Origin of the sequence: Gillisia marina, assembly GCF_000258765.1 — a bacterium.
Lineage (GTDB): Bacteria > Bacteroidota > Bacteroidia > Flavobacteriales > Flavobacteriaceae > Gillisia > Gillisia marina.
Map to the genome: position 1 here is coordinate 173,015 of NZ_AJLT01000019.1, position 57,671 is coordinate 230,685.

The following is a 57,671-nucleotide window of genomic DNA, read 5'->3' on the forward strand; positions in this document are numbered from 1 at the left end:
CAAACGAATGCTGCAAAGAAAACCGCTTATGAATATTGTAGAGTTGAAAAAAGAATATTAAAAATTATAGAGATGATACAGGGATTTAAAAACATCTTGGTAGCGGTAGATTTTAACGATGCCGTAGGAAAAATTCTAGGTTATGCGGAAGCACTAGCCTTACAGTTCGATTCTAAAGTTTGGGTGGTACACGTTGCAGATCCAGATCCGGATTTTGTTGGATACGAACCCGGACCACAATATATTAGAGATTTTAGAGCAGAGGAATTAAGGGAGGAACATAAAAAAATTGCAGAATATGACCAATATGTTTCTAGATAAAAAAAATAGAATCTGCTGCACTCCTAATTCAAGGTTCAACTGTAGAAACAGTTTTAAATGAAGCTAAAAAAATTACGTGCAGACCTCCTGATAGTTGGAAATCATAAACATAGTTTTTTGCATAATTTATTATCGGAAAGTGTTTCACTGGAATTATTAAAAAATGGAAACATTCCGTTGCTAACAATTCCTATAGACGAAGACTAACTGGAAGCTTTTACCACACTTACCGTAACCAAAAGCTGCCCAATGTGGCGTTGGGTGTGTTCTGCAGCATGAAAGAGAATACCTATCACCGTACTCGGCATTTGTTTTCTACCAACACCTCTAAATTCGGTTAAAGTAGAGGGTAAAACTTTTTCTAATAGTGCTATTGCTTCCATTACTTTATCTTCAAAATTCTTCACAAGATTTTCTGAAATAATACTGCTGTTTGCAATCCCTTCATTCTTAAAATACAAAAACTGTTCTTCGCTTAACTTTTCATTTTTAGCATAGGTAAGCAACCTATCCAAAACTCCAAATAAATGTTGCAAATGAAACCCTACCGAAGCTCTTTCTGCAGGTTTTTCCCATAATATTTCATCTGGAAAATCCTTCATATAGCTCCTCAGTTCTTCTTTAGATTGCATTAGCGAATGTGCCACCGGCTGAAGAATATCTGGTATATTTTCTATTTTACCGCGCAACCAGTATTCGGGCTGTATCATTTTAATGGCTTGAAGATTAATAGTTCTGTAAAAATAAAAGAAATAGTATCTTTAGCTATCCATTAAATACATAAATATGTTTCAAAAATCATTGCTTACCCTTGCACTAGTGATTCTTTCCGCTACAACATTCTCACAAGAAAAAGATAAAAAAGATAAAGCCGATAAATGGGATGTATCGAATCCCTACACGAAAGATTGGAAAATTAATGAAGTTCCTTTGAATACAGATGAAGGAACCTGGATGAATTTAGATGTAAGTCCCGATGGAAAAAGCATAGTTTTTGATTTGTTGGGTGATATTTTTATGATGCCTGTTTCGGGAGGAAAAGCTAGGCTTCTGAGATCTGGAATGCCTTATGAAGTGCAACCAAGGTTTAGTCCGGATGGCACCAAAATTCTTTTTACCAGCGACGCAGGCGGTGGAGATAATATTTGGATCATGGATGCTGAAGGTGAAAATGCAAAGCAGGTTACTACAGAAGATTTTAGATTATTGAACAATGCTGTTTGGACGGCCGATGGGAATTCCATCATAGCAAGAAAACATTTCACCTCCGGGCGTTCTTTGGGAGCCGGAGAAATGTGGCAATATCATATTGCAGGTACTGCAGGGCTTCAATTAACTGAAAGAAAAAACGATCAGCAGGATGTGAATGAACCAAGCACTTCTCCGGATGGAAGGTATTTGTATTATAGTGAAGATATGTATCCAGGTGGCAACTTTCAGTATAATAAAGATCCAAATAAGCAGATTTATGTTATAAAAAGATACGATTTTGAAACAGGAGAAACCGAGGTAATCACCGGAGGTTCCGGGGGTGCAGCACGACCTCAGGTTTCCAGAGATGGAACAAAACTCGCATTTATTAAAAGAGTTCGTACAAAAACTGTCTTATATGTACATGATTTAAAAACAGGAGAAGAACGACCTATTTATGATAACTTAAGCAAAGATCAGCAAGAGGCTTGGGCAATTTTTGGAGTATATCCGGGATTTAGCTGGATGCCGAATAACAGAGAAGTCGTGATCTGGAGCGAAGGAAAAATTAAACGTATTAATGTTGAATCTTCTGAAGTAAAAGAAATTCCGTTTAATGCTGAAACCACTATCAAAATTGCTGAAGCGCATCATTCTAGTCCGCAGGTGTTTTCAGAAAATTTCACCGCGAAAGCAATTAGAAATGCAGTGACTTCGCCGAACGGCAAAACGCTGGTATTTCATGGCTTAGGATTTCTTTGGAAAAAAGAGCTTCCTAATGGAAAACCTCAACGTTTAACAAAAGACACCGATTTCGAATTTGATCCATCTTTTTCTAGTGATGGAAAGTCAGTAATCTATGTTACCTGGGACGATCAAAATAAAGGAAGTATTAAAAAAGTTGCTCTTTCAGGTGGGAATCCTTCAACATTAACACAAGAAAAGGGAATTTATAGAAATCCATCTTTTTCAAGAGATGGCAATAAAATTGTGTTTACAAAAGAATCGGGAAATACAGATCTAGGTGAAACTTTTACGAAGGAACCTGGAATTTATTTGATGAATGCCGATGGGAGAAATTCAGAAAAAATAAGCAAATCGGGAGATTTTCCAGTATTTAATAAAGACGATTCGAGAATTATTTTCCAGACCGGAGGCTATTTGTTCGGGAATCTTACCAAGAGTTTAAAAAGTATAGATCTAAATGGAGAAGATGAGCGTGTGCATTTCAATTCAAAATACGCCAATCGTTTAATCCCTAGTCCGGATAATAAATGGATCGTTTTTTCCAACTTGCATAAGGCATATATTGCACCATTTGTAATGACAGGAAAACCAATAGATCTCGATGGAAAATCGAAAGCCTTTCCGGTAACTCAGATCACAAAAGACGCAGGTATCAATTTGCATTGGTCTAACAATAGCGATAAAGTTCACTGGACCTTAGGAGATGAATATTTTAGTAATGAAATCGATCAAAAATTCACCTTTTTAGAAACTTCACCAGACTCGATTTCGGCAATTACAGAGACAGGTTTAAAAATAGGTTTACAAACCAAGACCGATGTTCCAAAGGGAAAAATTGCGTTTACCAATGTGCGTATTATTACCATGGAAGGCGACAAGGTTATCGAAAATGGAACTATTATAGTAGATGAAAATAAAATTGTTGCCCTTGGAAATTCCGGTGATATTGAAGTTCCTAAAAATGCAAAAACCTACGATTTAACCGGTAAAACCATTATGCCCGGAATTGTAGATGCTCATGCACATATTGGTGCATTTAGATATGGAATAAGCCCTAAGAAACACTGGCCACTTTATGCGAATCTTGCCTTTGGAGTTACTACTGCACATGATCCTTCAGCACTAAGCGAAACGGTATTTGGAATGGCAGAAATGATAAAAAATGGGGAAATGGTTGGTCCAAGATTATTTTCAACAGGAATAATTATTTATGGAGCCGATGGTGATTTTAAAGCAGACATCAACAGTTTGGAAGATGCAAGATCGGCCCTTAGAAGAACAAAGGCTTTTGGAGCAAATTCTATTAAAAGTTACAATCAGCCAAGAAGAGAGCAACGCCAACAAGTGATGCAGGCTGCCAAAGAATTAGATCTAAATGTGGTTCCGGAAGGTGGAAGTACTTTTTTCCATAATATGAGTATGATCATGGATGGGCACACGGGAATCGAACATAATATTCCGGTAGCTCCCGTTTATAAAGATGTATTTAGCCTTTGGGGAAACAGCAACACCGGCTACACTCCTACTCTAATCGTAAATTATGGTGGTATAAACGGAGAATTTTACTGGTATGAGAAATCGAATGTTTGGAAGAATGAAAAGTTATTAACCTTCACCCCTAGATTCATCGTAGATTCTAGATCCAGACGTAGAGAAATGTTGCCACAGGAAGAATATGACAATGGCCCTGTATTAGTTTCTGAAACAGCAAAAGCTTTAAGCGATAAGGGTGTAAAAGTAAATCTGGGCGCGCACGGGCAATTACAAGGACTTGGAGCACATTGGGAATTATGGTTGTTACAAATGGGCGGAATGAGCAATCTAGAAGCTTTAAGAGCCGCAACGATTAATGGAGCAGAATACTTAGGAATGGGAAGCGAAATTGGATCTTTGAAAGTTGGGAAATTGGCAGATCTCATCGTTTTAGAGAAAAACCCACTGGAAGATATTCAGAATTCGAACACCGTAGAATACACAATGGTTAACGGACGTTTATTTGATTCTGCTACCATGAACGAAGTCGGAAATAATCCGGAAGAAAGAACAGATTTTTATTGGGAAAATAATAATTACAATCAGGCATTTCCTTGGCATGAAAGCACCCAGAGCTTTACCGCTCCAGGGTGTACATGCCAGTCTACACATAATTAAATTGATTAGGCCCTAATTTATCTATTATGAGAAGAGTAAAACTTTACAATCCTTTTAAAACCCGAATGATCGATGAGAAATTCATTCGGGAGCACTTGGCATTGGAACGAACTAAATTAGCAAACGAGCGAACGTTGCTTTCTTATATTCGATCGTCTCTATATCTCTTTATTGGTGGGCTAGCAATATTGCAAATTAAAGAATATGAGCACGTACAATGGTTAGGATATTTATCCTTAATAATATGTGTGATTTTTATAAGTATTGGAGTTTATAGATATATTCATTTAAATAGAAAGCTTTATAAATTGCTGAGATCAGATGATGAAAGTGATTATAAACCTGATTAATAAATAAGAGCAGTCTTTAATTGATAATACAATCCATTGTTCATTATTCCTTACACTATCTAGCCATAGGCGGTATTGCTTATTGGTACGATAAAGAGAAATGGAAACGCTATTGGCTTATTTTGGCACTTACCATGTTTGTGGATATAGATCATATTTTTGCTAATCCACTTTTTGATCCTAGCAGATGTGGAATTGGTTATCACCCGTTACATTCAGAAATAGCTATATTAATTTATTTTGTCGGGACCTTCCTGCTAAAAAATAGAGTTCTAAAACTGATCTTTATTGGATTATTTTTCCACATGATCACAGATTTTATAGACTGCCTGTGGATGTTTTCTAATTGTGATGAGTGCTATCTAAAATCGGAAATTTACAATTGGTTTCATTAATTCTATTATAATCCGGCAGCAGTATTAGCAAGATTATTCAAGGCAGTTGAAATTTGGGCTAAAACATCCTCATTTCCTTCAATTTGATGTCTTGCAGCAAGATAGGAAGGATCATTATAAGATATGTTTACTGAGCCGTCTTCAGTCTCCCACACCAACATTTTTTGAGGAAGATCCAAACCAATGCTCTGCATACTTTGCATCAACGGAGAACCAAGGTCCGGGTTTCCAAATATGATGATTTTCGTAGGTCTTAATTCCAAACCAATGCTAGCTGCATTTGCCTGATGATCTAATTGGGCCACAATTGTCAAGTTTTCATTTGAAGTTATTGCATTTTGCAGGCTATTGTAAGTTGATCCAAAATCTTGAGTACTTTTCACAGTAACAACACCTTCTTCTAATTCTGCCGTTAGATCTGTAGCTCTTTTAATTTCTGAAGAAGTAGCGGATTTAGTTAAATTTTCCAACGCTGCAGAAATTTGTGGCAAAGTACTTACTCCTTGAAGAGAATGTCTGGATTCTAAATAGGGAACACTATTGTAAAGTGCATATACCGTGTTTGATGTATTTTGAAAAAACAATACTTTTTGAGGGAGATCCAAACCAGCTAACTGATTCTTTTGCATCAATGGTGTTCCTAAAGCCGGATTCCCGAAAAATACAATTTTGGTTGGGTTAAGAACTCTCCCTACAGATCTTGCATTTGCAGCATGATCTACTTCAGCAACTATGGTAATCCCATCATTAGCATTTAGAGAATCTATAAAAACAGTATAAGTATTGGCAAAATTATTTTTGCTTTCGGCATACTTTGTACCCGTTACATCAATTTCTTCAGAAGAAAGAACAACATCTCCAGGATCGTCATTATTACAGGAGTTTAAAATGAACAAAAAACTAAAAAACGTTATCAATTTAATCATGACTATTATGAATTTTCAATTAATATATATAACTCTCTCTTTGATTGCTTCAACTTTATAAATCTTTAACCTATAATGTTAATTAAGTTTGAAGGAATGACCAAAAAAATAATGCTTAGGTCAAATTATTCGAATCGGCTATTTTTAGCCTAAAACTTGTATCTTTATCGACTTTGAATTACTTTCATCGTCCTCAAAAAATAACCAGTTATAAAGAGTTAAGTATGCATGTAGCCATTGCGGGAAATATAGGGTCTGGTAAAACCACCCTCACAAAATTATTAGCAAAACATTATAAATGGGAACCACAATACGAAGATGTTCTTGAAAATCCTTATCTCGAGGATTTTTATAATAAAATGGAACGCTGGTCTTTTAATCTTCAAATATATTTTCTGAATAGTAGGTTCAGACAAATCTTACAGATAAGAGAAAGTGGCAAAAAAATTATTCAAGATAGAACCATTTACGAAGACGCTCATATCTTTGCTCCCAACCTTCATGCGATGGGTTTAATGACGAATAGAGATTTTGAAAATTACAGATCGCTGTTCGATCTTATGGAAAGTGTTGTAGCCGGTCCAGACCTTCTAATATATTTAAGAAGTAGCATTCCAAATTTAGTTTCCCAGATACATAAACGTGGGAGAGATTACGAAAATTCTATATCTATTGATTATCTTAGCAGACTGAATGAACGCTACGAAGCTTGGGTCCATACATATGATAAAGGAAACTTGCTCGTTATAGATGTAGATAATATAAATTTTGTAGACAATCCGGAGGATTTGGGAGATATCATTAGCAAGATAGATGCTCAATTGCACGGATTATTTTAAATTTTAACGACCATGGAGGCTACTAAGCACAAAAGACCAAAACACAAGGCTCTGCCAAACTTTTTAAAAATCCGATTTTAGAAAAGCTTACGCACACCCATATTGCTGCACCTTTAATAATTTTTACTGTGATCTCCGCAATTCTAATTTATTTTGGGATCGTAGAAAAAGGCTTTGAAGTACCGAGTATGATCTTGCTCTTCTTAGGTGGATTGTTCTTCTTTACATTTATAGAATATTTAATGCACAGGTATTTGTATCACTTACCTGTTACCAATCCTAAAAGAGAAAAATTTGTATACACCATGCATGGGGTACATCACGATTTTCCAAAGGATAAAGATAGGTTAGCAATGCCACCGGTATTAAGTTTAATCCTTGCTACTATATTTTTTGTGATTTATCGAAGTGTGATGGGAGACTACGCCTTTGGGTTTCTTGCAGGTTTCCTTATGGGGTATACCGCATATTTAGGAGTTCATTACTCTGTCCACGCATTTAAGGTTCCTAATAATTTTTTGAAAATACTATGGCATCACCATAGTATTCATCACTATAGAGAACCAGACAAGGCTTTTGGAGTATCTTCTCCGTTATGGGATGTAATCTTTAGAACCATGCCTAGAAAGTCCCCTATGGAGCAGCAGACAAGTGCTTCTCATTAATAAAAAGTAATATTTGACAATAAAAAAAACCCACTTCTCAGTGGGTTTTTTTTATTGTCAAAATTAATTTTTCTGTGGCGAATAAAATATTATCACAGAACATAAATTTTCATAATTACTACCGTGTCAAAAGACTTTTTTTGTTAATGTTAACAAATAAAAGGTTAAAATTTAGATAATATTATAAAAATATGTAATCTTAGCGCATGTATAACCCTTAAACAAGATTACATGATATCAAAACTACCTTGGGTATTTATCCCTTTTTTTCTGCTATTTATGAGTTTCTCCTATGGACAGGAGAAGACTATTTCGGGTAATGTAACAGACCAAGACGGTCTCCCGTTACCTGGTGTTTCCATTGAAGTTATTGGAACTCAACGTGGAACACAGACTGATTTTGATGGAAATTATAGCTTAATTGCTAACGTCGGTCAAAAATTAAGATTCACCTTTTTAGGACAAACACCTGCAGAAAGAACTGTGGGAGCTTCCAGTACGATTGACGTCCAAATGGACAAAGATGCTGAAGCATTAGAAGAAGTAATAGTAACTGCCTATGGAACATCTACCAAAGAAGCGTTCACAGGTTCTGCCAGTGTTATAGGTGCTGAAGATATAGCTACAAGGAACGTTACATCTCCTATTGCAGCAATAGAAGGAAGGGCAACGGGTGTTCAATTTACTTCGGCATCAGGACAACCTGGGTCGTCACCAAATATAGTAATACGTGGTGTTGGTACGATCAATGGGTCTACAGATCCATTATTTATTGTGGACGGTATTCAATATGAAGGAGCTTTAAATACGATTGCTCAAGAGGACATTAAATCCTTTACAATTCTTAAAGATGCAGCTTCAACATCATTATATGGTTCCAGAGCGGCTAATGGGGTTGTTCTTATTACAACTAAGAGTGGTAGTAGAAGAGGAGGAATAAAAGTAAGTGCTTCAACTCAAACCGGTTTGGTATCCCAAGCTATTTCACCTTACGATGAGGTTTCTCCAGGCGAATATTATGAAGTTATGTGGGAAGCTTTAAAAAATTCAAGTGCTGGTGGTGGAGACCCTGCATTTGCTTCTGCAAATATATATAATAGCTTAGGTTATAATCCATTTGATGTGCCTAATGATCAAATAGTTGGAACGGATGGACAACTAAATCCAAATGCAAATGTGATCTATCAATCATTAGATTGGTACGATGTTTTGCAAAAAACTGGTGTAAGACAGAATTATAACGTAAATGTTTCTGGCGGAGGTGAGGATCATACCGTATTTTTCTCTGCTTCTTATTTAGATGAAGAGGGCTATGTAGTTTCGTCATCTTTTGATCGATTAACATCACGTCTAAGCGCAGAATTTGATGCAAACGACCGAATTACAATTGGAGGTAGTGCTAATATTTCTATTTCTGAAGCTGTGGGGCCTAGTTCCGCAGGAACAGGTAGTATTGTTAACCCTTTCGGTTTTGCTAAAAATATAGGTTCAATCTATCCTGTATATGTAAATGATTTGCAAGGAAATATCGTTCGTGATGTCGCTGGAAATCCTGTATTTGATAATGGGGAAGGTTTTCCCGATTTTAATATCGGATCAAGACCTATAAGTCAGGGACGTCATGCACTACAAGAACTTCTGTTAAATGATGAACGTGATAGGGATAATACATACGGTTTTAGGTTTTTTACTGAGATTGAATTATTAGAAGGGCTTAATGTTCGCTTAAATTATGGTAGAGATATTAATGAAGGGCTTGAGAAAGAATATGAAAACAACATTATTGGAGATGCCCAACCAACTGGAAGATATGGTGAGACGAGGTTTAGAAGGCAGGTAGAAAATTTCAATCAACTTTTAACATATAATAAGAGTTTTAATGATATCCATAATTTTGATATTACAGCGGGTCATGAAAGTTTCGATAGGACTTTCTCCAGTAATAATGGTTTAGCAATTATTCAAGTTGCTGAAGGAATCTTTGAATTTGACAACTTTGCAACCCCTGTTAGTTTAGGAGGTTCTACCACAAAAAAAACTATTGAAGGATATTTTTTAAGAACAAACTATAATTTCGATAATAAATATTACATAAGTGGTTCTGTTAGAAGAGATGCATCTTCAGTATTCAGTAGAGATTCAAGATGGGGTACTTTCTACTCTGTAGGAGCTTCTTGGAGAATAGATCAGGAAGACTTTATGGATGATATTTCTTTTATTGATCGATTAAAAATAAGAGCTTCATATGGTGAAGTAGGAAATGATGATTTGGGAGATTTCTTTTTATCACAGGCTAGATACTCTATAACCTCTAATGCCGGTAACCCAGCAATAATTAATACAGATATAGGTAATACAGATCTACAGTGGGAGACTATAGAAAGCTTTGATGTAGCCTTAGAATTTACATTGTTCAATAACTTTTTAGACGGAACAGTAGAATATTATAAGAAAAGTTCTACCGATTTACTCTATGATCTGCCTATTGCTTTGAGTAATGGTCTTAATACAGTTCCTACGAATATTGGAGATTTGTATAATTCTGGTTTTGAGGTTGCTTTGACATCCCATCTGATAAATAAAAATGATTTTAAGTGGGATCTAACTTTACAAGCCTCCACTTTTAAAAATGAAATCACAAGTTTACCAGATCCCTTTATCAATGGATCAAAACGATTGGCAGAAGGACGCTCAATATTCGATTTCTATTTACTAAATACAGCTGGGGTAGATCCTGAAACTGGAGACCAATTGTTTTTTAGTTATGAAATTGATGAAAATGGTGAAAGTGTTCCAGTATTAGATGAAAACGGTGTTCAACAGACCACCAATGACTGGCAAGATACTGAAAGAGCATATACTGGAGATAGTTCCATACCAGATCTTTTAGGATCTATAGCAAACACGATTAGTTATAAAGGAATTTCACTGAGTTTTTTAATAAACTATGGAATTGGTGGATCGTTCTTGGATAATGGATATTCAGCTATGATGCATAGTGGGAATTACGGAAGTTCTTTACATCCAGATATTCTTAATGCGTGGCGCCAGCCAGGTGACATAACCGATGTCCCGAGACTGGAAAATGGAAACTCAGACTTGGTTAGAACACAATCTTCAAGATTTTTAACTGACGCTTCCTTTTGGACACTTAAAAATGTTAACTTAGGATATGCTTTCGAGAATTCAATTAGCGAAAAATTAGGTCTTGATAATTTAAGAGTTTCAGTAACTGGAGAAAATCTATTTTTGGAAAGTAAGAGAACAGGATTAAATCCTCAATTTAATCTAGCAGGAACTCCTGCAGGTAACGACTTTAATCCTTCGAGAATTATTTCTGTAGGTTTGAATGTAGGATTTTAATAAAAAACAATAAAACATACTAATTATGTTAAGAGAAATAAAATTTATATTATTAGTAATAGGTGTTATTACTATAACATCATGTTCAGAAGAATTTTTGGAAACAAAACCAACAGATGCCATTTCTGCTGGGGATGCACTGGCTACTGCAGAAAACATGTCACTTATAATAAATGGGTTGCATCGTGGATTGTATGCCCAATCTCAAACGATCTTTCCTGGAGGTAATACAGCGAGGGCAGGTGAACACTATTGGGTTCCACTTGGTGATAATATTGCAGGAGGTGTAATTCATTCAGCCAGAGCCAATAATTTAGGCTGGCAAGAGGAAACACAATGGACATCACATACCCAAGAAACAGAGCTGACACCAGAATTATTATGGTATCACCGTTATAACATCATAGGAAGTGCTAATGCTGTTATCAATAGAATTGCAGAAGGAGATATACCTGTAGATGGCAGACTCAATGAAATTGCTGGTCAAGCTTATACCTATAGAGTTTATGCTTATCTTTCTTTGATTCAGCATTATGCAAAGGGTTATTTAATTGGCAATCCATCTAGTGACCCTGGAGTACCTTTATTATTTGCTTCAGAAGCACCTTTTAATAGCGCACCAAGATCAACGGTTCAAGAAATTTATGATCAAATGGAATTGGATATTGATACTGCAATAAGTTTCTTTGAAGAGGCAACTCCAAGACCAACCGGAAGTGCAGATGCTAAGTCTCAATTAAACATAGATGTAGCTTATGGCCTAAAAGCAAGAATAGCCTTATCTAAAGGAGATTGGGAGACTGCTGCAACTGCTGCGGCCCGAGCACGCCAGGATTATCCAATAATGGATGAAAGCGATTGGAAATCTGGATTTAACACTACCCTGCTTCCTGAAGTTATATGGGGTAGCAATGTAATAACCACAGAAACTACATTTTTCCGTTCTTATTTCTACTTAATTTCTAACACCTTTAATGGGAGTCAGGTTAGAAATAATCCTAAATTGGTTGACGAGAGGTTGTATGAGCAAATTCCGGATACGGATTATAGACGAGATGTATTTTTAGCCAATGCTCCTAATACAAATACTTCTGCAGCTAACGGAAATGGAGGGTTTGACAATAATACTAATCCTTTATATCCTACTAGAGCCGAATTTGATGCCGCAGTAGCTAGCATTAAGAGTGAGTATGGTTTGACTAGCGGTCACAACACACATCCTTATATGCATGTTAAATTTAGACAGCAAAATCCTGGGTCTATTGATCCTGATGATATCATTTACATGCGTTCTTCTGAAATGTACTTAATAGAAGCTGAAGCAAAGGCTATGATGAATGACATCGCTGGAGCACAAGCTGCGTTAAGTCCGTTGGGCGAAGCACGTGATAGCGAATATGACGCAACGGTTTTTGCTACACAAGGAGATCTAATGGAACACATCAAGTTTCAACGTGGGGTAGAATTATATGGAGAAGGCTTTTTATATACTGATAAAATACGTTGGGATGAAGCTATCGACCATGCTGCAAATGGAGGTTCTGGAGCGTCCCAAACACTTTATCAAGATGGTTTTCAACAAGACAAGCCATCTGTAAACAATGCGTGGGTTTTCAAGATTCCACAAGCAGAAATTGACGCTAACCCTAATTTAGGGCCTAGTGATCAAAATCCATAAGTGATTAAATATTTAGTTTTAAAGTTTTGAGTCAGTTTAAGTCCCTTTAGTATCCATACGATATTTAAGGGGCTTTTATTTTGTTAATCATTTTGCAACGCCTAATTAGGCTTACTTGATAACAAAAAATACTTTCCTTGAGAAATGTATGGTTTCTTTTTTTTATCATTTGAACAAAAAAAGTCTATTTATTGTTGTGTGAAAAATAGATTCTTCACTAACTAATTATTCATCACTATAGAGAACCAGATAAGGCTTTTGGAGCATCTTCTCCGTTATGGGATGTAATCTTTAGAACCATGCCTAGAAAGTCCCCTATGGAGCACCAGGCAAGTGCTTCTCATTAATAAGAAATAACATTTGACAATAAAAAAACCCACTGAGAAGTGGGTTTTTACTTTTTACTTTATAAAGCCACTTTGTCGAGCGTGCGCTTCCGCATCAACAGAATTATCTATTAAAAGTACCGGAGTAGTTTCAAAAGCAGTTACGATACTTTGCACCCGATCCATTCTCTTCTTATGCTTCACGCTTCTTAAATAAATTGCCATTATTCTATCTGGATACTGTGCAGCGATCTCGGTATAAATAGAAGCATCATGTTCTCCACTATCACCAATTAAGATAAAACGTAAATGTGGGTATGTCTTTAAAATGTTGATAATCTCTTTTTGCTTGTGTGGCTTTTCCGGCTTTATAGATCTGTCGAAGGGAGTTCGAAAATTCCTAAGCAGAATTGGCCCCTTTGGAAATTTGTTATAATCCAAAAATAGTTTGAGGTATTGGTACATATTCCACGGACTATTACTCAAATAAAACATCGGGTTTTTATTCTCCCCATTTTTTCCCAGATGAAGTTTCTGATAGAAATCGGCAGCACCTTTAAAGGGAATTCTTTTATAAGCATTCGTAAGCAGGGAATTCTTTAAAAGTCTCCATTTTAAAAAAGAGGTAACTCCGGTATGCAATATTGTATCGTCTATATCGCTAATAACGCCATATTCTGCTTTATCCTCTGGAATGAGCACCTCGGCTTGAAAATGTTTTCTTTCTTCGGAAGGAGAAGAATCCTCGCTTTCTTGAAATAATAAATTTATAGTTACCCAACCTTCCTCATTAGCCACAGTAGAAAGATCTTTTTCAGTAGTTTCTTCAAATAGAAAATATCCTTCACAATCTGATACTGTTTTAAGCTGAAGCAAATCTGGAATATCCAACTCGATTTTAGCCTCCGGAATTTCGAAACTATCAAATTGCTTGTACGTGTTTTTCAAAGTATTTAAGAAAGATTGATCTTCTACGATTTTCAAGGGAACATCATCCAAAGCTCTTCCCAGAAGGTATAAGTGATTTTTTGTACCATAACTTCTATAGGGAATTATTAAAACATTTTCAATTTTATGCCATCCTAATAACTTCTTTACTCTTCTTAGCATTCCTCTAGTTTAAATCTAAATTCTTTAGACTTCTAAATTAACATTATTCAAATACCTGTCTTGAGATCGTATCTAATTTTAGATAAACTTTAAGAGCTCATCTATTATTTCCACGAATTCTAATCGAAATTAAATTTGGAAAAATAACAGCTGATTATAATTAATATGCCTCAATTATTACTTAACAATTTATTCACTAAAATTAAAATTTAATTATCATGTATTTAACTGACAATAAGAATTTTACTATTTAATTTAGTCTACGAACCATTTAAATATATTACAATGAAAAATTTAGAAGAGTTATTCGAACATCAGTTAAAAGATCTTTACAGCGCAGAGGAACAATTGATTGATGCATTGCCAAAAATGGTAAAAGCATCTCATGATTCTGAACTTAAAAAAGCTTTCGAAAGTCATTTGGAAGAAACTAAAAATCACAAAAAAAGGTTGGAAGAAATTTGCGAAGAACTATCCATTAAGCCAACCGGAGAAAAATGCAAAGCCATGCAAGGCTTAGTAAAGGAGGCGGAATCTATGATCGATGAAAAATCAGATCCGGCGGTGAAAGATGCAGGACTTATTGCTGAAGCTCAACGCGTGGAACATTATGAGATTTCCGGATATGGAACTGCCACAAGATTCGCCAAAGAATTAGGACATGAATCCATTGCAAAGAAACTTCAGAAAACGCTGGATGAAGAATATAATGCCGATCAAAAATTAGACAATCTTGCCGAAAGGAGATTAAATGTAAAGGCAAAATAATTTCATTAAAAATTTGAAACTTTAAAAACTCTCTGAAAAGAAACTTCCAGAGAGTTTTTTTATGACTTAAAATCTCTTAGGAAATATTCCATAATAAAAATGGATTTATTCCGAAAATTATTATATTTGAATATGGGTACAGATGTAACACTTGAAATAAAGCGATTTAAGGAAATTCGCGACGATCATAATTTTACGCAAAGCGAATTTGCAGAACTGCTAGGCATTAAAAATTCTACAGCAGATATCGAACGCGGTCGCACAAAGCTTTCAGGGAAAGTGGTTGCCGAATTGCTGCGCCAATTTGGAGTGAATCCCCTTTGGTTATTTGGGGAGAGTGCTCAAAAACAATTGCAAATAAATAAGGGAGATATAAGCCCAAAGGTTATTACCGTAAATAGCAGTGAAGAAGAAAATATAATTCTTGTTAATCAAAAAGCTGCTGCGGGATACCCACATAATGTTCAAGATGTAGAATGGTATCAGCAATTACCGGCCTTCGACATTCCACTGCCGGAATATCGCAATGCTTCCTATAGAGGATTTCAAGTGGAAGGCGATAGTATGATGCCCAATTTACGCCCGGGGGAATGGGTTTTAGGAAAAGGAATTCCTAGTATTAGCGAAATAAGTGCAAATAAGATCTATGTAGTTGTTTTATATGATTCGGTGCTTGTGAAAAAAAATCCAAAAGCTAGACGATCCTTTTAAAGTAGTTCTTGTCTCTATAAATGAAGAATATGCTCCGGTAGAAGTTAAAATAAATGATATTCAGGAGCTTTGGCAAGTAAATAGTAAGCTTACTTTCAGCATAGATGCTACCTCAGAAAGTGGCTTATTAAGACAGCTACAAGAATCTATGGAAGAATTAAAGAGCGAGTTTAAAACTTTTAAGCACTAAAAAAATCCATCTTGGTTAGAGATGGATTTTAAATATTCTATTTGATTTCTTTAATGCTAGTCTACCGCATCTTCAACATCATCAGCTACCTTTTCTACTGTGGATTTTTCTCTACAAGAAGTAAATAAAATACTAGTGCTAAAGGTTAACGCCAATAAAAAAACAATTTTTTTCATAATTTAAAATTTTGTGGTTGCTCTAAAGCGTTAAATTACATATCATCTGTTCCTTCAACCTCAGCCTCTACTTCGTTAGCCGCATTTTCTATAGCATCACCAGTTTTGTTAGCTGCTTTTTCAACTGCATCACCAGCATCATTTGCTGCTCCTTCAATATCGTCTCCAAGATCGTCCATGTCATCATTTACATCATCCATGTCGTCCATGTCATCCATATCATCACTCATTTCCATATCATCACTTGCTTTTTTTGTATCTCTACAAGAAGTGAAAAATGCAGAAAGAGTAAATGCTGTTGCTAATACTAAAATTGATTTTCTCATAAGTTTAATTTTATAGTTATTGGTTTGTGTGGTAATTGGTCATTAATTCTTTATAAATATATATAAAAAAGGATAAATTCCTAAGATTTCCATAAAATTAGGCGACAACTAATTATCGTCTCCAATTTTTTCAATCTCTTCATCTATTTCCTTATTCACCTCTTTATCCACTTTTTCTGCAGTACGTTCTAAAATCCCTTTACGCTCTTCTACAGGTTCAGCTTTTTCAGTTTCAACTCTTACTTCTTTAACTATAACAGTTTCCTTTTCTGGAGTATCTCTACAAGAGATAAGTGTTGTTGCACCGGTTAAAATTAAAGCTGTCAAATAAATAACTCGTTTCATATAAATTGTATTATAATTTAATCTTCGAAATTACTATTTAAATAGATGTAGCGTTTCTATTTTTAGAATATTTTAATAAAAAATAGGCTATACTTCCAAAAAGTTAGATGATTTTAGCGAATTTTAACAAACTTTTCTTTCAAGTAATCAATTATCATTTCTGTAGCTCCACCATTTTCCTGAATATATTTTCTTGAAATTTCCCCTGTCATAGATCTAAATTCTGAATCGTCTAATAATTGGTTAAGAATAGTGATAAGTTCCGATCCGGAATTTACGGCATACAAACCTGTAAGTTCCTTCAATGTTATAGCTTCCGGAAATTTATCGAAATTAGTCCCCGTTATTATAGGAATCCCGAAGGTTGCCGGTTCTAAAATATTGTGAAGTCCTGTATTTCCAACTGCCCCACCCACATAAGCAATATCTGCATAACTATAAATCTTGGTCAACAAGCCTATGGTATCTACAATGAGCACTTTAAATTCTGATAATTGCTTTCCATCCTTTTCTGAAAAAAGTACAGATGGAATCGATATGTTTTTTTGAAACGCCCTTATACGATCTCTATCTATAGTATGTGGAGCAATTATGATTTTTACATCCAAGTCGTTTTGCGCTATAAATTCCATTAAAAGCGATTCGTCATCCGGCCAAGTACTTCCTGCAACAATGCATAATTTGTTATCAATAAATTCTTCGATAAATTTCAAAGAATTATCCTGCCGGAGCTGATTTGCAACTCGATCGAATCTTGTATCTCCACTTAGGGTTACATTATGAAAACCTATGGAATTCAGCAGTATTTTAGAATTTTCATTCTGAACAAAAAAATGCTTAAAAGCCTCCAAAGGTTTTTTAAACCAGTGATTTTTCATCTTAAAAAAAAGTTGATCTTCTCTAAAACTTCCAGAGACTAATATCGTATAAATATCTCTTCGATGTAGTTCATTCAGTACATTCGGCCAGAACTCATATTTTATAAAAATGGCTAACTCAGGATGAAGCAGATCTAGCAACGTTTTTACATTTTTATTAGTATCCAAAGGGAGATAAATTACAGCATCTGCTAAGGCTGAGTTCTTTTTAACTTCATACCCGGAAGGAGAATAGAAACTAATTACAATCTTATGGTTTGGGTACATTTTTTTGACTTTTTCCATAACCGGCACTCCCTGTTCATATTCGCCAAGTGATGCCGTATGAAACCATATAACCTTATCCTGTTTTTGAATCGATTTCCTTAAAATCGAAAAGCTGATTTTTCTTCCCTCTATAAACAATTTCATTTTAGGGCTAAAAAATTTTGTCACAGGCAGTAGTTTTTCAGCTACCCGGATCAATATATTATAAAGTGTTTGCAAGCGTTTCTTATTTAATTGCTAAAATACCTCTTTCCTAAAAATAGCATTGGTGATAGGGGCGATATTTTGTATTTTCGTTGCTCTACAAGAAAAAATACATGAAAAAGATACAAATGGTTGACCTCCAAGGTCAATACGACTCAATAAAAGACCAAATCAACGATTCTCTACAAGAAATAATGAATACTTCCGCTTTTATAAACGGACCGGAAGTTCAAAATTTCCAAAAAGAATTAGAAGCGTATCTAGGCGTGAAGCACGTTATTCCATGTGCAAATGGAACAGATGCCCTTCAAATAGCAATGATGGGTTTAGGTTTGAAGCCAGGGGATGAAGTGATTACAGCAGATTTCACATTTGCTGCTACTGTAGAAGTTATAGCATTATTGCAATTAACACCGGTGTTGGTAGATGTAGATCCAGAAACCTTTAATATAGACCCAGAAGCGATTAAAAAAGCGATTACTGCAAAAACAAAAGCCATTGTACCGGTACATCTTTTTGGTCAAACCGCCGATATGAATGCAATTATGGAAATCGCAAAGGCACATGACTTATATGTAATTGAAGACAATGCACAAGCTATCGGTGCCGATTTCCATTCTAAAGAAGGAAAAACTATTAAAACGGGAACCATTGGACATGTTGGTTCTACCTCATTTTTTCCGTCCAAAAATTTAGGCTGCTATGGAGATGGTGGAGCTATTTTCACTAATGATGATGACCTGGCGCATACCTTGAGAGGTGTCGTAAATCATGGAATGTATGAGCGCTATCATCATGATGTGGTAGGAGTGAATTCCAGATTGGATAGTTTTCAGGCGGCTGTTCTTCGTGCGAAATTGCCTAAACTGGACCTATATAATGAAGCGAGAAAAGCGGCTGCGTTTAGATATGATGGAGCCTTAAAAGAACAAGAGCATATAAAAATTCCTGTAAGATCTGGAGATTGCGATACCCATGTATTTCATCAATACACCCTAAAGATCACCAATGGAAAAAGGGATGCTTTGGTGAAACACCTAAATGAACAAAATATTCCGTGTGGTGTTTATTATCCAATTCCGTTGCATAACCAGAAAGCATACAAAGACTCAAGATATAATGAAGCAGATTTTCCAATTACCAATCAGTTGGTTAAAGAAGTAATCTCTTTACCTATGCATACCGAGTTGGATAATGATCAAATAGATCATATCGCAACCACGATTATTGAATTTGTAAATAATTAATACCACTCTATGAAAAAACTATTAACTATTATCTGCGGAATCGCACTCGCTTCAACAGTAAATGCTCAGGATATTTATATCCAAAGCGGGAAAATTGTAGACACTAAAAACGGAAAAATTCTAACTGAGAAAACTATTATTGTTTCCGGAGAAAGAATTAAAAGTATAGAGGATGGATATATTCAGCCAAAAAACGAAATTGATAGTTTAATAGATCTTCGCGAAATGACTGTTTTACCTGGCTTAACAGATATGCATGTACATTTAGAAGGAGAGTCTAATCCAAGTTCCTATTTAGAACCATTTACATTGAATGAAGCAGATATTGCATTTAATTCCTTGAGTTTTGCAAAGGTTACACTCATGGCAGGTTTTACAACCGTAAGAGATCTTGGAGGAAGCGGTGTAAATATCGCGTTACGAAATGCCACTAAGGACGGTAAAGTGGTTGGCCCAAGAATTTTTACCGCGGGAAAATCTTTAGCTACCACAGGTGGACATGCCGATCCTACAAATGGATACAATCATATGCTAGTTGGAGATCCGGGACCAAAGGAAGGCGTTATTAATGGACCTGAAGATGCAAAGAAAGCGGTAAGACAACGTTATAAGAATGGAGCCGATCTTATTAAGATTACTGCTACAGGTGGTGTTTTAAGTGTAGCAAAGTCGAGTTCTAACCCTCAATTTTCTATTGAAGAAATAAAAGCCATTACAACAACAGCCAAAGATTACGGGTTTCATGTTGCAGCGCATGCTCATGGGGACGAAGGAATGCAACGCGCTGTGAAAGGTGGTGTGAAGACGATTGAGCACGGAACTTTAATGAGCGAGCAAACGATGGACATCATGAAAGAATATGATGCCTATTTAGTTCCCACTATTACTGCGGGAAAGGAAGTGACGGAAAAGGCAAAAATTAAAGATTATTACCCAGAGATCATTGTGCCTAAAGCTTTGGAGATAGGTCCAAAAATCCAAAACACTTTTAGCAAAGCATACAAAAGAGGTGTAGGAATCGCATTTGGTACAGACGCAGGTGTTTATCCTCATGGAGAGAACGGTAAAGAATTCGGGTTTATGGTTGAAGCAGGAATGCCAGCTATGGCAGCAATCCAGAGCGCAACAATTACTCCAGCAAAAATTTTAAATATGGAGACAGAATCCGGGCAACTAGCCGCAGGATTTTATGCAGATATTATTGCCGTAAAAGAAGATCCAACCCAAAATATAAAAACATTGGAAGACGTGAAATTTGTGATGAAAGAAGGAAAAGTTTATAAAAATTAAGGAACTTAATTTTTAGGATAACAAAAAGCCCAGATTTTAGATCTGGGCTTTTTGTTATTGTATAATTAGAAAAGTTAATGCTATGTCTTTAAAAAATATAATTTGTAGTACTGATGTGAGATTGAGTATTTCGACTTCGCTCGACACAAGCTAAAGTCAAAACCTCCTCTTTATGCTAAAAAGTTCTCGACTGCGCTCGAACAGACAAAACGAAATATTTCAACTTTTTGAAAATCAATAAATCAATTGATTAAAATGGCATAAAGCTACCTACTGATTTTAAATAATTATTTCGAATTTATTATATTTCCGCAGAACTCACTTCTGCATTTCTATCTATTTTTTTTTACAAGTCCTTGCAATACTTTTCCTGGACCAACTTCAATAAATTCTGTTGCACCATCGGCGATCATATTTTTAACCGAATGTGTCCATTTAACGGGTGCTGTTAATTGAAACACCAAATTCTTCTTGATTTCCTCGGGATCTGTCACGGCAAACGTACTTACATTCTGATAAATTGGACAAATGGGAGTATTAAAGGTAGTTGCCTCAATTGCTTCAGCTAATTGTTTTCTCGCCGGCTCCATCAATGGTGAATGAAAAGCTCCTCCAACAGGAAGCATTAATGCACGCTTTGCACCCCTTTCTTTTAAAACTTCACATGCTTTTTCCACAGCAACTAGATCACCCGAGATCACCAATTGCCCAGGACAATTATAATTTGCAGCAACTACGGTTCCTTCAACCTCAGCACATATTGCTTCCACTAATTCATCTTCCATTCCCAATACAGCTGCCATAGTAGAAGGCTCTAATTCACAGGCCTCTTGCATAGCTAGAGCGCGTTTATATACTAATTTTAATGCAGCTTCCAACTCTAATGTTTTATTTGCGACCAATGCAGAAATTTCTCCTAACGAATGCCCGGCAACCATATCTGGCTTAAAGGATTCTCCCATCATTTTACTCATAATCACAGAATGCAAGAATATTGCGGGCTGCGTAACCTTGGTTTGCTTGAGATCTTCAGCAGATCCTTGAAACATTACATCTGTAATAGAAAAATCCAATATTTTGTTAGCTCTTTCAAATAACTCCTGTGCTTCGGGGTGCTTTTCATAAAGATCTAGACCCATTCCAGTAAACTGTGCTCCCTGACCGGGAAATATATATGCTTTCATAATTTCATTTTAGTTGGGCTAAAATAGAAATAAAAAAAAAGACCTCATAACTTATATGTTAGAGGCCTTCTTATTAATAAAATCTTGCTTTATAGGTTTAATTTTCCTTTTTCGCCAACATCGGCCTTATCTCCTGTAATGGTTGCAATACCCATCTTTAATAAAGCGATATATTTATTTTGTTTTGTATCCCAGTAGTAAGCTTCACTAGGTGCAAATTTGATGGCTGTGATGTTTGGGTCGTTCTTATCGTCAAACCATGCATCATCAGACTTACTGTATAGCTCATGAATGGTATCTTTATCTGTGTGAATAGTAGCCGATCCATAAATGCTGATAAATTCCATATCGGATTTATCACTATATAAAAGTTGTGTTTTTGAATCTTTAGCAATATTGGAATTGTGCTCACTGTCTTTTCCGCTCAAAAACCAAATATTTCCCGACTCATCCACTTTCTTAGTCGACATTGGAATCGCACTAATTGGTTGTGAATTTAAATCGGTTAGCATCATGCAAAAATCGATATCATTTACCAATTCTCTCAATTTCTTTAAGGACTCTTTTTTATCTAAGTTTTCTGTGCTCATAATTATTTTTCTTTGCAAGATACTATGCAAACAAGAGCTTTTGCGCTAAGGAATAGCCAATTCTAAATGATTGTGTGTTAAGAATTGTGAAAATTTATAAGAATCAAAATAACAGATTATTATTTTCGAATGTAGGTAAGGTAGGTAAAAGAATATTTATGTTTTTCGTCCTTTTCATGAAACTCTTCCTTTTCTAAAACCCACATCTTTTCGTCGATTTCAGGAAAGAAGGTATCTGCTTCAAATGTACCATGAACTCGAGTGAGTTCAATTTTATCAGCAATATCCATCGCCAACTTATATATTTCGCCACCACCAATAATAAAGGGCTGCGGATCTCCCTTGCTAAAATCTATAGCCCGCTCCAAAGAGTGCACCGTTACAATTCCCTCTTTTTTAAAGTTATCCTTTCTAGTAATTACCACATGAGTCCTATCTGGTAACGGCTGCGGAAAGGTATCGAAAGTCTTTCGACCCATAATTATATGATGCCCTGTTGTAAGCCTTTTGAATCTTCTAAAATCATCGGGCAGATGCCATACCAAACCACTATCCTTTCCAAGTTCATTATTCTCTCCGGCCGCTGCAATAATTGTGAGCATAACTTTAGTAGTTTTTATCTGGTGTATTTGGATCTATAATTCTCGGCTCAGTTTTATCTATAACAATATTGTTTTCTAAATCTTTAGGTAGCGGATAATCGCGATCTACCTTTTGCTGAAGTTCTGCAATCCGCTCCTTTTGTCTTGCAACTAATTTTTCTAATTGCTTTTGTTCCCATTCCTTCCCCATAAAACTGCTGGTAACCCATACGTTAATTACATGTATAAAGAAGAAAAAAAGACCAAGCTAAAATTGCCCAAACAAACCAATTGTATCCTAAAGGCATAAAATCCTCTTGGTAGCCAATTACCACATTTAGAACGATCAATAATACAGCACCTACTAGAAAGATCACAAAATGCTGAAACAATCTTTTTTTTCTGAAGTGCTCTTGCGCGAGCATTTTCATATAACTGCCGCTGATCTGCATCTAGTTTAGAAGTATTTTTCTTTTTAGAAAACATAATAAAAGGTACTTTAGTGTCTACCAAATTTACAGATTTTTTGGTCTATTGTTAAAACGCTTATGAAGAATTTAAGAAAAGCCTTTCCTGTCCTACGCCAATACACCTATTTAAACAATGCTTCCTGCGGATTATTATCTGAAAAAGTGTTTGAATATCGCCAAGATCAAGATCTTGATTTTCTTATTTCCGGAAGTATATTTAGAGATCAGCAAGGAAAAATCTTAGAAGAAGTACGGGAAACAGTGGGAAAGTTTTTTAATTGTTCTCCTAACCGAGTAGGCTTGGTCCACAACTTCTCTAGCGGATTCAATACACTTTTGGAAGGTGTAGACAAATCCAGTAAAATTCTTTTATTAAAGGAGGATTATCCGTCTATTAACTGGGCGGTAAACTCAAGGGACTTCAAGGTTTGTTACGCACAAATTGATGAAAACTCAGAACGCAATATTGAAGAAGCTTTAAAACTAGACAAACCAGATCTTTTCTGCTTTAGTATTATTCAACATGAAAATGGGATAAAGCTTAGTATTCCTTTTCTAAAAGAGATGAAAGAAAAATTTCCTGAAACACTTTTTGTAGCCGATGGAACTCAGTTTATAGGCACCGAAAAGTTCGATTTCGATACTTCTAAATTAGATGTTGTAATCGCAAGTGGCTATAAGTGGATGAATGCAGGTTATGGAAATGCAATCATGCTATTTAAAGAGGATGTGCCAAAAAAGATAGATCCAAGAAGTTATGGTTTCAATTCCTTACAAGGAAAATATAAAGCTCACGAAGGAAATTTTCTTGGCAAATTTGAACCGGGACACCAAGACACCTTGAATTTTGGAAGTGTCATGGCTGCCATAAAATTTATAGATTCGGTTGGGATTGATCTTATTGAAGAACGAATTAAACTTTTATCTAAAAAGGCAAAAGAGGAATTAGAAAAACTAGGATTACTTGAGGATATGGTGGTAAAAAGAGTTCAGCATTCTTCCATTTTTAATATTGGAGGCGACGCTGAACTCCTAAAATTTCTAAACAGTAAAAATATTATTTGCTCTTTAAAAAATCCCGGAGTGCGGGTAAGTTTTCATTACTTCAATACCGAAGAAGAAATCGATCTTTTGGTAAAAACCTTGAAAGAATATTACAAAAAGTAACTATTCTGTTACCTTGATTTCTTTCCAAAAAGCCACATAATTTTCAATTGGCTTGGCAGCGTGACTGGTTTGCGGATAGTACCATGCGGAGTCCTTATTAATTTTTCCATCAACTTCTACAGTATAATAGGATGCTTCTCCTTTCCAAGGACATCTGGAAGTGGTGTCACTTGGTTTAAAATATTCAGACTTTATGGATTCTTTTGGGAAATAATGGTTGTTTTCTACCACTTTTGTATCCTTACTTTCTGCGATTATCGTGTTATTCCAAATAGCTTTCATATCTAATTTTTTATAATTTATTAAGCTGAAATTTATTTTTTTCTGAAAATATAATTCTTATAATAATCCTTTTCATCTGTAAAAGAATCAGTGACTTTAAGATCTGCCTGGCTTGCTAGCCAGTCTACAATCATATCGTCGTATTTTTGAGAAATTTCGGTATGTATACTTTCCCAAGCTTCAAAATTTACGGTTAACTCCAATTTTTTTATAGTAACTGTTTGCTTCTCCCTACTTATTAAAAAGCTCTTAGCAGTTCCAGTTTCCGGATTATAAGTTTCCCAGTGAAAAAAAGAGTCTAGATCGAAATCCCCATCTAATTCGTTATTTATTCTTTCCAAGACGTTCTTGTTGAAAGCTTCAGTAACCCCGGTTGGATCATTATAAGCATCTAAAATGGTCTGAGGATTCTTCTTCTGGTCGAAGCCCATAAAAAGCATATCATCCGGGGTCATTGCTTCTTGGATCTGTTTTAGGAAAACTATCGCATCCTTATGAAGCAAATTTCCAATATTGGAGCCTAAAACCAGAATTACCTTTTTTCGAGAATTATAATCAGATAAGCGCTCTAAAGTGTCAAAATAAGTCCCTTGTTGAGGTTTAACCGAAACTTCCGGCAGCTCTTTTTTAAGAGATTCCTGTAATTCATCCAAAGCATTCTGACTGATATCTACAGGCAGATAATTAAAATCTATATTGTTATCTGAAAGGTATCTCAACAACAATTTTGTTTTTTTTCCATCTCCGGCTCCTAGTTCAATCAAGTCGAATCCATTTGCTCCTGAAAACGCATCAGCAATTTCCTTAGTATTTTCGGCTAAAATATTGTACTCACAATTTGTAAGGTAATATTCAGGCAAATTCATAATATCCTGAAACAATTTATCTCCTTTTTTATCGTAGAAATATTTAGATGATAAATGCTTAGGATAACTGGTTAAGCCAGTATAAACATCTTCTTCAAAAGCAGAAGCAAAGCGCGTATTTATATTATTTTCCATGTACTAAAAGTCGAATTATTTGGCCAATCTTACACCTGTAAACTGCCATCTCAAATGCGGTTGAAAAAAGTTTCTGTAGGTAGGACGGGTATGATTTGTAGACGTAGCAACAGATCCTCCTCGAAGCACTTTTTGATTCACCATAAATTTCCCATTGTATTCCCCCAAGGCGCCATCCGCTTTTTTATAATTAGGATACGCATCATAAGAGCTTTCCGTCCATTCCCAGCGACTTCCCCATTTAAATTTCTCTTGTGCTATTTCCCATTCAAATTCTGTAGGTAACCGCATTCCTTTCCATTGTGCAAAAGCAAAAGCTTCAAAATAGGAAATATGAGTTAATGGGGCATCAAGATCTAAATCCTGCAAACCAGCTAAGGTATATTGTTGCCATTTATCGTCTACAAAATGCCAATAAGAAGGAGCGGTAATATTCTCCGTATTTAACCAATCCCAAGCTTCAGCGTGCCATAAAAGCACATCTTTATAGCCGCCGGCTTCCATAAACTCCAAATATTCTCTATTAGTGATAAGTTTATTGGAGATCTCATACTTATTGAGATATACCTTATGCCTGCCTATTTCATTGTCGTAAAAGAAAGAATCGCCTGTATGTCCTATTTCATATACACCCTCCGGAATTGTTAACCATTCTTGTTGAAACTCCTGTTTAAGATTCTCTTGAAAACCATCTTGATATATAGGTAACAAGGGATTATTTCCTAAAATATATTTAATATCTGTTAGTAGAAGTTCTTGATGTTGCTTCTCATGATGACAACCAATTTCCAACACATTTAATAATTCCTCTGAAAAATCAGTCGAATTATTAAATAGATCATTGATAGCTTTGGTAACATAAGACCGGTATTCATAGATCCAAGCAACAGTAGGACGAGATAAATTACCTCTATCGGTTCTAACCACCTTCTCCCCTACGCTCTCGTAATAACTATTAAAAACAAAGGCTGAGTTCTCATCGAATACTTTGTAAGCTTTCTGATATTCCTTCAGAACAAATTCCTCAAAAAACCAAGTTGTATGCCCTAAATGCCATTTTGGAGGCGAAACATCCACCACGGGCTGCACCACATAATCTTCGATTTCCAGGGGCGCACAAATACTTTCGGTTCGCGCTCTGGTTTCGATAAAAAGTTGAAATAAATTTTCTTTTGAGATCATAGATTAGAAGGTAACATAAGGCTACCATCCAAAGTTACGATTTTTTGGGAATGAGTAAAATTAACGTGAGTTAAGGCCGAGTTAAAGTGCGTTAGCTCAAATAACTATTCTAAATTATAAAGTTCGATTTAATCGGAATGCGAAATACTAGAAATTAAAAGGCATCTTATATTTCACTTCAATTTTTTTACCCCCTCTATGTCCAGGCTTCATTACAGGAAATAATTTTGTGATTCGCACAGCCTCTTGATTTACCAATTTTTGTGGACCTTCTGCAGAAACTTTACAAACCTTTCCATTTTCATCTATATAAAATGTGATCACAGATCTCCCTCGAACAATCTGCCCATTAGCATCTTTAGGATATTTAAAATTCGATTTAATATGTTTTGCAAGTTGCTTATTAAAGCAATCATCATCAGAAAGTTCACTTTTCTCACAGCCAGGCCATACGGGACCGACCTCTTTCATAGTGATGGTGTTTCCCTTAACAGTAACTCCTTCCTGAGCTTGAGAACTCGCAGTAAGAATAAAAAAAGCAGCAATAAAAAGTACATTTTTCATAAGTAGGTTTTTTAAATTCGAAGGCAACTATTTTTTTTGAGTAGACCTCTAATAATTAATCCTCGACGAGGCTTAAACCGCAACTTTTCCTTTAATGTGTGGATGCGGATCGTAATTTTCAAGACTGAAATCTTCAAACTTGAAATCAAAAATATCTGTCACTTCCGGGTTGATCCTAATTTGGGGTAAGGCTCTGAGATCCCTGCTTAACTGAAGTTCCAGTTGCTCGATATGGTTATTATAAATATGAGCGTCTCCAAAGGTATGAATAAAATCTCCGGCTTCGTACCCACATACTTGCGCAACCATCATTGTAAATAACGCGTAGGAAGCAATATTAAAAGGCACACCCAGAAAGATATCTGCGCTACGTTGATAAAGCTGACAGGACAATTTCCCATCGGCTACATAAAACTGAAAAAATGCGTGACATGGTGGTAAAGCAGCTTTCCCTTTTGCCACATTTTCTGAAAATGACTTAGAAGTATCTGGTAATACCGAAGGATTCCAAGCAGAAACCAACATTCTTCTGCTATTCGGGTTATTCTTTAAAGTTGTTATTAATTCCTTGATCTGGTCTATTTCTTCACTGTTCCAGTTTCTCCATTGGTGCCCATAAACAGGACCCAAATCTCCATTTTCATCGGCCCAATCATTCCAGATTTTCACACCATTTTCTTGAAGATATTCAATATTTGTATCTCCATTTAAAAACCAAAGGAGCTCATAAATTATAGATTTAAGGTGTAGTTTTTTGGTGGTAACCATTGGGAAGCCTTCACTTAGATCGAAGCGCATCTGATACCCAAAAACACTTTTTGTACCTGTGCCGGTTCTATCTCCTTTTTGAGTTCCGTTTTCTAAAACGTGTTTTACAAGATCATGGTATTGTTTCATGCTGAGCTCTTTCTAAAATACTGTACTATATATTTTCTAAAAATAAGAAAACAGCTAAAAACAACTGCTGAAATATTCAAGAGATTTCAAATTTCTATCTAGCATTTTTCTTCATCATCCAAATACTTCACCGCACAACGATCTGCATGATGAGCTCTTCGTTCTCCCATGGGTCTTTCCTGACCCACAGTAGTATCGTATTGGGTTTGATGCTCCATTTCAGAGTTTATTTCAGCGCCCATCAGAACAATAAAAGCAGTTAAAAAGAGCCATAACATTAAAATAGCCACCGCAGCGAAACTTCCGTAGAGATCGTCGTAACTACCAAAATTGCTCACATACCAAGAAAACAGCATAGAGCCTGCAAGCCAAAGCAAGGTTCCCAGAAGTGCACCCCAAATTACCCAGGGCAGTTTAGGACTACGACGATTAGGTGCAAATTTATATACCATACTAAGAGTGAGCACTAGAATAACCCCCAGCAAAACCCAGCGGAACCAAGTTAAAACATGTTCTATTTGTGGTGCAAGGCCAATATTTTTAATAAGCAAAGGAAAAAATATCACGATCAACAAACTAATAAGTCCAATGACAACGCCACCCAAGGTAAAAAGTAGGGTTAATAAGTTCTTTTTGATAATACCCCGAGTATCAATTTCATCGTACGCAATATTTACACCCTCAAAAAGAGCACTTGTTCCTTTATTGGCACTCCAGATACTCACCAGTACACTTATTGCCAATCCCCATCCTATTTCCTTCTTAGACTTCTCGATAATAGGCTCTAAAAAATCCTTTATCATTTGATAAGACTGCTCCGGCAAAATGAGGCTTAATTTTGAGATTTGTTCTCGAATTTGATCTGGCTCAAGCACGAGGCTATAAACTGAAATTGCCGCTATTATGGTAGGAAAAACAGAAAGAAAGAAATAAAACGCAACCCCTGCAGCAACGATCTGGACATTATCGGCTTTCATTTCATGAAAACTACGTTTGCTAATATCTATCCATCCAGCTAAAGGAATCTGGTGAGGCCATTTAGAATCTTCACCACGATATTTTCTTATTTTTTTCGATTGACTCATTCTAATAAGATAAATATTTCAGTAGTAAAATATTGTAAAATGTAGACTTAAATTATTTAGAATCTTCGAAGAATGCCAAAAAATTTACTAGCTATTAACTAAAAACTGTTATCCGATGATCATCCCGGCGATGGTAGCCGATAATAGCGAAGCGATAGTTCCACCCAATAAGGCTTTCATACCAAATTCCGATAATACTTTGCGCTGTCCCGGTGCTAAAGAACCAATTCCTCCAATTTGGATTCCAATGGATGCAAAATTTGCAAATCCACAAAGCATATAAGTCGCCATAATTACAGATTTCTCGTAATTAAGACTTAGTGCATTCATAGGGTTTTTGAGATCTGCTAATTGGATATAACCTACAAATTCACTGGCCGCAAGTTTAATTCCCAGCAATTGCCCCATCAGCATCATATCTTCCTTTGCAACTCCAATAAGCCACATTAAGGGCGCGAATAAAGTCCCTAATATAGATTCCAGAGAGAATTTATCGTAAGGCGTATAATCTGCCATTAAGCTATTTAATGAAGTAATTCCACCAATCCAGCCTAACAAATAGTTGATCATGGCAATAAAGGCGATAAACACCAACAACATTGCTGCAACATTCGCAGCAAGTTTTAAACCTTCAGTAGTTCCATTCGCGATGGCGTCTAAAATGTTCGAACCAATTTTTTCTGAAGAAACTTCAACATTTGTATTAATTGCTTCTACTTGAGGGTATAATATTTTTGAAATAACGATCGCTCCCGGTGCCGCCATTACAGAAGCTGCCAAGAGGTGTTTTGCGAATTGTAATCTGAGCTCGGGATCGTCACCCCCAAGAAATCCTATATAGGCTGCCAATACTCCACCGGCAACTGTAGCCATACCACCAATCATCACTAGCAACATTTCAGAACGGTTCATTCGTTCTAAATATGCTTTTATCATTAAGGGAGCTTCGGTTTGTCCTAAAAAGATATTTCCGGCAACACTTAAACTCTCTGCTCCGGAAATCCCCATGATCTTGGTTAAAACCTTTGCCATTCCTTTTACCACAATCTGGATGATTCCAAGATAAAATAATACTGAAGTTAATGCCGAAAAGAAGATAATCGTTGGAAGTACTTGGAATAGAAATATAAATCCGAAGCTTTCTACATTCATCATTCCTCCAAGAAGAAATTCACTTCCTGCTCTTGTAAAATCAAGAATCAAAACGAATATCTTTCCTACAAATTCAAAAACATTTTTAACTACTGTTATTTTTAAAACTCCAATGGCTAGTAAAAGTTGAGCGCCCAATCCAATAAGAACAGTCTTCCAGTTAATAGATTTTCTACTGCTACTAAATATAAAAGCAATGAGTAGTAACGAAACCATTCCTAAAACACCTCTGGAAATACTGTTGAAAGTGATTCCGCCACTAGGAATCATCTGTTTATCGGTGTTTACAGGGATAACCTCTTCTATTAATAAAGGCGTTTCGCTAAATGTATAAGTGTTTGAATTATCTGATAACTGAAGGGATTCTTCGGTTAATTCTGATATTTTGAATTTTTTTATAGAATCTCCTGTAGGTTGATTATAAAAGAATACCAATAGGTTCTTCTGATATAGATAATCTCCTTGCGCTTTTATCTCTGATCCTTCTTCATCACTAATTGTAAAACTCCCATTATCTAGGGTCATTTTATCTTCAGAAGAGAATCCAGAAAGGGTTTGAGTAGTATCGTTTGCAGACTGAAAAGTCCAGGATTTTGATATTGTTTGGGAATGAGCGGTAATAATTCCGAATAAAACAAAGAACAGGCAACACCAGTATTTCTTCATAAATAACTACTTATTTTCTTTTGGAAATCTCGTCTCTAATTCTGGCTGCCTTTTCATAATCTTCATTCTTAACTGCTTGAGCGAGTAGATCTTCAAGTTCTTTTAAGGACATTTTTTTTATAATCTGCCCCTTCAGGTTCAACATTTTCTGCAAGTATATCGTCTACCTGCGCTTGTTCTTTGGCCGTAGAAGGAGTTAAAGATCCAGATTCCCCTTTCAAAAATATCCCGGCTTTATCTAAGATGTTTTTATAAGTAAAAATAGGAGCATTAAATCGTAGTGCCAATGCAATAGCATCACTGGTTCTGGCATCTATCACCTCTTCAACTTTATCTCTTTCGCAAATTAAACTGGAATAAAACACACCATCCACGAGTTTATGAATGATCACTTGTTTAATAGTGATTGCATATCTGTCGCAAAAATTCTTAAAAAGATCGTGAGTGAGAGGGCGCGGAGGTTTAATTTCCTTTTCTAGCGCTATGGCTATAGACTGTGCCTCAAAGGCTCCAATAACGATTGGGAGTTTTCGATCCCCGTCTACTTCACTTAAAATAAGTGCGTAGGCGCCGTTTTGGGTTTGACTATAAGATATTCCTTTTATATTAAGGCGTATTAGGCTCATATACCAATAATTAAAAAAGGCTTTCTAAATAAGGACAAAATACCAGATTTAGAAAGCCCTTTCAATGCTCGCAAGTTAAAAAAATTATGCGTTTTTAGCCTTAAATTCTTTTAGTTTTTCATTTAGTTTCGGCACAATTTCGAAGGCATCACCAACAACTCCATAATCCGCTGCCTTAAAGAACGGCGCTTCCGCATCATTATTAATAACAACTTTTACTTTAGAAGAGTTAATCCCTGCCAAATGTTGGATAGCGCCGGAAATTCCAATTGCTATATATAAGTTTGATGCAACAGGCTTTCCTGTTTGTCCAACGTGCTCACTATGAGGTCTCCAACCCATATCACTCACCGGCTTAGAACATGCTGTTGCTGCACCTAAAGTTTCGGCAAGATCTTCAATCATCCCCCAGTTTTCCGGACCTTTAAGTCCTCGACCACCGGAAACAACAATCTCTGCATCTGCAATTGTCACTTTATCTTTTGCCTTATCTACACTAACAACATTTACTGAAAAATCTTCTTCAGATAAATTTGGAGAAAAATCTTCAGCGGTTGCTGCACCTTGAGCTTCTTTTAAACCGAAGGCATTTTTGGAGATTCCAACAACTTTTATATCTGTTGAAATATTTGTGAAGCTGAAAGCTTTATTTGTAAAAGCTGTTCTTTTAACCACAAATGAGGTAGCACTTTCCGGAAGAGAAACTACGTTTGAAGCGTAGCCGGCATTTAAATGTACTGCTAAAAGTGGCGCTAAATATTTACTATTTGCACTTTGGCTTAAAACTACCACCTTAGTACCTTCTTTATCTGCCGCTTGCTTTAAAGCATCAGCATAAGCTTCCGCATTAAAATCTTTTAATTTTGAATTATTGATCTTCAAAACCTTGTCTACTCCATAAGTTCCAAGTTCTGAAACGTCTTCAGCATTAAATGTAGCAGCTGTAACAGTAGTGCCAAGCATGTTAGCAACGCCTTTTGCATAGGAAGCTACTTCTAAAGATGCTTTTTTAAACTTTCCTTCTTCTGATTCTATATAAACTAAAACTGACATGTTTTTTATTTTTATTTGATGTGGATATTAAATTCTTTACTTCTTTCCGGCTCTCTTAAAGCCTTCAACAAGTAATTAGATCACCTTAGCCTCTGTATGAAGCAATTGTATCAACTCATCTAAATTATCCGGATCTACTAATTTTACAGCACCTTTAGGAGCAGGTTTTTCGAATTTCTCTGCTGTTGTTTGTGCAGTAGCTTCTACCGGCTCTACAACATTTAAAGGTTTTTTTCTGGCCATCATGATTCCTCTCATATTAGGAATTCTAAGATCACTTTCTTCAACCAAACCTTTTTGACCACCAATTACCAAAGGTAATTTAGCACTCACAGTTTCTTTTCCACCATCTATTTCCCTAACCGCTTTAGCTTCGGCTCCATCAACTTCAAGTCCTATACAAGTATTTACGAAGTTAGCATTCAATAAAGCAGCTAACATCCCGGGAACCATTCCTCCATTATAGTCTATAGACTCACGTCCCGCAATAATAAGATCGTATCCACCTTCTTTTGCAACATTTGCCAATTGTTTAGCAACCTGGAAACCATCTGTAGCTTGAGTGTTTACTCTAATTGCATTATCGGCACCAATTGCCAAAGCTTTACGTAAGGTTGGTTCAGTTTCAGCACCTCCAACATTTACAACATCTACGGAAGCTCCTTGTTTTTCTTTAAACCACATAGCACGGGTAAGACCAAATTCATCATTCGGATTAATTACAAATTGCACTCCATTGGTATCAAATTGAGTATTATTATCTGTAAAGTTAATCTTCGAAGTAGTGTCTGGTACGTGACTTATACACACTAATATTTTCATCTATATTTTCTTTTTAAATGATTTTTTTTTCGTGGACACGAAGATAGGTAAATTTCTATAGATTTTACTATGCGTGCATAATAAATTTTTTAGCAGTAAGATGCGCCATAAACTTTTGTGAATTACTATTTTTGCTTTTTAAAGCGATACATTTAACAGTATAGACATAAAGAATGAAAACAATTCAATTCAGAGAAGCTATTCAGCAAGCCATGAGCGAGGAGATGCGCTTAGACGATACTATTTATTTGATGGGTGAAGAAGTAGCAGAATATAATGGTGCCTACAAAGCATCTAAAGGCATGTTGGATGAATTTGGGCCAGATCGAGTAATAGATACACCGATCTCTGAACTTGGATTCTCCGGAATTGGAATTGGAAGCGCTATGAATGGAAATAGACCTATTATAGAGTTCATGACCTTTAACTTCTCTTTGGTTGGAATCGATCAAATTATTAACAATGCAGCAAAAATGCGCCAGATGAGTGGTGGGCAATTTAATATTCCTATTGTTTTTAGAGGACCTACTGGTTCTGCTGGACAATTGGCAGCAACCCACTCTCAAGCTTTTGAAAGCTGGTACGCAAATTGCCCAGGATTAAAAGTGATTGTGCCTTCTAATCCTTACGATGCAAAAGGCTTGTTGAAAGCGGCTATTAGAGACAACGACCCTGTGATCTTTATGGAAAGTGAGCAAATGTATGGCGATAAAGGAGAAGTACCTGAAGAAGAGTATGTAATTCCAATTGGTGTTGCAGATATTAAAAGAGAAGGGACAGATGTTACTATTGTATCTTTTGGAAAGATCATTAAAGAGGCCTACAAGGCAGCAGATGAACTTGAAAAAGATGGAATTTCTTGTGAAATTATAGACTTACGTACCGTAAGACCTATGGATTACGAGGCTATATTTAAATCGGTTAAAAAGACCAATAGATTAGTGATTTTAGAAGAAGCATGGCCGTTTGGGAATGTTGCTACAGAGATCACCTATCAAGTTCAGGAAAAAGCATTTGACTATCTGGACGCTCCAATTATAAAAATAAATACAGCAGATACTCCAGCTCCCTATTCTCCAGAATTATTAAAAAACTGGTTACCTAATAGTGAAGATGTTGTTAAAGCTGTGAAAAAGGTGCTTTACAAGTAATCTTATAGACATATCTTTGCGGCTCCATCTTTTTAGATGGAGCTTTTTTGTGCCCAAATATGAAACATACCCTTTATTTAGTCTTTATTATAATTACTGTTTTTCAAGGATGGTCACAAACCAGAATTAGCGGAACTGTTGTAGACGAAACAGATACTCCAATTCCTTTTGCCAATGTTATTTTTTTAAGTTCTTCTGAAGGAACTACAACTACAGAGAACGGTTCTTTTTATTTAACATCTACCCAAGATCAACCCAATGTAGAATTCTCTTATGTTGGTTATCAAACTTTAGTTTTACCACTTAAAAAAGGTAATAATTTGAATCTGAAGATCATTTTAAAAGAGATGACCGAATCTCTGGGAGAAGTGATGATCTATCAAGGGAAAACTTCCAAAAAAAACAATCCGGCTTTGGATATCCTAAGAAAGATCTGGGAAAACAAAAGGCAGAATGGTGTAAAGAAATTCAATCAGTACGAATACAGGAAATATGAAAAACTGGAATTCGATCTTAATAAAATAGATAGCGCCTTAATTAATAGTCCCATTTTTAACGGAATGGAATTTATATTTAAGGATTTAGATACCAATAGAGTTACCGGTAAAACCTACTTACCAATTTTTCTAAACGAAGCCATTTCAAAAGTATATGGAGACAAAAAATCCGGGAAGACTAAGGAGGAACTTCTTGGAAACAAAAATTCCGGCTTCAGTAATAATCAGCTTTTAATTTCTTCAGTAAAGGACATTTATTCAGAAATAGATATTTACGAGAATTACCTTAAATTTTTCGATAAGAGCTTTATAAGTCCGCTTTCTACAACCGGTATAAATAACTACAATTACGTTTTAACCGACAGTTCTTTTATTGGCGATAAATGGTGTTATAAGATTCGGTATTATCCAAGACGAAAAAATGAATTGACCTTTAAAGGTGATTTTTGGGTAAACGACACTACTTGGGCGGTAAAGAAGATAAATTTAGAAATGGCAGAAGATGCCAATGTAAACTGGGTAAAAGGTGTTTACATAGAACAGGAATTCGATGTTTTAAACGATTCTATTTTCTTAATTACTAGAGACTTTTTTCAGGTAGATTTTTCACTTAGAGATAAAGAGTCCGCACGAGGAATTTATGGAAAAAGAACGGTGCTTTATAACGAATACGTGTTCGACAACAAAAAACCATTACGGTTTTACGATACCCGAGTAATCGATTTTAAGGAGGAAGTCTATAATAGAGATGATGAATTTTGGCAAAAGAATCGATTGGAAGAACTAAATGGGGATGAACGAGGCGTCTATAAAATGCTGGACACCCTGCAAACCGTAAAGGCCTTTAAACGCTTATATAACTTAACCACTACCCTATCCACCGGTTATTTGGAATTCGATGGTTTCGACTATGGCCCAATTTACACCACCTTAGGATTCAATGATGTAGAAGGATGGAGGTTAAGGGGCGGAGGACGAACCTATTTCAATCAGAATGACCCATGGAGGATTGAAGGTTATGGCGCTTATGGCTTTAAAGACAAACAATTTAAATATGGGATTGCCGGAAAGCTCTTACTGGATAAAAAAATGAGGATTATAGTTTCTGCCGGAAACAGACGCGATATCGAGCAGTTGGGAACGAGCCTTACAAATACTACCGATGTGCTTGGAAGAAGTTTAGCTTCCTCATCTTTAATTAATGTGGGAGATAATGATAAGTTAAGTTCCATTAACCTATCTGTGGTAAGTCTTGAGATAGAACCCATTAAAAATTTCACTTTTAGACTAGCTGGATCTTATAGAATATTAAAACCGGCCTCTCCTACTTTTAGTCTGGACTTTTATACAGATGAAGCGCTTACTCAAATAGATTCAGAAATAAATCAAACTGAAATTTCTACAATCTTCACGTATACTCCGAGAAGAGAAACTACTGGTTTTGGGGTGGATAGAAATATTATTAACGGAGGCGATTTTCCAACGCTCTTTTTAAATTATAGTCTGGGGGTAAAAGATATATTTGAAAGTGATTTTAATTACAAGAAAATCCAATTTTTTTATAACCAACCCTTATTGGTAGGAGGCTTCGGAAGAGCAAACGTTAGTATAGAAGCAGGAAAAACCTTTGGAGAAGTTCCGTTAGGTTTATTAAGCGTAGTACCGGGGAATCAAACGTATTTCGCTTTATATAACACTTTTCCGCTACTTAATTTTTACGAATTTGTTACCGACACGTATGCCGCTGCCCATCTTGAACACAATTTTAATGGAAGATTATTTTCCAGAATCCCATTGCTACGAGATCTAAATTTAAGAGAGATTATTGGAATTCGAGGAGTTTATGGAGAAATTTCTGAAGAGAATAAAAGTTTAGATGCTTCAGGATTACCGCTTATCGCACCAGATTCAGATCCTTATTGGGAGTATAGTGTTGGGGTTGGAAACATTTTTAAATTCCTAAGAATCGATGCCCATTTTAGAGGGAATTATTTCGATAATGAAGATGCGAGATCGTTTGGAGTGACGGCTTCCTTCGGATTTCAATTTTAATATGCTCTGTAAGAGGATAAATTACTATATTTGCCGCCTGAAAAATTTGAACAAAAAAGAAAGATAATGTCAGAGACTTTTGATGTATTAATAGAGATCCCAAAAGGGAGTAGAAACAAATATGAGTACGATTTTGAATTGAAGAAAGTTCGGTACGACCGAATGATCTTTTCCTCTATGATGTACCCTGCAGATTACGGATTTATTCCTAACACGCTAGCATTGGACAGTGACCCTTTAGATGTATTGGTATTGGTTGCAGAACCAACCTTTCCGGGGATTGTAATGGAAGTGAAACCTATTGGAGTTTTCCATATGGCAGATGAAAAAGGACCAGATGAGAAAATTATATGTGTACCGGTTTCAGATCCTATCTGGAATAGATTAAATGATCTGGATGATGTCAATGGTCACTTACTTAAAGAAATCGAGCATTTCTTTAAAGTTTATAAAGATCTTGAGAAAAAGAAAGTTGATGTTGGTGGATGGGGAAATGCTGATGAAGCGAAAGAAATTATCAAACAATGTATAGAGAGATATAAGAATTACGAAGGAGACAAGGAGAGATTCGGAATATAGTGGAATGTTTTCTTATAAATATTGAATAATTAAAAGCGATAACCCTAAAAAGTTATCGCTTTTTTATTTATCATTGATTTTGTTACATTAGCGGACATTAACTAATATTTAACTATCTCTATGGAATCAATGATTATCTATGCCCCAATTGTTCTGGCTTTGATTGGCCTTGTTTATATGTGGATGAAAAGGTCCTGGGTCTTAAAACAAGACGCCGGTGACGGAAAAATGAAAGAAATTTCAGATCATATTTATGAAGGTGCCCTCGCCTTTCTAAATGCCGAATATAAGTTACTTACCATTTTTGTGATTATAGTAAGTGTTGCTCTTGCGGCAGTTTCCTTTTTTGTACCAACTACACATTGGCTTATTGTAATCGCATTTATTTTTGGAGCATTTTTCTCTGCCTTAGCAGGAAATATGGGGATGAAAATAGCAACAAAAACAAACGTTAGAACTACACAAGCTGCCAAAACCAGTTTGCCTAATGCCTTAGGAGTCTCTTTTGGTGGTGGAACCGTAATGGGACTTGGAGTGGCAGGACTTGCAGTATTAGGTCTAACATCTTTCTTTATATTATTCTTTCATTACTTTATGGGAGGGGTTTGGACATCCACAGCAGATATGACCATTGTATTGGAAACCCTTGCCGGATTCTCTCTTGGAGCTGAATCTATCGCCTTATTTGCGCGTGTAGGTGGAGGAATTTACACCAAAGCTGCCGATGTGGGCGCAGATCTTGTTGGTAAAGTTGAAGCAGGAATTCCCGAAGACGATCCTAGAAACCCGGCAACTATTGCAGATAATGTTGGAGACAATGTTGGTGATGTAGCAGGTATGGGAGCCGATCTTTTTGGTTCTTATGTTGCAACAGTACTCGCAGCGATGGTTCTTGGGAATTATGTGATCAAGGATATGGGTGGAAATATCGACGATCTTTTTGGCGGAATTGGCCCGGTGTTGTTACCAATGGCGATCGCCGGAGCAGGAATCATCATCTCTATGATTGGTACCATGCTGGTTAAAATTAGCAGTAATGATGCTAAAGAATCGCAAGTAATGGGCGCTCTAAATATCGGAAACTGGGTGTCTATAGCTTTAGTAGCATTATCTTGTTTTGCTTTGGTAAAATGGATGCTTCCGGCAACGATGCAAATGGAATTCTTTGGTGAAGGTTTAAAAGAAATATCTTCCATGCGTGTGTTTGGTGCCACCATTATCGGACTTATAGTTGGTGGAGCAATTTCATCAGTAACCGAATATTATACAGGATTAGGTAAAAAACCGATTCTGAAGATCGTTCAACAGTCTAGTACCGGTGCAGGAACTAATATTATTGCAGGATTGGCAACAGGGATGATCTCTACGTTTCCTTCAATTTTATTATTCGCAAGTGCCATCTGGGCTTCGTATGCGTTTGCAGGATTTTATGGAGTTGCATTAGCCGCTTCAGCAATGATGGCAACAACCGCTATGCAACTAGCAATCGATGCCTTCGGACCTATCTCTGATAATGCCGGTGGTATTGCTGAAATGAGTGAACAAGATCCTATAGTAAGAGAACGAACAGATATTTTAGACTCTGTAGGGAATACCACTGCCGCAACTGGAAAAGGTTTTGCAATTGCCTCTGCAGCATTAACTTCTTTAGCCTTATTCGCGGCGTACGTAACCTTTACAGGAATTGAAGGAATCAACATCTTTAAGGCTCCTGTATTGGCGATGCTATTTGTGGGTGGAATGATTCCGGTGGTATTTTCTGCCTTAGCCATGAATGCCGTTGGAAAAGCTGCGATGGAAATGGTACAGGAAGTTAGACGTCAGTTTAGAGATATTCCAGGAATTATGGAAGGAACCGGAAAACCACAATACGATAAGTGTGTGGCTATTTCTACCGAAGCATCCTTAAGAGAGATGATGTTACCCGGGTTATTAACTATAGGATTTCCATTGGCCATCGCTTTTATTCCGATGATCTTTGGAATGGATAATCTTGCAATTGCCGAAATGCTCGGAGGATATATGGCCGGAGTCACGGTAAGCGGAGTACTTTGGGCTATTTTCCAGAACAACGCGGGTGGCGCTTGGGACAATGCTAAAAAATCTTTTGAAGCAGGAGTTTTAATTAATGGTGAGATGACCTATAAAGGCTCTGATGCTCATAAAGCTGCTGTAACCGGAGATACCGTTGGAGATCCATTTAAAGATACTTCCGGACCATCTATGAATATATTAATAAAGCTTACTTGCTTAATTGGTCTTGTAATAGCACCAATATTAGGAGGACATAACATTGGCGACATCGATAATTCAGTTGATCAAGCTGAAATAATCAATATTTCAGGGGTAGAGAATTCCAAAACTAAAGAAGTTGAAGTTCGAATGACTACTGAAGGAGATGAAACCTTTGCCGAAGTTAGAACTACCACTATTGAAGATGGTAAGACCGATGTAAAAGTAAAAACCTTTAAAGGAACTAAAGCCGAAGTGGAAGCACAGATCGAGAGTATGTAAAAAAAAACACTTTTTTTAATCAAATATAAACCCCCAAGGCGATGCTTTGGGGTGTTTTTACTTAAACACTACTCTATTGTTTAAAATTTAATCAAAAACATTAATTTTAATATGGATTATTTCCTATTTAATGGAATTAATCCATATTTTTATTTCAAAATATACATCTATGTCTTTTGAAAGAATTAAAGAAAAATTAAATATTCTGGCAGATGCCGCGAAATATGATATTTCCTGCTCCAGTAGTGGGAGCAAGCGCGCTAATAAAGGTGGATTGGGAAATAGCGATGGTGTAGGAATTTGCCATAGTTATACAGAGGATGGCAGATGTGTTTCTTTGCTGAAGATTCTTTTAACCAACTATTGCATTTTTGATTGTGCCTACTGTGTAACTCGTAAGAGCAATGATATTAAAAGAGCAGCTTTTAAAATTGAAGAGGTAGTTAGCCTTACCATGAATTTTTACCGTAGAAATTATATTGAAGGCTTATTTCTTAGTTCCGGAATATTTAAAAGTCCAGATCATACGATGGAACGTTTAGTCCAAGTTGCCAAAAAATTGAGACTGGAAGAAAATTTCAATGGATATATTCATTTAAAATCCATTCCCGGAGCAAGCGACGAATTGATGCAGGAAGCCGGATTGTATGCTGACAGACTTTCTGTAAATATCGAAATCCCTACAGTTTCGGGATTAAAATTATTAGCACCAGATAAAAAGCATGAAGATTTTATAAAACCGATGGAAGCGGTTAAAAATAGTATTCAGATATACAAAAGCGAAAAGAAGCTAATAAAGAGCACCCCAAAATACGCTCCTGCAGGCCAAAGCACACAAATGATTGTTGGCGCCACAGGAGAAAGTGATCGGGATGTAATGTATTCTGCGGCCTATTATTATAAAAAATTCAAGATGAAAAGGGTATATTATTCCGGGTATATCCCTGTAGCCAATGACACCAGGCTTCCTGCCCTGGGAAGTCCTGTTCCATTACTGCGAGAAAACAGACTCTACCAAACCGATTGGTTGCTTCGGTTTTATGGATTTGACATTCGGGAGTTACTAAATAATGAAAATCAAAATTTAGATTTGGATATAGATCCAAAATTAAGTTGGGCCCTAAGAAATAGGGAACTATTTCCTCTAGATATTAATAAGGCAGATAAATTGCTTATTGCGAGAGTGCCCGGTATTGGACTCAAATCTGTTCATAAGATCGTTGAAGCAAGAAAATATAGAAAACTAAATTGGGATCATCTCAGGAAGATTGGAATCGCTTATAATCGAGCAAAATACTTTATCACCTGTGATTCTAATAGTTTTGAGAGGAGAGATCTTTCCAGCCTTCAAATAAAAGGAATGATCCTTCAGGATTCCACAAGTAAATTCAGAAAAGATTATAGCACACAATTAAGTCTTTTTAATTGATGAAAGAAGAAACAATTTTAATTTATGATGGGTCGTACAAGGGATTTCTAAGCTGTGTTTTTTCAACCTTTGAACAAAAACTCAATGTGGTTGGAATTTATACTGAATCAACTACCCAGAGAAATATGTTTGCAAAAGCTTTAAGTATACAAACAAACTTAGAGGAAGCGAAAAGGGTAGCATTAGGTTTAAAAAGAAAGGTTTCTGCAATAGGATGTAGACAAATTTTTTTTACATTTTTGAGTGAATTGGAAGGTATTGAATTGCTTTTACTTCAATATATAAAACTGGTATTTAAAGAAGAAAAATTCAGCAGAAAGGACTTTGGAAATCCCATTGTTTTAAAGATTAGTCAAACCTCAAAAATGGTGAGTAGAGAAAAACACCGTATGGAAGCTTTTGTTAGATTTCAATTAACTAAAGATGACATCTTTTTTGCTTCTATAGAACCAGATTTTAACGTTTTACCGATTATTTTAAAGCATTTTGAAAGCAGATATGCCGATCAAAAATGGATTATTTACGACTTAAAGAGAAATTTTGGCTTATTTTATAACTTACAGGAAACCAGTTATATAAATTTAAATTTTAAATCTAACGAACATTTGAATTCAGCAAACACCAGTATTTACAGCACTTCCGAAATAGATTTTCAAAAGTTATGGCAGGAATATTTTAAAAGCACTAATATTAAATCTAGAAAAAATATGAAATTACACCTTCAGCATGTACCAAAAAGATATTGGAAATATTTAACTGAAAAGAGTTCTTGGCAAAATTAAAAAATAGTTTAAATTTGCTGTTCAACTAATTAAACACATTTTACAATGAAAAAATTATCCTTATTATTATTAGCTGCTGTATTCTCTTTATCAATCTATTCTTGTAGAGAAACAACAGAAGAAAAAACAGAAGACGCTATGGAAGATGCTGCTGACGACATGGAAGATGCTGCAGATGATGTTGCTGATGACATGGACGACATGGAAAACGATGTTGAGGCTGCTGCTGAAAACGTTGAAACTGAAGTTGAAGAAGAAATTAATGGAACTGATGATGTTAACGGAGACGACGACATGTAGTCTTTTTTTACATTAATATTCTAAAGCCATCTGAATTTATTGAGATGGCTTTTTTTTAGTTTAAACCTTTAAATAATTGATATGAAAAAATTGATTTTAATTTTGATGCTTGCTACAATGGCAACAACAGTAATTTCTTGTAGAGAGACTACTCAAGAAAAAACCGAAGAGGCTTTAGAGTCTATTGGAGAAGATATTGAAACTAATACCAAAAAAGCCGCAAAGAAAATTGAAGAAGGAGCCGAAAAAGTGGTAAAAGAGATAGACGAAGAAGTTCATAAAACTGATGATGTAAACGGTGAAGAAGCCGCAGATGATCTAAACTAATTATTATTTACTACAGTACTAAAACCGCCACAGAGCGGTTTTTTTGTTTCTTAACCAAGTGTGTTTTAAAACGCTTCTCTAATTTAAGGTAGACAATAGATCTTAATCAATATGAAAAAGTTTAATTGTAAATTGAACGTTTTCATATTGCCTATCTGTAACACAAAACTCTTTAATGAACACCTATCAACTCAATACAAAACGTTTAAAATTAGCTCCATTGACAAGTGAGGAAATAAGTTTTGTCCATCGTTTACTTTCCAATCCAAAAGTGGATTTCTATAACACTCTAGGAATCCCTAAAAATATTGAGGAAACCAAAGTTATTTTGAATGAAATGGTTTCAGAAAATGAAAAAGAAGCAACCCAAAAATTCACTTTTTGTATTAAACACAATGAGCAAAACATCGGGTTGATCGCCTTGAATTTAGGCAACAAGAAATATGAGATTGGAGAGGTCTGGTATAAGTTGCTTCCCGAATTTTGGGGTCAAGGTTTTGCAACAGAGGCTCTAAATGAAGTCATTCATTTTGGATTTAATAGCTTAAAGTTACACCGAATAGAAGCAGGTTGTGCTTCAGAAAACATTGGCTCTGTTAAAGTATTGGAGAAAGCAGGAATGATTAGAGAAGGACACAAGCGGCAACACTTACCTTTGAAATCCGGGTGGGCAGATTGTTATGAGTATGGAGTTTTGCGAGAAGATTATAAAAAGTCAAAATTTTAAAAACACAAAATCCTCTAAAACCTGAGGTTAAAGAGGGTTTTTGTACTCGAAGCGGGAGACTTTCCTGTAAGCCAAATTACTTACTTATTTATGTACCAATCTCAATTTTTGAGATAGAATTCTCTATTGCTTTTAAGCAATAGAGTGTATTGGTTTTTATTTTTCATAAGCACCTGAAGAATAAGTCATTTCGTAACTATGTGTGTAAATCTCAAACACTATTCCGAATGGATCTTCAACATAACACATTTTAAAAGGTTTATCGTTAGGATAGTATTCCCGGATAGGCATTCGCTGTTTTCCTCCTAAAGAAACAATCTTATCTACTAGATCTTCAATATTTGGATCCTGAACACAAAAATGGAACAGTCCGGTATTAAATGGGTTGAATTCCGGAGCTTCTTTTACGCCATGGGGAAAAGAAAACAGTTCGATACCAATTCCATCTGAGGTAGACATATGGGCGATTTCAAATTCTTCCCAATCTTCTCCAAAAACATCAATACACATTTGTCCAATCGCAGTATCTTTTTCTTTTTTCACGGTAGAAGGTTGCATGATAATATACCATCCCATGACATCTTCATAAAACTTGACTGCCCTCTTTATATCAGGCACCGTAATTCCAATATGGGAAAATGATTTTGGGTAAGTTTCTTTCTTTTTCATAATGTTAATCTTTAGAATAAATCAGCCAGACTTATGATTACTTTTCCTTTTGCTTTTCCCGTAGCTAGATATTCATAAGCGTCAATTCCATCTTCAAAAGGATAAATTAGATCTACTATTGGTTTTATAGCTCCATCTTCAACCATAGTTTTGATCTCATTGAGTTGTTTTGCATTAGGCTGCATCCATGTAAGTTTATAAATAGCAGATTTCTCTTTGATCAATTCAGATAATTTTTCAGGCATTTTATAATCTGTCATACCCATTTGCTTTGCTGTTTCTCCGTCTGGCGGGCCAACTATCGTAGTGATTCTTCCTCCATCTTTAATAATTTCAAAAGCATCGAAGGTGTAATCCCCTCCCAACGTATCAAAAACGATATCCAGATTATTGGCAACTTCTTTATAATCCTCATTAGTATAATCAATTACTCGGTCGGCTCCCAAAGCTTTAACCCAGTCTACATTTTTAGTACTTGTAGTGGTATAAACTATAGCGCCTTTCTCTTTTGCATATTGAATAGCAAAACTCCCTACCCCGCCAGAGCCGGCATGAATAAGAATTCTATCATTTTCTCTGATTTCAACTTTTTCTAGGGCTTGGATTGCTGTAAGTCCCGTTAAGGGTAATCCGGAGGCTTGCTCAAAAGAAATATTTTCCGGTTTTTTTGCAACCAGATCACTTTGTACTGTCACAAATTCTGCTACACTACCCATTTGTTCCTGTGGTACTCTAGCGTATACCTCATCACCAATTTCAAAGTCGCTAACACCTGCACCTTTTTCAACCACCACACCACTCACATCATAACCTATGGTCACGGGTAGGTTTAACGGTACCATATCTTTTAGTTTGCCCTGTACCAATTTGTAATCGATAGGGTTTAATGAAGCTGCTTTGACCGCTACTAAAATATCCTTGTCCTTATATGTTGGCTTACTTACATCCTCAATAGCCAATCCTTCTTTAATCTCCCCGTATTTTTTTTATTTGTATAGCTTTCATATGTTTTGATTTTAAGTTCTTATTTCGACGATTCCTTTTAAATATCAATTTTGAAAATGATATTTGCTCATCCTATAAAATCTCTCCAACCCTATTGCGTCCATTAATACCAACTCTTTTGGAAATAATAATCTCAGAAAAGTTTTCGTTTCGACTTTGTCTTATTATTATTTGACACCTAAAACATCAATTTTAAACTGATACTTCCCTAGGAACTGATGTTGCCCACAATCCTTTTTCTACCTAGTTTTAAGTCGGTTTTCTGTATTGTGCCTATTGAATTCTATCAAAACTAACACATTCTATCAATCAATTATGTTAGGGGACATATAAAGTTTTGACATTGATTAATCATAAAGATTACATTCTTCGAAGGGTTCGGGAAATTTTAAGACATTATAAAGGGTTAAAAAAAGGCAATGGGAAAACTAAAATTCTGGGGAGCAAGCGGGGAAAGTGATAAAATCAAAAAACCCTCTAAATCATAAAGATAAAGAGGGTTTTTGTACTCGGAGCGGGACTTGAACCCGCACGACCGTTGCTGATCATTGGATTTTAAGTCCAACGTGTCTACCAATTCCACCATCCGAGCGTGGATTTTTATATAAAGCGATTTTTTCGCTCTATCTGAGCGAAAAACGGGATTCGAACCCGCGACCTCCACCTTGGCAAGGTGGCGCTCTACCAGCTGAGCTATTTTCGCGATTTGTAAGAACATTTCCAGTTTCCCGGAGCAGCAATAATTCCTTATTGCGGTTGCAAATTTAAAACAATTCTTATAATACCAAAGGATTTTTTAGAATATTTACCGTGTTTAAATATTCGCTTTTTGTTTCCCAGATAACATTCGCTTAATCTCGTTAAGCTTCATTAAAGCTTCAATTGGCGTAAGTGTATCAATATCAATATGCAACAACTCTTCTTTTAATTCTTGCAACAAAGGATCGTCCAAATTAAAAAAACTTAATTGCATTTCCTGTTCCGCAGAATTTTTTAAAATTTCTCCGGAATCTTCCATTTTATGGGATTTCTCTAACTTCTTTAAGATCTTATTCGCTCTACCTATCACCTGTTGTGGCATCCCTGCCATTTTTGCTACATGAATTCCAAAACTATGTGCACTTCCTCCGGGAATCAATTTCCGAAGAAATAAAACTGTATCCTTTAATTCTTTTACAGAGACATTATAATTCTTGATACGAGCAAAAGTATCGCCCATTTCGTTTAACTCATGGTAATGTGTTGCAAAAAGGGTCTTTGCATGCGTAGGGTGTTCATGTAGATATTCTGTAATGGCCCAGGCGATAGAAATTCCGTCATACGTACTTGTTCCTCTACCAATTTCATCTAATAGCACCAAACTGCGTTCAGAAAGGTTATTAAGAATACTAGCTGTCTCGTTCATTTCTACCATAAAAGTAGATTCGCCCATAGAGATGTTATCACTCGCTCCTACTCTGGTAAAAATTTTATCTACCAAACCTATTCTCGCACTTTCTGCCGGTACAAAACTTCCCATTTGTGCCAGTAGTACAATAAGCGCAGTTTGTCTTAAAATAGCCGATTTACCACTCATGTTGGGCCCTGTGATCATAATCACTTGCTGCGTTTCTCTATCTAAAAACACATCATTGGTAACATATTGTTCCCCATGTGGCAATTGCTTTTCTATAACAGGATGCCTTCCATTCTTAATATCCAGTTCGGTAGAATCATCGATTTCCGGCTTGTTGTAATTTTCCAAAATCGCTTGTTGTGCAAACGATGACAAACAATCTAACTGACCAATTAACCGCGCATTTTGCTGCACAGGGTTAATATAATCTCTTAACCAGTCTACCAAACCAGCAAACAATTCCTGTTCTAAATGCAAAATCTTCTCCTCTGCCCCAAGGATTTTACCTTCATATTCTTTTAATTCTTCAGTAATATACCGTTCGGCATTTACTAAAGTTTGCTTTCTGGTCCATTCCTCTGGCACCTTATCTTTATGGCTATTTCGAACTTCTATATAATACCCATATACATTATTGCTCCCTATTTTGAGAGATGTGATTCCTGTAGCTTTACACTCGCGATCCAACATATCATTTAAATAGCTCTTACCCGAAAAAGCTAAATTTCGAAGCTCATCTAACTCGGTATGATATCCCTTCGCGATGGTATTCCCTTTTACAATATTTACCGGAGCCTCTTCATGCAACATCGCACTGATCTTGGTTCTTAAAACCTCGCAACTTTGCAATTTATCACCAAGCACCTTTAAGGACTCTTCCTTAGAGTTCATCGCGAGCTCTTTTATAGGCAAAATGGCGTCCAGGGAATTATTTAAATGAATTACTTCCCGAGGACATATCTTACCAGTCGCAACTTTAGAAATTAGGCGTTCTAGATCGCTAATTCTTTTTATTTGTTTCTGAAGTTGTTCTAGCTCCGTTTTATTCTGAATAAAATAACTTACCACCTGATGCCTCGCTTTAATCTTTTCGGCATTTTTAAGTGGAAGCGCAAGCCAACGTTTCATCATCCTTCCGCCCATAGGAGAAATCGTCTTATCGATGATCTCCAAAAGCGTTACTGCGTTTTGAGCATTGGAATTATACAACTCGAGATTTCGAATGGTAAACCGATCCATCCACACATATTCTTCTTCAGCAATTCTATTCAAGGAAGCGATATGCTGCAATTTATGATGTTGCGTTTCCCCTAAATAATACAAGATAGCACCTGAAGCAATAATCCCTTCCTCTAAATGATCTACGCCGAAGCCTTTTAAGGACTTGGTTTTAAAATGCTCATTTAAAGATTCGTATGCATAGTCCAATTTAAAGACCCAATCTTCCAGGTAAAAACAGTGGAAACTATCTCCAAAGGTTTTGGTGAATTCCTTTTTATAATTCTTCTGAATTAACACTTCACTAGGTCCAAAATTCTGAAGTAGCTTATCTATATATTCCGCAGAACCTTGCGCAGTTAAAAATTCCCCGGTTGAAACATCCAGAAAAGAAATTCCCATAGTCTTCTTTCCGTAGTGTACCGCACATAAGAAATTATTAGTCTTACTATTTAACACCTCATCATTCATAGCAACACCCGGAGTAACTAATTCGGTAACTCCTCTCTTTACAATAGTTTTGGTGAGTTTAGGATCTTCTAATTGATCACAAATAGCAACCCGTAAACCGGCTTTCACCAATTTAGGCAAATACGTATTCAAGGCATGGTGCGGAAATCCCGCCAAAGCAGTTTCCGTTTCACTCCCATTTCCCCTTTTGGTAAGAACAATGTTTAGAATTCTCGCAGTTTTAATGGCATCTTCTCCAAAGGTTTCATAAAAATCTCCTATTCTAAATAATAATAACGCATCAGGATATTTCACCTTGATGGAGTTATATTGTTTCATTAACGGAGTGGTCTGCTTAGGTTTTTTGGCTGCCAAAAGATTTCAATTTAATTCTTGCTAAAATACTTAATCCTTAAGGCTAACTGAAATTTAAAAACAAGCATTTATCCAAAATTATCCACAACTAATTTTCAGAAAGAATTTTAGGAAAAATGCTATTTGCTACAAATTATAAGTAGGTTCAAAATGTGTTTTCACATAAAACCTCCAACTTCATATAACTGAAATTGGAGGTTTTATTGGCTAATAAACAATCTAATTCCCTTGTCTATCTGCAGATTTTATCATTCCGGATAATCCACTTAATTCCGGTTCAAAATGCCATATTTCAGAGTATTTTCCCTGGGTTACATTTTCCCAATCTTTAAGAAAGGTATCAAAACTACCTGCTCCATGAACTTCATTATATTTATCGGCAAACTTCCAGTCCTCTCCCATCCATGCCGATTTTTCGAAAAATGAAATAAAAGCGATATCATTTCCATCCTTGCTGTTTGGCAATTCATTTGTATAAATACCGAACGTTTCCTCAGGAAATTTATCTGTCATCACTTTTTTTATTTTTTCTAACAAAGCCATTGCTTTTTGTCCTTGAAATGGCTTCACATCATAATAATCTACTAACAATTTATTGATTGTAAAATCTTTCGGAAAATTCGAAAGTCCAGTCTCAAATTTCATATAAACCTGATCTGTCTCTGGAAGCATATAAGGGAGAACATTAGAGTTCCAATCTTCATCATGTCCTTCTTTTTCAGGTCTGGTATCAAATGCGCTCCAAGGCAAAGGTCCCATGACCCATTGATACTTCCCTGTATTGGCTCCGTTTCCAATCCAATAAACTCTAGCCCCATATTGTCCATCTTTATGGTATTTTTTATTGTGGGCTGCAAGACCAGATTCAAATTGAGAGATCTTATCCAACTTTGGAGACAACATCCCTAATTCAAATACCATATAGTCATTTCCATTTTGAGATATTGCTAAAAAAGGAAGTAGTAATATCCAGTAAAAAATCTTTTTCATAATTAATAGTTTGATGGTTAGTGTAGGTTATGAAATAAAGATTTGAGCAGATTTAAAAATAATTATTTGGAAGCTACATAGGATAGCTCTGGTCTCATCCATCCTCGTATCGTTTCGGTTTTTAAAAGAATTTTATTTAAGTTCCCAAATAACTCTTCTGCCTTGGAACCCATCGCTTTTCTAGCTTCTTCACTTTTACGTTCCATATCCATAGCGTCTTTTGCAGCTACAGCAACCAAAAAGTAGGTACCATCTGTTCCTAACCCACTCCTGTATAATCTATAATGCATGCCCATGTTATTATCTGAATAGAATTTCTTAAAAGCTTTAGCTACTTCCACGGCTTTATCCATATCTGCCGGAGCAAAATAATACTTGGTGTTTTCTCTATAATTCTCCCCTTCGATAATGGTTTTCATACCATCCGGCATATAGCTTAACTCCTTATCTAGCGATAATATGTAATCTGTGTGCTTTTCGTAACATTTATCAAATTCCTTAAATACTTTTCCAAATTCTTCAGCACCAACTTTATCTCTAAGCGAGGCCATTGGGTTTTCATCGAGTTCAGAAAAACTGTTTAGAGCAGAAATGTAGTGATATTCATTATTCTCTGTGGTTAAGGTCATCCAATCCTGATCGTAATCATTGTCTTTACACATTTTCACAAATTTAGCAGCAGTCTTCTCATATTCCCCTTGCATCGATGGTTTTACAGGATCCATATGAATCAAGTATCTCTGATACCTGGACTCCTCTTGAGATTGCATGTTGAAAGCAAACAAACAACAGCACATTGTTAAGGCAAAAAATTTAATGGTTTTCATAATCTCTGAATTTTAGTTGGTTAATTAATTATAATAAAATGCCGATTCAGATTTTAAAATCAAGAATCAGTGCTAATTTTTAAAACTAAAATGTGGGGATTATTCCCGTGTATCACGGAAAACAATTTTGGGATATGTGCGGGGGAAATGGAGTATAAAAAACAAAAATCTTATTTATCACTAATAAGATGCTCTAAGTTATTAAAAATATGTTAAATAACTAATGATTATCAATAAATTTTAAGTTGAAATAAAATATTTCACAACTTTCGTTTAGATAGTTTAAGAATTTATTATTGGTAGCCGGCTGCTTGAAGATTGAATAACTCAGTATATAATTTGTTGTTCTCCATTAATTCCTGATGCGTTCCAATTTCTAAAACGGTTCCATCTTTTAATACCATAATACGATCTGCAATTCGAACGGTACTAAATCTGTGCGATATGATTACCGCTGTTTTTCCTTCGGTTAATTTTATAAATCTGTCGAAAGCTTCAGTCTCTGCTCTTGCATCTAATGCTGAGGTTGGTTCATCCAGCACCAACACCTCTGCATCTTTCATATATGCTCTCGCAATAGCTATTTTTTGCCACTGTCCGCCGGAAAGGTCTTTTCCATTCTTAAATCGCTTTCCTAATTGCTGATCATAACCTCCAGGCAACTCAGATACCACCTTATTGGCAAGACTTTTATCGGCAGCCTTATCTATTCTGGACTGATTTCCAATCTCCTCTATTTCGCCCATCGCAATATTCTCACGTAAGGTTAATTCGAATTTCACAAAATCTTGAAAAATGACCCCGAAATATTGCTGATATTGAAGCTGATTATATTTCTTAATCGGAACTCCATCCAGTAATATCTCTCCTTCGGTAGGCTCGTAAAACTGAAGCAATAATTTGATAAGTGTAGTTTTTCCTGCGCCATTTTCTCCAACAAAGGCTAACTTCTCACCAGCTTTCAATTCAAAATTGACATTTCTTATCACCCAACGCTCAGATTTAGGATATTTAAATCCTACGTTTTTAAACGTGAATCCTTGTTGAATGCTTTTTGGTAAGGAAAGTCCGGTTACCTCCTCAGATCTGTCGAATTTAAGATCTAAAAATTCAAAATAGTCTTGTAGATATAAGGCACTTTCTGTAATCGCCGTAAACCTAGTAAAGAAACCTTGCAATTTTGTTTGCAATCTATTGAAGGATCCTGAAAGAAAAGTTAGATCTCCCAAACTAAATACACCAACCACGGTTCTAAAAACAATTAAAACAAAAGCGCCATAATATGCTCCCGTTCCAATCACATTAAAAAATGAGCCCCATGCAGCACGTTGTTTTGCAAGCTGTTTACTTTCTTTATAATATTTATTCGAAAGATTTTGAAATCTAGTTGCAAGATAATCTGAGAGCCCGAATAATTTCACCTCTTTAGCAGTAACATCACTAGCTCCTGCATACCTTAGATAATCTAGCTCTCTACGTTCCTGAGTCCAACTCCTAGCCAGAGAATAACTGGTACCGCTAAATTTTATTTCGTTTATAATGGTTGGAACTATGGAAACAATAAGAAGAATTATCAACCAAGGTTCAAAAGCAACCACCCCAGCCATTAATGATACAATTACAATGACATCCTGTCCTTGAGTTAAAATATTAGACATGAGACCTACCCTTCCGGTAGTTTGTTGCCTAGCTCGCTCTAGTTTGTCATAGAATTCTGAATCTTCTAATTGATCCAGATTTATTTCAGATGTTTTTTTGATGATCCTTACAGAGGTATCAATAGAATATTGATCTCCTAAAAGCGCATCGGTAAGTGCGATTGCTCTGGATAGTAGATCTGAAAGTATTGCCAGCCCAAACTCAATTCCCACAAATAACCAAAGTCGCTCATAGTCTTTAGTTTCCGCAGCAATTTGAAGCACGACCTCATCTACAATGATTTTTCCAATCCATAATAATACTACCGGTAAAATTGCATTTATAATTCTGCTAGAAACATTTGCGTAGAACAACAAGGGATTCACCCGTCGTATTTCCTTAAAAAAGCGAGGCACGAACTTTAAAGAAGCAAAACTTTCTTTAAAATTGATCTTTTGAGGTTTTAAGGTTCTTTGAGGTCTAGACAAAAGTGAGCTTTAAAGAATTTATTTTTTTTCTAATTTAAAGAGATTTCCTGACTCCCTGAAATTAAACTACCATTCTCCCCCCATCCCTTCATAGTAAAAAATAAGATTTTTGATACCTGTATTAAATATACGAAAATTGATCTTTTTATTAGCCTCTAATGTTACATCAGAATCCCAATGAATTATGCCATATTTTTTAAAGGCAGGGTTTTCAAAAACTCTATACTTAGGCGTATAAAATTTTTTAGAGGGCTCAAATCCGTTTTCAACTATATATTCTGATGATTGCTCTGGCCTACTATTTTTACTTTTATAATTATCACGTTTGGAATACAAACGGATTACTCCACCAGCTCCTCTTGTTCCTTCTGAAGCACCCGATTTTTGAAAATAATAACTTTCAAAGTCTGAAGTTGGGGCATTATAAAGTACATCAAAGTCACTCAACCTTTGATCATCTAGATAGATAATTGGTTCTGGGAAAGTTAATGCTGCATTGCCAATTAGAGACTGAACAGTTTTCACTCTAATACTTACCCTGTCAAATTGTTTAGCACCGAGTCCAACTCTCACATCGTATCCTCTAGATTTAATTATATCTGTGATAAATTGAAAATTAAAAGCAATTTCCTCTGTTATCTCTGTTACCTTATTTTTCAAATATGATGCTATATAAATATTAGATTCAGCTTTCTTCTTTCTATTACCAATTAAAAGAACCTCCCCTAGCTCTACAGCTCCTTCGTCTATAAAATCATCTACATTATAACTCACTAAATCTTCCTTAATCTTAATTGTAGTAATTGTAGAATAGTTAGTTTCCAATATGTCTTCTGCAAATTCAGCCTGTGTATTTACATACAATTTAGGTTTCAATAGTTTATTATTTTTATTTAAAAGTGAAATATTTAAACTTTCCCCCTTTGTTAGAATTAAATTAGATATTTCAAAATTGTTTTGCATTATACTCGAAATAGTTGAGGCATGATACTTAGTGGGGAAAAGAATAACTTTATCATCTATATCTACTTTCATATTAATCCTTCCTTTGACATCTAGACCTTGTTCAAATTCATATTTTTCTATTGGAGGTGAATTAAGGTTTTTCCATTCATAACGGCTCCAACCTTGAGTGAGTAGTAGTAAATCCAACTCCTTAGCTTTACTTTCATCAAAATCAGTAAAATAAAAAGCTGGATTCTCAATATTACCCTTCACATAGGGTTTCAAATTAAAGGTGCTCAGTATATTTTGATTTTGCATATATGCATAAGTCTCTGAAGGCAAAACCGAAAAACTCAAATTCATTGAACCATTAAATTTTTTCTTCAAATCAATTTCAAAAACTAAGGAATCTAATTCGTTTTTCTTGAACTCAATATTCACTTTTGGTGAAGTATGATTAATGTAATTAAAATACAATCTCTCTAATATAGGATTGTTCTTATCATCTATTAGTGTAATAATATTCATACCATCTAACAAAAAATCTTTTTTAATAACAATTGCGTAAGTAGTATCAACATTATTAAATTTTATATCTATTTTTTTTAATAATCCATCTCTATGAATAAGTAGTTCAAATTCTTTGTTTGCTAATTTATTTAAGGATTTTTTATTAGTAGTGAGAAATAAAATTATTTCTTTACTGTTTTTTTGCTCTAATCCTACGGTCACTCCTTCAAGTAAAAATTTCGGTAATTTATATTTTTCTTTAGTTCCGTTTTTGAAAAAAATTTCAGCGTAATAATTCATCCCATCTCTGGGTTTATATAAAAATTTACTTAATCCATATTTTGTTGTAGAAAATTCAGTTATTTTTTTTTCCATCTTTATCTCTAACCTCTCCCTTAATAATATTGACACCAAGACCTTTACTATTAATTACTTTAACACCAATAGTATTAATCGTGTTTACTATTATGTTTCCTCCTTCAGGTAGAAATTGAACGTCATGATCTATTGATTTATTTGGAGGTGAAACGCGAACATTACTTTTAAGCACATGAATTTCTTGGGTGAATGAATCATCCTCTTTAAAATTCTTCATCCAATTGGTGTATGCCTTTAAATAATATTTTCCCGCCCTGAATGAACTATCAATTTCAATACTGCCGGATCCATATCCATTATTTATATAAACTAATTGCTTCTCTACATGCTTTCCAAGGCTATCATACATTACAATATTTAAATTGGCTGTTTCTAGAAATGGAATATTGTTTTTTCTATCATAAACATATGCCTTAAACCAAACCTGCTCGCCTGGAATAAAAGAAGTTTTATTTAAGTGTAAATAAACTGATTCCCTTAAAGATTCAAAATAATTAATTAATTTATCATCCGCTAGATTATCAGTTGAAGTGCTTTGAGCAGAAAGATTATATGTCAAAAAGAAAAACAAAACGAAGAAAATAAAATGATATTTTTTCAAAACTTTGGAATTGAGGGTTTTATTCATCTCTTAAATATCAACTTTTTTTAACTAAATAGTAATCTAAAAAAAAAATATCATAATTGAAGAGAATAGTATGCCCAATGTTTAATTATAAATTAAACTTATAATCCTCGAGAACTGAGGCACGAACTTTAAAGAAGCAAAACTTTCTTTAAAATTGATCTTTTGAGGTTTTAATGATCTTTGAGGTCTTGGCAAAAGCTATCATTTTATAAGTAAGCAAGATAATCAGGAAATATGAAATTAAGAAGCAAACCAGCTTAAGTATTTCCTTTTAACAACTTCAAAATTGCTTGTAAAGTTTCATATTTTTGCGGCATGGTGGAGAACAGAAAATTAAAGAATAGCGAGTTAGACAGAAAGACAATTTCAGAATTTAAAGAAGCAACCAAAACGCCTCTTATCGTAATTCTGGATAATATTAGGAGCCTTAATAATATAGGCTCTGTATTTCGAACTGCCGATGCTTTTTTTAATCAAGAAGGTTTATTTATGTGGAATCACTGCTACTCCACCACATAAAGACATTCAAAAAACCGCCTTAGGCGCAACAGAAACGGTGGATTGGGAATATGCAGAAGATACTATCTCGCTTATCAACCAACTTAAAGAGAAGCAGATTGAAGTTCTAGCGATCGAGCAGGCAGAAGGCGCTATCATGCTAAATGATTTTAAACCGGACAACGATAAAACCTACGCGGTAGTTTTTGGGAATGAAGTAAAAGGGGTACAGCAAGAAGTGGTTTCTGCGAGTGATGCAATAATTGAAATCCCTCAACTAGGCAGCAAACATTCCTTAAATATCGCGGTAAGCACAGGAGTTGTTTTGTGGGATCTTTATAGTAAAATCTCTTCTGAAAAATAATTCGTTTAACCCGAAATTCCAGACACAGCTTCTTCAATCTTTTCCAAAATATACAAATAATCGCTGCGATTGTTCACAAAATCCAGCTCCGAAATATCGATGATTTTCACCTTAATATTGGACTGTGATTTAATAAAGGATAAATAGCTTTTATTGATCTCCATTAAATATTCGGGCTGAATATTCTGTTCGTAATCCCTACCCCGACTTTTAATATTTTCCAGTAAGCGCTCTGTATTCTGATATAAATAAATATAAAGATCCGGCTTGATTAATTCTTTATACATGATTCTGAAGAGCTTATCGTACAAAGCATATTCGTCTTCCTGAAGCGTAATCTTAGCGAAGATCAAGGATTTAAACACATCGTAATCTGAAACGATAAAATCTGCAAAGAGATCGTATTGGGCCAGATCATCTGAAAGTTGCTGATAACGATCGGCTAGAAAAGACATTTCCAAAGGGAAGGCGTACCTATTCTTATCTTCATAAAATTTAGGCAAAAATGGATTGTCTTTGAAACGTTCCAATATCAATTTCGCATTAAAATCCTGCGAGATCATGGTAGATAAACTTGTTTTTCCGGCTCCTATATTTCCTTCAATAGCGATATAATTGTAATTTATAAAGCTATATTTCTTGGAAGGAGAAGCTATATTCTCCGGATAAACCTCAATTGAAGAATCATCCTGTAATCGCTCTTTCAAATTAAAGACCGAAGTTTTTAAAATGGGATGTATTTCTTTCCCCGCAATATCAGCCAATGGAAATAACACAAATTTCCTGTTTTGCATCTCCGGATGCGGAACTTTTAAAGTAGCAGACTCTATAATTTCATTCTGAACAAATACAATATCCAAATCTATTTTCCTACTCGAATATCCTTCAGTATTTGTTCTAAGCCTCCCTAAACTGTTTTCGATATCCAGTAGTTTTCGCAAAACCTCTTCCGCAGAAAATCTTGAGGAGACAGATACACACGCATTCAAAAAAGCATTGCCTTGAAAACCCCAGGCAGGAGTTTCATAAACTTTAGAAATCGCGCCTACTTCACCAATTTCAGCATAAATTTTATCTACTGCTTGCTGCAATAGTTGCATTCTATTGCCAACATTGCTGCCTAACGCGATATAATATAAAGTTGGAGG

At 35.5% G+C, this 57,671-nt stretch carries 50 protein-coding genes, 2 tRNA genes and 5 pseudogenes (2 of these 57 running past the window's edge); 24 read left to right on the forward strand and 33 right to left on the reverse strand.

Annotated elements, in window-relative coordinates; genetic code table 11:
* On the forward strand, positions 1 to 61 hold the 3' end of the coding sequence (locus ON07_RS05825) for a 2-hydroxyacid dehydrogenase (protein ID WP_010228948.1). 860 nt of this gene lie to the left of the window's left edge; the window shows 61 of its 921 coding nt (coding positions 861-921); its start codon lies off the left edge, out of view; it ends in the stop codon at positions 59 to 61.
* 11 nt (positions 62 to 72) lie between these two features.
* Positions 73 to 528 (forward strand): annotated as a pseudogene (locus ON07_RS14685) (universal stress protein).
* On the opposite strand, the gene ON07_RS05835 reads toward ON07_RS14685, so the two are convergent.
* Positions 525 to 1,031, reverse strand: coding sequence for a DinB family protein (locus tag ON07_RS05835; RefSeq protein WP_010228951.1), 507 nt, complete (start codon positions 1,029 to 1,031; stop codon positions 525 to 527). The pseudogene ON07_RS14685 and the gene ON07_RS05835 sit on opposite strands and share 4 nt — an antisense overlap.
* Positions 1,032 to 1,107: 76 nt before the next feature.
* Between ON07_RS05835 and ON07_RS05840 the strand changes: the two genes are divergently transcribed.
* Genes ON07_RS05840 through ON07_RS05850 form a run of 3 tightly spaced genes read left to right on the forward strand, consistent with a single transcriptional unit; the run spans position 1,108 to position 5,155 of the window.
* Positions 1,108 to 4,410 carry an amidohydrolase family protein gene (locus ON07_RS05840; RefSeq protein WP_010228952.1) on the forward strand — a complete coding sequence of 1,101 codons (3,303 nt, stop codon included), beginning with the start codon at positions 1,108 to 1,110 and terminating at the stop codon, positions 4,408 to 4,410.
* Positions 4,411 to 4,436: 26 nt separating this feature from the next.
* Positions 4,437 to 4,760, forward strand: a complete 324-nt coding sequence (locus ON07_RS05845; protein ID WP_010228954.1) for a DUF202 domain-containing protein — start codon at positions 4,437 to 4,439, stop codon at positions 4,758 to 4,760.
* Between the two features lie 20 nt (positions 4,761 to 4,780).
* Positions 4,781 to 5,155, forward strand: a complete 375-nt coding sequence (locus tag ON07_RS05850) for a DUF6122 family protein (RefSeq protein WP_010228956.1) — start codon at positions 4,781 to 4,783, stop codon at positions 5,153 to 5,155.
* A 5-nt stretch (positions 5,156 to 5,160) separates the two neighbouring features.
* Here ON07_RS05850 and ON07_RS05855 read toward each other — a convergent pair whose 3' ends face one another.
* Complete coding sequence (locus ON07_RS05855; protein ID WP_010228958.1) at positions 5,161 to 6,081, reverse strand: DUF302 domain-containing protein; 921 nt, start codon at positions 6,079 to 6,081, stop codon at positions 5,161 to 5,163.
* Between the two features lie 224 nt (positions 6,082 to 6,305).
* Between ON07_RS05855 and ON07_RS05860 the strand changes: the two genes are divergently transcribed.
* The 4 genes from ON07_RS05860 to ON07_RS05875 all read left to right on the forward strand — a co-directional run bounded on the left by ON07_RS05860 (position 6,306) and on the right by ON07_RS05875 (position 12,626).
* Complete coding sequence (locus tag ON07_RS05860; RefSeq protein ID WP_010228960.1) at positions 6,306 to 6,920, forward strand: deoxynucleoside kinase; 615 nt, start codon at positions 6,306 to 6,308, stop codon at positions 6,918 to 6,920.
* A 128-nt stretch (positions 6,921 to 7,048) separates the two neighbouring features.
* Positions 7,049 to 7,585 carry a sterol desaturase family protein gene (locus ON07_RS05865; RefSeq protein ID WP_010228962.1) on the forward strand — a complete coding sequence of 179 codons (537 nt, stop codon included), beginning with the start codon at positions 7,049 to 7,051 and terminating at the stop codon, positions 7,583 to 7,585.
* A 231-nt stretch (positions 7,586 to 7,816) separates the two neighbouring features.
* Positions 7,817 to 10,948 carry a SusC/RagA family TonB-linked outer membrane protein gene (locus ON07_RS05870; RefSeq protein ID WP_010228964.1) on the forward strand — a complete coding sequence of 1,044 codons (3,132 nt, stop codon included), beginning with the start codon at positions 7,817 to 7,819 and terminating at the stop codon, positions 10,946 to 10,948.
* Between the two features lie 25 nt (positions 10,949 to 10,973).
* Positions 10,974 to 12,626, forward strand: coding sequence for a RagB/SusD family nutrient uptake outer membrane protein (locus ON07_RS05875; RefSeq protein WP_010228966.1), 1,653 nt, complete (start codon positions 10,974 to 10,976; stop codon positions 12,624 to 12,626).
* 401 nt (positions 12,627 to 13,027) lie between these two features.
* Here ON07_RS05875 and ON07_RS05880 read toward each other — a convergent pair whose 3' ends face one another.
* Positions 13,028 to 14,062: an App1 family protein gene (locus ON07_RS05880; RefSeq protein ID WP_010228967.1), complete on the reverse strand. Its 1,035-nt coding sequence runs from the start codon at positions 14,060 to 14,062 to the stop codon at positions 13,028 to 13,030.
* Between the two features lie 285 nt (positions 14,063 to 14,347).
* On the opposite strand from ON07_RS05880, the gene ON07_RS05885 reads away from it, so the two are divergent.
* Both ON07_RS05885 and ON07_RS14690 read left to right on the forward strand, forming a co-directional pair.
* Positions 14,348 to 14,830: a YciE/YciF ferroxidase family protein gene (locus ON07_RS05885; protein ID WP_010228968.1), complete on the forward strand. Its 483-nt coding sequence runs from the start codon at positions 14,348 to 14,350 to the stop codon at positions 14,828 to 14,830.
* Positions 14,831 to 14,962: 132 nt separating this feature from the next.
* Positions 14,963 to 15,731: pseudogene (locus ON07_RS14690) on the forward strand (XRE family transcriptional regulator).
* Positions 15,732 to 15,942: 211 nt separating this feature from the next.
* On the opposite strand, the gene ON07_RS05895 reads toward ON07_RS14690, so the two are convergent.
* From ON07_RS05895 to ON07_RS05905, 3 genes are all read right to left on the reverse strand, one after another.
* Positions 15,943 to 16,233 carry a hypothetical protein gene (locus ON07_RS05895; protein ID WP_010228971.1) on the reverse strand — a complete coding sequence of 97 codons (291 nt, stop codon included), beginning with the start codon at positions 16,231 to 16,233 and terminating at the stop codon, positions 15,943 to 15,945.
* Between the two features lie 108 nt (positions 16,234 to 16,341).
* On the reverse strand, positions 16,342 to 16,578 hold the full coding sequence (locus tag ON07_RS05900; RefSeq protein WP_010228972.1) for a hypothetical protein: 237 nt from the start codon (positions 16,576 to 16,578) through the stop codon (positions 16,342 to 16,344).
* A gap of 113 nt (positions 16,579 to 16,691) precedes the next feature.
* Positions 16,692 to 17,867, reverse strand: coding sequence for a 3-deoxy-D-manno-octulosonic acid transferase (locus tag ON07_RS05905; protein WP_010228974.1), 1,176 nt, complete (start codon positions 17,865 to 17,867; stop codon positions 16,692 to 16,694).
* A 173-nt stretch (positions 17,868 to 18,040) separates the two neighbouring features.
* Here ON07_RS05905 and ON07_RS05910 point away from each other — a divergent pair, with 173 nt between their 5' ends.
* Positions 18,041 to 19,174, forward strand: coding sequence for a DegT/DnrJ/EryC1/StrS family aminotransferase (locus ON07_RS05910; protein WP_010228976.1), 1,134 nt, complete (start codon positions 18,041 to 18,043; stop codon positions 19,172 to 19,174).
* Between the two features lie 9 nt (positions 19,175 to 19,183).
* Complete coding sequence (locus ON07_RS05915) at positions 19,184 to 20,464, forward strand: metal-dependent hydrolase family protein (RefSeq protein ID WP_010228977.1); 1,281 nt, start codon at positions 19,184 to 19,186, stop codon at positions 20,462 to 20,464.
* 301 nt (positions 20,465 to 20,765) lie between these two features.
* Here ON07_RS05915 and fabD read toward each other — a convergent pair.
* The 5 genes and pseudogenes from fabD to ON07_RS17720 form a co-directional block, all read right to left on the reverse strand.
* Positions 20,766 to 21,648: pseudogene (fabD, locus tag ON07_RS05920) on the reverse strand (ACP S-malonyltransferase).
* Between the two features lie 89 nt (positions 21,649 to 21,737).
* Entirely contained in the window at positions 21,738 to 22,238 is a 501-nt protein-coding gene (locus ON07_RS05925) for a pyridoxamine 5'-phosphate oxidase family protein (RefSeq protein WP_010228979.1), read from the reverse strand.
* A 119-nt stretch (positions 22,239 to 22,357) separates the two neighbouring features.
* Entirely contained in the window at positions 22,358 to 22,840 is a 483-nt protein-coding gene (locus tag ON07_RS05930) for a dihydrofolate reductase (protein ID WP_010228980.1), read from the reverse strand.
* Between the two features lie 4 nt (positions 22,841 to 22,844).
* The gene (locus ON07_RS17715) at positions 22,845 to 23,030 is read right to left on the reverse strand and encodes a hypothetical protein (protein WP_316928094.1); all 186 of its coding nucleotides are present in this window, start codon (positions 23,028 to 23,030) and stop codon (positions 22,845 to 22,847) included.
* 22 nt (positions 23,031 to 23,052) lie between these two features.
* Entirely contained in the window at positions 23,053 to 23,271 is a 219-nt protein-coding gene (locus ON07_RS17720) for a 2TM domain-containing protein (RefSeq protein WP_316928095.1), read from the reverse strand.
* 96 nt (positions 23,272 to 23,367) lie between these two features.
* Here ON07_RS17720 and ON07_RS05940 point away from each other — a divergent pair, with 96 nt between their 5' ends.
* Positions 23,368 to 24,456 carry an aminotransferase class V-fold PLP-dependent enzyme gene (locus tag ON07_RS05940; protein ID WP_010228982.1) on the forward strand — a complete coding sequence of 363 codons (1,089 nt, stop codon included), beginning with the start codon at positions 23,368 to 23,370 and terminating at the stop codon, positions 24,454 to 24,456.
* Here ON07_RS05940 and ON07_RS05945 read toward each other — a convergent pair whose 3' ends face one another.
* The 11 genes and pseudogenes from ON07_RS05945 to ON07_RS05990 all read right to left on the reverse strand — a co-directional run bounded on the left by ON07_RS05945 (position 24,457) and on the right by ON07_RS05990 (position 33,786).
* On the reverse strand, positions 24,457 to 24,738 hold the full coding sequence (locus ON07_RS05945) for a DUF427 domain-containing protein (RefSeq protein WP_010228984.1): 282 nt from the start codon (positions 24,736 to 24,738) through the stop codon (positions 24,457 to 24,459).
* Positions 24,739 to 24,770: 32 nt separating this feature from the next.
* Positions 24,771 to 25,739: an L-histidine N(alpha)-methyltransferase gene (egtD, locus tag ON07_RS05950; RefSeq protein ID WP_010228986.1), complete on the reverse strand. Its 969-nt coding sequence runs from the start codon at positions 25,737 to 25,739 to the stop codon at positions 24,771 to 24,773.
* A gap of 15 nt (positions 25,740 to 25,754) precedes the next feature.
* Positions 25,755 to 26,921 carry an ergothioneine biosynthesis protein EgtB gene (gene egtB, locus ON07_RS05955; RefSeq protein ID WP_010228988.1) on the reverse strand — a complete coding sequence of 389 codons (1,167 nt, stop codon included), beginning with the start codon at positions 26,919 to 26,921 and terminating at the stop codon, positions 25,755 to 25,757.
* A 147-nt stretch (positions 26,922 to 27,068) separates the two neighbouring features.
* Entirely contained in the window at positions 27,069 to 27,485 is a 417-nt protein-coding gene (locus tag ON07_RS05960; protein WP_010228989.1) for an energy transducer TonB, read from the reverse strand.
* A 72-nt stretch (positions 27,486 to 27,557) separates the two neighbouring features.
* Positions 27,558 to 28,382 carry a thymidylate synthase gene (locus ON07_RS05965; protein WP_010228990.1) on the reverse strand — a complete coding sequence of 275 codons (825 nt, stop codon included), beginning with the start codon at positions 28,380 to 28,382 and terminating at the stop codon, positions 27,558 to 27,560.
* Between the two features lie 98 nt (positions 28,383 to 28,480).
* On the reverse strand, positions 28,481 to 29,467 hold the full coding sequence (locus tag ON07_RS05970) for a YihY/virulence factor BrkB family protein (RefSeq protein ID WP_010228991.1): 987 nt from the start codon (positions 29,465 to 29,467) through the stop codon (positions 28,481 to 28,483).
* Between the two features lie 108 nt (positions 29,468 to 29,575).
* A complete protein-coding gene (locus tag ON07_RS05975; protein WP_010228992.1) occupies positions 29,576 to 31,285 on the reverse strand; it encodes a NupC/NupG family nucleoside CNT transporter in 1,710 nt (569 codons plus the stop codon).
* A gap of 10 nt (positions 31,286 to 31,295) precedes the next feature.
* A pseudogene (locus ON07_RS17910) lies at positions 31,296 to 31,403 on the reverse strand (UvrB/UvrC motif-containing protein); the annotation flags it as partial.
* Positions 31,378 to 31,911: a bifunctional nuclease family protein gene (locus ON07_RS14700; protein ID WP_010228995.1), complete on the reverse strand. Its 534-nt coding sequence runs from the start codon at positions 31,909 to 31,911 to the stop codon at positions 31,378 to 31,380. The gene ON07_RS14700 and the pseudogene ON07_RS17910, both read right to left, overlap by 26 nt.
* 84 nt (positions 31,912 to 31,995) lie before the next feature.
* Positions 31,996 to 32,964: an electron transfer flavoprotein subunit alpha/FixB family protein gene (locus tag ON07_RS05985; protein ID WP_010228996.1), complete on the reverse strand. Its 969-nt coding sequence runs from the start codon at positions 32,962 to 32,964 to the stop codon at positions 31,996 to 31,998.
* Positions 32,965 to 33,039: 75 nt separating this feature from the next.
* A complete protein-coding gene (locus ON07_RS05990) occupies positions 33,040 to 33,786 on the reverse strand; it encodes an electron transfer flavoprotein subunit beta/FixA family protein (RefSeq protein WP_010228998.1) in 747 nt (248 codons plus the stop codon).
* A gap of 173 nt (positions 33,787 to 33,959) precedes the next feature.
* On the opposite strand from ON07_RS05990, the gene ON07_RS05995 reads away from it, so the two are divergent.
* The 9 genes from ON07_RS05995 (at position 33,960) to ON07_RS06035 (ending at position 44,144) form a co-directional block, all read left to right on the forward strand.
* Positions 33,960 to 34,937 carry a pyruvate dehydrogenase complex E1 component subunit beta gene (locus tag ON07_RS05995; RefSeq protein ID WP_010229000.1) on the forward strand — a complete coding sequence of 326 codons (978 nt, stop codon included), beginning with the start codon at positions 33,960 to 33,962 and terminating at the stop codon, positions 34,935 to 34,937.
* A 59-nt stretch (positions 34,938 to 34,996) separates the two neighbouring features.
* On the forward strand, positions 34,997 to 37,486 hold the full coding sequence (locus ON07_RS06000; protein WP_010229001.1) for a DUF5686 and carboxypeptidase-like regulatory domain-containing protein: 2,490 nt from the start codon (positions 34,997 to 34,999) through the stop codon (positions 37,484 to 37,486).
* Between the two features lie 66 nt (positions 37,487 to 37,552).
* Complete coding sequence (locus tag ON07_RS06005; RefSeq protein ID WP_010229002.1) at positions 37,553 to 38,065, forward strand: inorganic diphosphatase; 513 nt, start codon at positions 37,553 to 37,555, stop codon at positions 38,063 to 38,065.
* A 120-nt stretch (positions 38,066 to 38,185) separates the two neighbouring features.
* Entirely contained in the window at positions 38,186 to 40,579 is a 2,394-nt protein-coding gene (locus ON07_RS06010; RefSeq protein ID WP_010229003.1) for a sodium-translocating pyrophosphatase, read from the forward strand.
* Between the two features lie 169 nt (positions 40,580 to 40,748).
* The gene (locus ON07_RS06015; protein WP_010229004.1) at positions 40,749 to 42,008 is read left to right on the forward strand and encodes a putative DNA modification/repair radical SAM protein; all 1,260 of its coding nucleotides are present in this window, start codon (positions 40,749 to 40,751) and stop codon (positions 42,006 to 42,008) included.
* Positions 42,008 to 42,790 carry a TIGR03915 family putative DNA repair protein gene (locus tag ON07_RS06020; RefSeq protein WP_010229012.1) on the forward strand — a complete coding sequence of 261 codons (783 nt, stop codon included), beginning with the start codon at positions 42,008 to 42,010 and terminating at the stop codon, positions 42,788 to 42,790. Before ON07_RS06015 ends, ON07_RS06020 begins: the two co-directional genes overlap by 1 nt.
* Before the next feature lie 45 nt (positions 42,791 to 42,835).
* Complete coding sequence (locus ON07_RS06025; RefSeq protein ID WP_010229013.1) at positions 42,836 to 43,090, forward strand: hypothetical protein; 255 nt, start codon at positions 42,836 to 42,838, stop codon at positions 43,088 to 43,090.
* A gap of 81 nt (positions 43,091 to 43,171) precedes the next feature.
* Positions 43,172 to 43,417, forward strand: a complete 246-nt coding sequence (locus ON07_RS06030; protein WP_010229014.1) for a hypothetical protein — start codon at positions 43,172 to 43,174, stop codon at positions 43,415 to 43,417.
* A gap of 175 nt (positions 43,418 to 43,592) precedes the next feature.
* On the forward strand, positions 43,593 to 44,144 hold the full coding sequence (locus ON07_RS06035) for a GNAT family N-acetyltransferase (protein ID WP_010229015.1): 552 nt from the start codon (positions 43,593 to 43,595) through the stop codon (positions 44,142 to 44,144).
* A gap of 156 nt (positions 44,145 to 44,300) precedes the next feature.
* Here the strand turns inward: ON07_RS06035 and ON07_RS06040 are convergent, their stop codons facing one another.
* From ON07_RS06040 to ON07_RS06085, 10 genes are all read right to left on the reverse strand, one after another.
* Positions 44,301 to 44,813 (reverse strand): VOC family protein, encoded by a 513-nt coding sequence (locus ON07_RS06040; RefSeq protein ID WP_010229017.1) that lies wholly within the window; start codon positions 44,811 to 44,813, stop codon positions 44,301 to 44,303.
* An 11-nt stretch (positions 44,814 to 44,824) separates the two neighbouring features.
* Positions 44,825 to 45,772, reverse strand: a complete 948-nt coding sequence (locus ON07_RS06045; protein ID WP_010229019.1) for an NADP-dependent oxidoreductase — start codon at positions 45,770 to 45,772, stop codon at positions 44,825 to 44,827.
* A gap of 552 nt (positions 45,773 to 46,324) precedes the next feature.
* A tRNA-Leu gene (locus tag ON07_RS06050) sits at positions 46,325 to 46,410 on the reverse strand.
* A gap of 38 nt (positions 46,411 to 46,448) precedes the next feature.
* Positions 46,449 to 46,521: transfer RNA gene (locus tag ON07_RS06055), tRNA-Gly, on the reverse strand.
* A gap of 111 nt (positions 46,522 to 46,632) precedes the next feature.
* On the reverse strand, positions 46,633 to 49,257 hold the full coding sequence (gene mutS, locus ON07_RS06060) for a DNA mismatch repair protein MutS (RefSeq protein ID WP_010229021.1): 2,625 nt from the start codon (positions 49,255 to 49,257) through the stop codon (positions 46,633 to 46,635).
* Between the two features lie 219 nt (positions 49,258 to 49,476).
* Positions 49,477 to 50,247, reverse strand: a complete 771-nt coding sequence (locus ON07_RS06065; protein WP_010229022.1) for a hypothetical protein — start codon at positions 50,245 to 50,247, stop codon at positions 49,477 to 49,479.
* A gap of 62 nt (positions 50,248 to 50,309) precedes the next feature.
* On the reverse strand, positions 50,310 to 51,074 hold the full coding sequence (locus tag ON07_RS06070) for a hypothetical protein (protein WP_010229024.1): 765 nt from the start codon (positions 51,072 to 51,074) through the stop codon (positions 50,310 to 50,312).
* Positions 51,075 to 51,367: 293 nt separating this feature from the next.
* On the reverse strand, positions 51,368 to 53,200 hold the full coding sequence (locus ON07_RS06075) for an ABC transporter ATP-binding protein (protein ID WP_010229031.1): 1,833 nt from the start codon (positions 53,198 to 53,200) through the stop codon (positions 51,368 to 51,370).
* Between the two features lie 66 nt (positions 53,201 to 53,266).
* On the reverse strand, positions 53,267 to 55,030 hold the full coding sequence (locus tag ON07_RS06080; RefSeq protein WP_029331575.1) for a hypothetical protein: 1,764 nt from the start codon (positions 55,028 to 55,030) through the stop codon (positions 53,267 to 53,269).
* Positions 55,011 to 55,634, reverse strand: coding sequence for a hypothetical protein (locus tag ON07_RS06085; RefSeq protein WP_155807149.1), 624 nt, complete (start codon positions 55,632 to 55,634; stop codon positions 55,011 to 55,013). The genes ON07_RS06080 and ON07_RS06085 overlap by 20 nt, the downstream gene beginning before the upstream one ends.
* 342 nt (positions 55,635 to 55,976) lie before the next feature.
* Here ON07_RS06085 and ON07_RS14705 point away from each other — a divergent pair.
* Positions 55,977 to 56,523, forward strand: a pseudogene (locus tag ON07_RS14705) (RNA methyltransferase).
* 5 nt (positions 56,524 to 56,528) lie between these two features.
* Here ON07_RS14705 and folK read toward each other — a convergent pair.
* A protein-coding gene (gene folK / locus ON07_RS06095) for a 2-amino-4-hydroxy-6-hydroxymethyldihydropteridine diphosphokinase (RefSeq protein ID WP_010229033.1) crosses the window boundary here: on the reverse strand, positions 56,529 to 57,671 show its 3' portion. Its footprint extends 6 nt past the window's final position; 1,143 of the gene's 1,149 nt are visible here — the last part of the coding sequence; the start codon falls outside the window, past its right edge — the gene reads right to left on this strand; the stop codon is at positions 56,529 to 56,531.

Bases quoted from the DNA above. Each gene is read 5' to 3' on its own strand.
- ON07_RS05835 (WP_010228951.1), bottom strand. From the start codon at position 1,031: ATGATACAGCCCGAATACTGGTTGCGCGGTAAAATAGAAAATATACCA.
- ON07_RS05840 (WP_010228952.1), top strand. From the start codon at position 1,108: ATGTTTCAAAAATCATTGCTTACCCTTGCACTAGTGATTCTTTCCGCT.
- ON07_RS05845 (WP_010228954.1), top strand. From the start codon at position 4,437: ATGAGAAGAGTAAAACTTTACAATCCTTTTAAAACCCGAATGATCGAT.
- ON07_RS05855 (WP_010228958.1), bottom strand. From the start codon at position 6,081: ATGATTAAATTGATAACGTTTTTTAGTTTTTTGTTCATTTTAAACTCC.
- ON07_RS05860 (WP_010228960.1), top strand. From the start codon at position 6,306: ATGCATGTAGCCATTGCGGGAAATATAGGGTCTGGTAAAACCACCCTC.
- ON07_RS05870 (WP_010228964.1), top strand. From the start codon at position 7,817: ATGATATCAAAACTACCTTGGGTATTTATCCCTTTTTTTCTGCTATTT.
- ON07_RS05875 (WP_010228966.1), top strand. From the start codon at position 10,974: ATGTTAAGAGAAATAAAATTTATATTATTAGTAATAGGTGTTATTACT.
- ON07_RS05880 (WP_010228967.1), bottom strand. From the start codon at position 14,062: ATGCTAAGAAGAGTAAAGAAGTTATTAGGATGGCATAAAATTGAAAAT.
- ON07_RS05885 (WP_010228968.1), top strand. From the start codon at position 14,348: ATGAAAAATTTAGAAGAGTTATTCGAACATCAGTTAAAAGATCTTTAC.
- ON07_RS05895 (WP_010228971.1), bottom strand. From the start codon at position 16,233: ATGAGAAAATCAATTTTAGTATTAGCAACAGCATTTACTCTTTCTGCA.
- ON07_RS05900 (WP_010228972.1), bottom strand. From the start codon at position 16,578: ATGAAACGAGTTATTTATTTGACAGCTTTAATTTTAACCGGTGCAACA.
- ON07_RS05905 (WP_010228974.1), bottom strand. From the start codon at position 17,867: ATGAAATTGTTTATAGAGGGAAGAAAAATCAGCTTTTCGATTTTAAGG.
- ON07_RS05910 (WP_010228976.1), top strand. From the start codon at position 18,041: ATGAAAAAGATACAAATGGTTGACCTCCAAGGTCAATACGACTCAATA.
- ON07_RS05915 (WP_010228977.1), top strand. From the start codon at position 19,184: ATGAAAAAACTATTAACTATTATCTGCGGAATCGCACTCGCTTCAACA.
- ON07_RS05925 (WP_010228979.1), bottom strand. From the start codon at position 22,238: ATGAGCACAGAAAACTTAGATAAAAAAGAGTCCTTAAAGAAATTGAGA.
- ON07_RS05930 (WP_010228980.1), bottom strand. From the start codon at position 22,840: ATGCTCACAATTATTGCAGCGGCCGGAGAGAATAATGAACTTGGAAAG.
- ON07_RS17715 (WP_316928094.1), bottom strand. From the start codon at position 23,030: ATGGGGAAGGAATGGGAACAAAAGCAATTAGAAAAATTAGTTGCAAGA.
- ON07_RS17720 (WP_316928095.1), bottom strand. From the start codon at position 23,271: ATGCAGATCAGCGGCAGTTATATGAAAATGCTCGCGCAAGAGCACTTC.
- ON07_RS05940 (WP_010228982.1), top strand. From the start codon at position 23,368: ATGAAGAATTTAAGAAAAGCCTTTCCTGTCCTACGCCAATACACCTAT.
- ON07_RS05945 (WP_010228984.1), bottom strand. From the start codon at position 24,738: ATGAAAGCTATTTGGAATAACACGATAATCGCAGAAAGTAAGGATACA.
- egtD (WP_010228986.1), bottom strand. From the start codon at position 25,739: ATGGAAAATAATATAAATACGCGCTTTGCTTCTGCTTTTGAAGAAGAT.
- egtB (WP_010228988.1), bottom strand. From the start codon at position 26,921: ATGATCTCAAAAGAAAATTTATTTCAACTTTTTATCGAAACCAGAGCG.
- ON07_RS05960 (WP_010228989.1), bottom strand. From the start codon at position 27,485: ATGAAAAATGTACTTTTTATTGCTGCTTTTTTTATTCTTACTGCGAGT.
- ON07_RS05965 (WP_010228990.1), bottom strand. From the start codon at position 28,382: ATGAAACAATACCATGATCTTGTAAAACACGTTTTAGAAAACGGAACT.
- ON07_RS05970 (WP_010228991.1), bottom strand. From the start codon at position 29,467: ATGAGTCAATCGAAAAAAATAAGAAAATATCGTGGTGAAGATTCTAAA.
- ON07_RS05975 (WP_010228992.1), bottom strand. From the start codon at position 31,285: ATGAAGAAATACTGGTGTTGCCTGTTCTTTGTTTTATTCGGAATTATT.
- ON07_RS14700 (WP_010228995.1), bottom strand. From the start codon at position 31,911: ATGAGCCTAATACGCCTTAATATAAAAGGAATATCTTATAGTCAAACC.
- ON07_RS05985 (WP_010228996.1), bottom strand. From the start codon at position 32,964: ATGTCAGTTTTAGTTTATATAGAATCAGAAGAAGGAAAGTTTAAAAAA.
- ON07_RS05990 (WP_010228998.1), bottom strand. From the start codon at position 33,786: ATGAAAATATTAGTGTGTATAAGTCACGTACCAGACACTACTTCGAAG.
- ON07_RS05995 (WP_010229000.1), top strand. From the start codon at position 33,960: ATGAAAACAATTCAATTCAGAGAAGCTATTCAGCAAGCCATGAGCGAG.
- ON07_RS06000 (WP_010229001.1), top strand. From the start codon at position 34,997: ATGAAACATACCCTTTATTTAGTCTTTATTATAATTACTGTTTTTCAA.
- ON07_RS06005 (WP_010229002.1), top strand. From the start codon at position 37,553: ATGTCAGAGACTTTTGATGTATTAATAGAGATCCCAAAAGGGAGTAGA.
- ON07_RS06010 (WP_010229003.1), top strand. From the start codon at position 38,186: ATGGAATCAATGATTATCTATGCCCCAATTGTTCTGGCTTTGATTGGC.
- ON07_RS06015 (WP_010229004.1), top strand. From the start codon at position 40,749: ATGTCTTTTGAAAGAATTAAAGAAAAATTAAATATTCTGGCAGATGCC.
- ON07_RS06020 (WP_010229012.1), top strand. From the start codon at position 42,008: ATGAAAGAAGAAACAATTTTAATTTATGATGGGTCGTACAAGGGATTT.
- ON07_RS06025 (WP_010229013.1), top strand. From the start codon at position 42,836: ATGAAAAAATTATCCTTATTATTATTAGCTGCTGTATTCTCTTTATCA.
- ON07_RS06030 (WP_010229014.1), top strand. From the start codon at position 43,172: ATGAAAAAATTGATTTTAATTTTGATGCTTGCTACAATGGCAACAACA.
- ON07_RS06035 (WP_010229015.1), top strand. From the start codon at position 43,593: ATGAACACCTATCAACTCAATACAAAACGTTTAAAATTAGCTCCATTG.
- ON07_RS06040 (WP_010229017.1), bottom strand. From the start codon at position 44,813: ATGAAAAAGAAAGAAACTTACCCAAAATCATTTTCCCATATTGGAATT.
- ON07_RS06065 (WP_010229022.1), bottom strand. From the start codon at position 50,247: ATGAAAAAGATTTTTTACTGGATATTACTACTTCCTTTTTTAGCAATA.
- ON07_RS06070 (WP_010229024.1), bottom strand. From the start codon at position 51,074: ATGAAAACCATTAAATTTTTTGCCTTAACAATGTGCTGTTGTTTGTTT.
- ON07_RS06080 (WP_029331575.1), bottom strand. From the start codon at position 55,030: ATGGAAAAAAAAATAACTGAATTTTCTACAACAAAATATGGATTAAGT.